Raw genomic sequence first — 42,597 nt, 5'->3', positions numbered from 1 at the left:
TCGGCGATGCGCAGGACGCGTCCGGCCTCGCCCGCCGGGATCCTGGTGTGCGCCTCGACGGGGCCGGAGGCGACGGGGATGGGGCGGCGGGCCGCGTCTACGAACCGAGGGACGCACCCGAGGGACCGGAGTGGGGAGTACGTCGGCGTGACCACCGCTGAGCGGCAGGACCAGGGCCAGGACCAGGGCCGGAACCATGGGCACGGCCATGCCCAGGCCCGAGCTGAGGCCGACGCGCATGCCCGGGCCGACGCGCACGCCCAAGCCCGGGCCGACGCGCACGCCCAGGCCCCCGGAGCCCCGGGCCCGCAAGCCGGCCCGGGCCCCGCCCCCGGCCCTGGCCCCGCCGCCCGGGCCCTCGGCTGGGCCCGCCGGCACCCCGTGGCCGTGGCCACCGCGCTGGCCGGGCTGCTGCACCTGATCTGGTTCTTCGCCGTCGCCAACAGCGGAGGCGACCTCGCCGCGCAGGACGCCTGGGCGGAGTTCGTGGGCCGCCATCCCGACTCGGCGTACAACCTCGCGTGGTTCGGCGGCATGCACCCGGTCTCGTACAGCGTGGTCTCGCCGTACGTGATGCACGTGCTCGGTGTCCGCACCACGATGATGATCGCCGGTACGGTCTCGGCCGGGCTGCTCGCGATGATCCTGACCCGCTGCCGGGGCGCCGTCCGCGAGCCGCTGTGGCCCGCCCTGGCCGGGGTGTACGGGCTGCTGTGCAACGCCCTGTCGGGCCGCGTCACCTTCGGGCTCGGCGTGATGTTCGCGCTCGGCGCCGTCGCCGCCGTCTTCTGCTGGCCCCGCAAATGGGCCGAGCGGCGCTGGGCGAAGGCCGCCGTGGCGGCACCGCTCGCGGCGGTCGCCACCGCCTCCAGCCCGGTCGCCGGACTGTTCCTCGGGGTGATCGCGGCCGCGCTGTTCCTGAACGGCCGCCGCCCGGGCGCGTACGCCGTCGGCCTGGCCCCGGCGGCGGTGGTCGGGCTGTCCTCCTGGCTGTTCCCCTTCTCCGGGACCCAGCCGATCAGGCTGATCTCGGCGGCGCTGCCGTTCGCGTGCGCGCTGGCCGCGCTGTTCCTCGTACCGAAGAGCTGGAAGACGGTCCGGACCGCCTCCGCGATCTACGCCCTCGGGGTGGCGCTGACCTGGGCGATCGACTCCCAGGTCGGGTCGAACGTGACCCGGCTGGCCATGCTGTTCGGCGCGGTGGTGCTGCTCGCGGCCCTCCCGTACGAGGCCCCGCGCACGCGCCGCTGGTACGGGCTGCTGCTCGCGCTGACCGGCGTGACCGCCTGGATCACCGTCAACAGCGTCACCGACATCGTCCGCACCACCCCGCTGGCCTCCTGGAGCCGCGAGCTGGCCCCGCTGGTGGACCAGCTCCAGAAGGCGGGCGCCGACCGGGGCCGCGTCGAGGTGGTCCCGGCCAGCAGCCACCGCGAGTCCTCCGCGTTCCCCGCGTACGTGAACCTCGCGCGCGGCTGGAACCGGCAGGCCGACCTGGAGCGCAACGCGGTCTTCTACGACGACACCCTGACCTCCGCCACCTACCGCGAGTGGCTGGACCGCTGGGCCGTGCACTACGTGGTGCTGCCCGCCGACACACCCGACGAGGGCGGGCGGGACGAGGCGAAGCTCGTGCGCGAGGGGCTCCCGTACCTCCAGCAGATCTGGGGCGACGCGAACTGGCAGCTCTTCAAGGTCACGGACCCGACGAACCTGGTCGCCGGCCCGGCGACGGTGGTGCGGGCCGGCGCGGACCAGCTGGTCATCGACGTGAAGCAGGCCGGCCGGGTGCTCGTGCGCATTCCGCACTCCCCGTGGCTGGGCCTGCTGGACGGCGCGGGCAAGGCGGTGGAGCCGCCGCAGGAGACGGAGGCCTCCAAGGCCGCCGGGAAGGCGACCCCGAAGGGCACGGCCGCCGCGCCCAAGGTCTACGCGAACACGGCGGGGTGCCTGTTCAAGGCGCCCTCGGACGGTACCGGGGACGAGTGGACGGAACTGCTGGCCCCGGCGCCGGGCGAGTACCGGATCGCGGCGAAGTACCAGCTCCCGCGGGGCACGCCGTGTCCGGAGGAACTGGTCTACGAGGTGCTCGGGCCGCCGGAGCGCCCGGCTCCGCCGCGTCCTTGATCGACCATTCTTTACGTCCGGTCCGGGTGCACTGGGCTCTTTATGTGCATACGATCCCAGTAGTCCGATTGGGTGCCCCGAGTCTTTTTAGGGAGTGACGACGGGATGAGCAAAGAGCAGAAGCAGGACTTCCACGCGGCTGTCGCGAAGGCCGCGGAAGCGACCCACCTGCCCGGCGTCGTGCAGCACGCGCACGGCTTCTCCGGTCCGATCCGGAGCAAGGTCAAGGGCGGAGCGCACACGAAGGCGGAACTCAAGCGGGCCGGGACCCCGCAGGGCGACCGCATCGGCGAGCGCAGCAGGGGCCTGAGCTGACGGGGCCCAGGGCCCGGTCATGAACGTGTGGCCCTTCCGGCTCCGGCCGGAAGGGCTTTCGTCTGCGGTCCTCCGGCCGGCCACCTCTCCCTTAACGGCTTCGCGGGGTGGCGTCCGGCCGGCCGTTACGTTCCCGACGGACGATCCGGACATGACCCCCGTAACGTCGTGGCCGTCGCCATCGCAGGTGACGCCGACCCGAGGGAAACACGCATGCACGCCACCTTCCGCACCACCACCGCAGCCGTCGCGATCGCCACGCTCACGGCGTGCGGGACCCTCACCGCGTGCGGCACGGGCGGCGGTACCGCGCTGCCGGCGGACCCCGAGGTGGGCAGCACGGCGGCTCCCGTCCCGGCGGGCGGACACACGGCCGCCGCCGCCCTCCCGGGCTCGAAGCCGACCGGCATGAAGATCGCCTCGGCGGGTGTGGACGCGAAGAAGATGGTCGACCTCACGGTGGACCCGGCCACGGGCGAACTCGGCGTGCCGAACGCGGACACCGACGCGGACAACCCGGGCTGGTGGACCCAGGGCGTGACCCCGGGCGAGAAGGGGGTGGCCGTCCTCGTCGCGCACTTCGACACGAAGCACGGGCCCGCGGTGATGAAGAACGTCAAGAAGATCAAGCTGGGTGACCTGATCGAGGTGCCGCGCGAGGACGGCAGGACGGCCGGCTTCAGGATCCGCGAGATCGAGGACGTGGCCAAGAAGGACTTCCCGACCGACAAGGTCTACGCGGACACCAACCGCCCCGAACTGCGCCTGCTGACCTGCGGCGGCGAGATCAAGAACGGCCACCGCACCAACAACGTCATCCTGTACGCCGACCTCGTCTCCTGACCCCGGCGCTCCCGGCGCTCCCGGCGATCCCGGCTTCGCCCCGGCGGAGACGCCGAAGACCCCCGGTCGTGATCGACCGGGGGTCTTCGCCTTGTGCCCTCGGCAGGATTCGAACCTGCGACACCCGCTTTAGGAGAGCGGTGCTCTATCCCCTGAGCTACGAAGGCGGGGATCTGGCGGGAGGGTTCCCGACAGGGTGGTGAGGGCGCAGCTGAAGAGGGCTGAGCCGCCGCGGACAGTGTAGCGGGTGGGGTGAGGTCCGCACTTGGGGTTCTTGCGTGGCCGGGGGTGGGGACTCGGTGCGGGCTCCGGGCAGGGCTTCGGGCAGGGCTTCGTCAGGGTTCCGGGCAGGGCTCCGGTGTGGAGGTCCGTGGCCGTCGCCATTGGTCCGCCCGGGCCGGTTCGCGGTCCGGCGTGGGGGTGGTTCGTCGTGCCGTCCGTACGTGGGGGGAGTGGAGCATGGCCGTGGACAGGTCCACGAGGTCTTCGGAGTCCTCCGTGGAGGTGATGGTCCAGCGCTGGTCCGGGGTGACGGCGGGTTGGGCGTTGCTCTTTCGGATGACCGCGTGGGCCAGGACCGAGGCGTCGGCCTCGCTGCGGGCCCGGCGGCTCTCGGAGTGGTCGGCCAGGGCCAGGGCGTAGGCCTTCGTGCCCGTGGTGTGGTCGCACCACGGGGTCAGTCGCAGGACCGCGTCGAAGATGTCGGTCTCCCGCTGGATGAGCCGGCGCTCCACGGGTTTCCACCAGGGCATCGGCGGTGGGCTCGTGGGGGGTATCTCCGTGCGGATCTCCGACCAGAGGGGCTGGAGGCGGCGGAAGCGGTGGAGGGCCCGCCGGCGGGAGGAGGCGCCTTGTCCGATGGCCGGCAGCAGGATTCCGGTGGCCGTCATGCAGGAGCCGATTCCCGCGAGGGGAGGGGCGAGGTCGGTGCTGAGCCAGTCCCATGCGTCCGTACCCGCCCATCGGGCGGCCACGGCGAGGAGTTTGAGCGCGGCGTACGACAGCCCGAGACCGAAGGCGGCCACGAGGATGAGCAGTCCCGCGTGGGTCCATGCCGCGTGGAGTTCGCGCAGGTCTCGGGCCCACCGCCAGCAGCGCGTCGCGACCACGAGCGTCGTGGCGAAGTGCGCGGTCAGGCTGAGGACGATCAGCTCGCGCACGTACGGGGTGTTCGCGTAGTAGGTGTCGAAGTCCCGGAGCCGCTCGACGGGCATGCTGCCGAAGTGGAAGAGGACGCAGAACGTCAGCATCAGTGCGGCGGTCGCGGTGATCCACATCCTGGTGCGCCGGCGCAGGACGTCCTCGGCGTCCCCGCGCCAGTGGATGAGGAGCACGTTCGCGGCGCAGGACAGGCAGGACAGGATGCAGCAGACGATGAGCGCCGAGATGTTCGGGACGCCGGTGAACCGGTTGACCCGCTCGATCGTCGGAGGAGCGCCGAACACGAAACCCGCTGCCGGAGTCGCGAGGATCACGAAGATGGCCTTGGACATGGGGGAGTGCCGGCTGCGCCAGAACGAGGGAAACTTCAGCAGCAGGGCGACGGCCATGGCACCGGCCGGAATGTAGTAGTCCGATCCGGTCATGCTCAGTAGCCCCTGCCCTTTCCTATGGTCGACTGGATCCGGCCCGCCAGACCGGTCGTCGGTACGGAGTCACCGCTCATCAAGTGGTCGCGCAGCAGGGATCCCATCCGCAGCCCGAACTCCTCCGCGTCGCTCTCCTCCTGGGTGTGGATGTGGCTCCTCGCCGCCAGGGCGACGAGGTCGTCACCCGCGAGTTCACCGCCGAGCGACCGGGCGACGGCCGCGGCCACGTCGCTGGAGGCGCCGTGGGACAGGCACTCTCCCATCAGGACGTGCCACATCTCGTGCGCGAAGATGACGAACTGGTGCAGTGTGGTCGTCTGGCTTTCGACGATGATGACGATCCGGTCCTCGAACTTCGCCGTGAGGCCGCTGGCCGTGCCCGTGGGAAACCTGCGGAAGTACAGGAGGACGGGCCGGAAGGGGAGTTCCGGGTGGTTCTCGTTGAAGCGCCGCTCCACATCGGCTCTCAGGACCGCGAACAGGCTGTCCGGGTCCGCGGGGACCGGCGTGTCGAGACCCGCGAGCACCGTCTCGCAGAACTTGCCGATCCTCCGCGCGTTGGGCCGCCGTGCCAGGCGGCCCCTCGGTGCGGCGAGCACGCCCTGGCGGGACGGCAGCAGCCCGCCGAGGCTCGTGAGCACCCTCCGGCGGAAGCCGGCCGTCTGCCCGTCGTTCATCCGTGTGCTCCCACTCCCACTGTGTGTTTCCCCTCCGATGAGTGGTGGAGCCGGATCCGCCCCGCTCCCGCTCCCGTTCGCGCTCCCGTTCGCGCGCCGCCGCCGTTTCCCGTGATCGCGTCGGATCGGCCCGTACGACGGTACGGGCGCTGGACCCGACTCTAGGGCGTGGGCTCGTCGCCGGTTTGGAGCCCTCCGGCGAACATGTCTGCCACCCAGCGCATGAGTTCGGCGTTCTGTGCGTCGCCCTCGGCTCCGCGGGCCGCCATGGCGGTCAGGCCGATGCGCGCCGTACGCAGACTCGTGACGACGGCCGCGACTTCCGCGTCGCCGGTCTCGAAGAACATGGCGGGTACGTCGAGGGCTGCCGCCAGGGCCTCCAGGACCTCGGGGTCGGCGTCCGTGGACCGGCCGAGGCGCAGGCTCGTCACGAGGGGGCCGCTCAGGACCGTCCGGCCCGTCCGGGCGTTGCCGAGTGCGGCGAGTTCGGAGTCGGTCGGGCGATCCTGCGCGGTGGCCCCTTCGAAGAGGGCGGCGATCTTCTTCGCGATGGTGTGCGGCCCCACGGGCTGCTGGGCCGGGGCCTGCGGGGTGTGGGCCTGCGGGGTGTGGGCGTGCGGGGCCTGGGTCTGAGCTTGGGGCTGCTGGGCCGGGGTCTGCCGGGGAGCCGCATCGGCGTCCTCGCCGAAGGAACGCTTCTCCGCGGCGAGGAGCTCCTCGATGCCGACCCCGTACGCGTGGGCGAGCGGAGCCACGTAGTGGGGGGCCAGTCTGCGTCTGCCCCCTTCGGCCGCCCGTACGGGGGACGCCGAGCCGGTCTGCGTGATGGCCGCGGTGTCCTTCTGCGTCATGCCCGCGTCGCATCGGAGGTCCGCGAGGGTCGGCGGGCCGGGCCGCGGGAACAGGTCGTCCACGCGCTCGCCCACCAGCGCCGCGAGGCGGGGGAGCTTCTCCGGGGGCGGGGTCGCGTCCCCGCTCTCGTAGCGCGAGATGACGGACGAGTCCTTGATCCCGAGGGCGGCGGCCACCTGTGCCTGGGTCATGCCTTTCACGACGCGCGCGCTGCGGAACCCGGAGGGGTCAAAGCGGCGTTCGGGCATCGGGACTCCACGGTGCGGGCGGGCGGTGGCTGCTTTTGGCCGCTTGATCGGATCACTCAATGCAGTTAACTTGCATCCAGTGACCCACGTGGGTTCGTCCCACACGGCCCTCCACGCTACCAAGCACGCCTGTCGGATCACCCGCCTTCGTCCGAAGGGACGTCATGAAACTCATCCCGGGGAGAGCTCGGGGCAGCCGGGCTGCCCACGGCGACCGGAACGGCACATCCAGGAACGGCTGGGGCACCACGGCCTGGGAGGTCCTGGCGGAGCGGTCGTCCGTACGGGCTTCCTCGGTCAGCTCCCCTTCCCGCGCGGGGAGATGGGCCGAGCCCTCCGTCGGCCCGTGCCGCTCCTCCCGGGAGCCGGGAGCGCAGGGGCGGCGGGACAAGAAGGCGGAGTGGATCCGGCAGGGATTTCTCCGGCTGCCCGAACTCACGGAGCGGGAGCTCCAGATGTTCCATGCGATGGCCTACGGCCCGTCCAACGACGAGCTCGCGGCGGACCTCGGGATGTCCGTCCGCGCCGTGAAGTTCCACCTGGAGAACATGCGCGGAAAGCTGGGCGGGATCTCCCGCGTCCAGACCTGCCTCCTCGCGGCGCGCCACCACATGGGCAACCGCTCGGCCGGACACGGGTGTCGCCATGCGCGCTGTACGCATTGACCTCGCCCGCGGCGGCGCCGGTGCCGGGGCCGGCGGCGTCGACACCGGGTGGTCCGTCCACCGGTGAATCAGGCGGGGCGCAGCGGGTGAAGGCGGTCGTCACCGCGTCCGGCCACGGCGGCCGCACGCGGTGACAGGGCCGGCGCGCCCCGGCGGGCCGCCTACGCCGACCAGCGCCCCCGTCAGCAGCCGCCCGGGGCAGCCGCGCCCGAGGCCGGCGCGCCCGAGGCAGCCGCGCCGATGGTGAGGGTGGCCGGAGCGGAACAGCAGCCACCGCCGGCCTCCCCGCCCGCCGCGGGCTCGTCGAAGAGGCCGGCCCCGCCGCAGACGCCGGTCTCCGGGAGGGTCAACTCGACGCGGGCGGCCGCCTCGTGGTCGCCCGCGAGGGCGGCGGCGATGGAGCGGACCTGCTCGTAGCCCGTCATGGCCAGGAAGGTGGGGGCGCGCCCGTAGGACTTCATGCCGACGAGGTACACGTCCTTCTCCGGGTGCGCGAGCTCGGCGGCGCCGTGCGGGTCGACCGTGCCGCAGGAATGCTGGTTGGGGTCGATCAGGGGGGCCAGCGCGAGGGGCGCCTGGAGGCGTACGTCGAGTCCGAGGCGCAGTTCGCCGAGGAAGCCGAGGTCGGGGCGGAAGCCGGTCAGGACGACGACCTCGTCGACCGCGTCGAGGCGCCGGCCGTCCTCGCCCACGAGGACCAGACGCCCGTCGGAGTCACGTACGAGGGCTTCGGTGCGGAAGCCCGTCACCGCCTCGGCATGGCCGCCGTCGACGGCGGCCTTCGCGGCGAGGCCGAGGGCCCCGCGGGCGGGGAGCTCGTCGGTCGCGCCGCCGCCGAAGGCGGCACCGGAGAGGCCGCGCCGCAGGACCCAGACCGCACGCGTGCCGGGCTCCTCCCTCGCGAGGGCGGCCAGGCCGGCGAGCGCGGTGAAGGCGGAGGCTCCCGAGCCGATCACCGCGGTGCGCCTCCCGGCGTAACGGGCCCGGACGGCCGGGTGCCCGAGGTCCGGCACCCGGTACGCGACGCGGTCGCCCGCGGCGCGCTCGCCGAGGGCGGGCAGACCGCCGGCGCCCGCCGGGCCGGGTCCGGACCAGGTCCCGGAGGCGTCGATCACGGCGCGCGCCAGGACGCGGGTCTCGGTGCCGTCGGCCGCGGTGTGGTGGACGGCGAAGGGCTGGGCCTCGCGGCCGGCGTCGACGACGCGGTCGCGGCCGGTGCGCGACACGCCGGTGACGGTCGCGCCGTACCGGACGCGCGCGCCGAGGGCGTCGGCCAGCGGCTGGAGGTAGAGCTCGGCCCAGTCGCCACCGGAGGGGTGGGCCGCCGGGTCGGGCGTGGTCCAGCCGGTGTCGGCGAGGAGCTTCGCGGCGGCCGGGTCGACGAGCTCGCTCCAGGGGGAGAAGAGGCGTACGTGCGCCCACGCGCGGACCGCGGAGGCGGCGGCGGGACCCGCCTCCAGCACGAGGGGCTCGATGTCCCGCTCGATGAGCCGGGCCGCCGCCGCGAGGCCGATCGGGCCGGCCCCGATGACGACGACGGGCAGGGCGTCGGCGGATGCGTCCACGGCGTCCACGGCGTCCACGGTGTCCACGGTGCCCACGGCATCGGCGTCGTTCACGGTGTTCACGTCGTTCACGGCGGGCTCCCTGGTGACTACTGTTTCGACGTTTGTCGATGTCTCGGTACTCCGAGCCTGACACCCTGTATCGATGTTCGTCAACATAGACATTCGTCTAATCCCCGGCGATGATGGGGGCATGCCCTCTTCCCAGGCCCCGCCGCTCCCGCCGCTCCTGGAGTCGACCGCCTCCGTCGCGGCCTGCTGCCCGTCCCTCTCGGAGCGCCCGCTGACGGCCGAGGAGGCCGAGCGGACCGCGGTGATGTTCAAGGCCCTGGGGGATCCGGTGCGCCTGCGGCTGTTCTCCGCCGTCGCCTCGCACGAGGGCGGGGAGGCCTGCGTGTGCGACATCTCCGACGTGGGCGTCTCCCAGCCGACGGTCTCCCACCACCTGAAGAAGCTCAAGGACGCCGGCCTGCTCTCCTCCGAGCGGCGCGGCACCTGGGTCTACTACCGCGTGGAGCCCTCCGTCCTCGCCGCCATGGGCGCGCTGCTGACCCCGGCGGGTGCGGCGTGAGCTTCCGTACGGAGCCGCTGACCCGGGCGCACGCGGAGGAGGTCCTGGCGATCTACCGGGCGGGCATCGACGAGGGCAACGCCACCTTCGAGACCGAGGCACCCACCTGGGAGGCCTTCGACGCGGCGAAGCTGCCCGAACACCGCTTCGCCGCCCTCGCCCCCGACGGGAAGCTCCTCGGCTGGGTCGCCGCGTCCCGGGTCTCGGACCGCAGCGCGTACGCCGGCGTGGTCGAGCACTCCGTCTACGTCGACCCCGGCGCCCGGGGCCGCGGGATCGCCCGCGCCCTGCTCGACGCGCTCATCGCCTCGACCGAGGCGGCGGGCATCTGGACGATCCAGTGCGGGATCTTCCCCGAGAACACCGCGAGCCTGGCCCTGCACCAGCGGGCCGGCTTCCGGGTCGTCGGCACCCGCGAGCGCATCGGCCGCCACCGGGGCGGATGGCGCGACGTCGTCCTGCTGGAGCGCCGCAGCCCGCGGATCGACTGAGACCGCGCGGCCCGCGCCGCCGGCTCACGCCGCCCGGCCCGCGCCGCCCGGCCCGCGCCGCGAACGCCGCTCACGCCGCCGTCGTGAACCTCCCGCGCCAGGCCAGCGATACGTGGACCAGCCCGATCAGCACCGGTACCTCGATCAGCGGCCCGACCACCCCGGACAGGGCCTGGCCGCTGGTGACGCCGAAGGTGGCGATGGCGACCGCGATGGCCAGCTCGAAGTTGTTGCCCGCCGCCGTGAAGGCCAGGGTCGCGGTGCGGTCGTAGGCGAGGCCGATGGCCTTGCCGAGGGCGAAGGTGCCGCACCACATCACCGCGAAGTACACGAGGAGCGGCAGCGCGATGCGGGCCACGTCCACGGGCCGCGAGGTGATGTTCCCGCCCTGGAGCGCGAAGAGGACGACGATCGTGAAGAGCAGGCCGTGGAGCGCCCACGGGCCGATCTTCGGCAGGAACGTCGACTCGTATGCGTCATGGCCGAGCTTCCTCTCGCCGATGCGGCGGGTGAGGAAGCCGGCGAGGAGGGGGACGCCGAGGAAGACGACGACGTTGAGGGCGATCTTCCACGGGGAGATGTCGAGGTGCTCGCCCTCGCCGAGGCCCAGCAGTCCGGGCAGCAGGTCGAGGTAGAACCAGCCCAGGACACCGAACGCGAGGACCTGGAAGACCGAGTTCAGGGCGACCAGGACCGCCGCCGCCTCCCGGTCGCCGCACGCCAGGTCGTTCCAGATGACGACCATGGCGATGCACCGGGCCAGCCCGACGATGATCAGGCCGGTGCGGTACGCGGGCAGGTCGGCCAGGAAGATCCAGGCCAGCGCGAACATCACGGCCGGGCCGACCAGCCAGTTGACGACGAGCGAGGACACCATCAGCCGGCGGTCGCCGGTGACGGAGTCGAGCTTGTCGTACCGGACCTTCGCGAGCACCGGGTACATCATGACCAGCAGGCCGACCGCGATGGGGAGCGAGACGCCGCCGACCTCGACCTTCGCGAGCACGTCGTCCAGGCCGGGGAGCAGGCGCCCGAGCCCGAGCCCGAGACCCATGGCCAGCAGGATCCACACGGCCAGGAAACGGTCCAGGGTGGAGAGCCGGGCGCCGATCGGGCCGTCATCCCCGCGGGCGGGCGCGGGTGCGGGCGGGGGCGGGGGCGGGGGCGCAGCCGTGTCCATCAGCAGGCCCGCTTCCGGTTCGACTCGTGGGTGGCGCGAGCGGTGGCGGCCAGCTCGCCGAAGGATTCCGCGAGGGCCTCGACGGCCTCGGGCTTCAGCTTGTAGTACATGAACCGGCCGCAGGGCTCGGTCTCGACGACGCCGGCCTCGCGCAGCACCTTCAGATGGTTGGACAGGTTCGTCTGCCGTGCGCCGGTCTCCTCCACGAGGTGGGTGGTGCAGAGGGTCTCGCGGGCGAGCAGGGTCACGATCCGGAACCTGAGCGGGTCGGCGATCACCCGCAACAGATCAGTGGTGGCTGATGTCAGCATGCGCTGATATTTTCACACCGTCCGCGACCCGCTCCACCCCGAGGGAAGAACCGATGCCCGCCGCCCCGCTCGCCTCCGTGCTATTCGTCTGCGTCCACAACGCCGGCCGCTCGCAGATGGCCGCCGGCTTCCTGCGCCACCTCGCGGGCGACCGCGTCGAGGTCCGCTCCGCCGGCTCCGTCCCCGGGGAGCGGATCAACCCCTCCGCGGTGGCCGCGATGGCCGAGCTGGGCATCGACATCTCCGGCCGGAAGCCGAAGCTCCTCACCCCCGAGGCCGCGCAGGCCTCCGACTACATCATCACGATGGGCTGCGGGGACGCCTGCCCGTTCTTCCCCGGAAAGACCTACCTGGACTGGCGGTTGGAAGACCCGGCGGGCCAGGGAGTCGAGGCCGTACGCCCCATCCGGGACGCGATCAAGGCCCTGATCGAGGACCTCGTCGCCGAAATCCTCGCCGGCAGCGATGCGAGCACGCCGGAGGCCTGACCCCACCGCGCCAGGCGGACCCCGCCGCGCCAGGCAGGCAGGCAGGCCTCAGCGCGTCAGGAAGCGTTCCCGCAGCCGTGCCGCCGTGGCCGCGGTGATGCCGACCTCGTCCGCGAGGTAGGAGTCGACCGAGCCGTAGCGGGTGGCGAGACCGGCCAGGGTCAGGCGCAGGATCTCCGCGGGCGCCCGGCCGTACGAGGGCCAGCGCATCGTGCGGCCCGGGTTGGCGGTGTGCCAGTCGGCCGTCAGCCTGGCGGTCGCCAGCTCCGTCAGGGCGAAGTCCGCGAGGATCTGTTCCTCGTCCACGCCGAGGAGGGTCAGGACGAGCGCGGCGATCAGGCCGGTGCGGTCCTTGCCCGAGGTGCAGTGGAAGACCGCCGGGCCCGGCCCCTCGGCGAGCAGCTCGATCGCGGCGCGGATCTCCACGACCCCGTCCTGCGCGACCTCGGCGAACCGGTCCGCGAGGAACCGCCACGGGTCGGTGTCCGGGTCGATCTCGGCCTGGTCGTACGGCCGGTGCTCGATGCTGTGGTTGGCGTACGTGAACCGCTCGGGCTCCGGTATCCGCCCCTTCGCCTCGATCTCCCAGGGGTAGCGCAGATCGATGACCGTCCGCACGCCGAGGTCCAGGAACCGGTCCCAGTCGGCGCCGGCGAGCTTGCCGAGCGAGTCCGCCCGGTAGAGGGCTCCCCATACGACCGTTGAGCCGTCCTCGGTGCGGTAGCCCCCCAGATCACGGAAGTTGTGCAGTCGCTCGAACTCGATGTGACGGGTCATGCGCGGATCCCCCTCGACGGCGTACGGATGATCTTGCTGCGGATCGAGAGGGTACTCCGGGTACTCCGGGTGCTCCGGGTGCTCCGGTCGGGCTCAGTCCATCCGCAGGGCCGCGGCGAAGTCCATCTTGTCCTCCAGCCGGCTCAGATTGCGGCCCGTCAGTGCCTCGATGCGGCTGATCCGGTAGCGCAGCGAGTTCACGTGCAGGTGCAGCGCCTCCCCGCAGCGCGCCCAGGAACCGTCGTGTTCCAGGAAGGACCGCAGGGTGGGCACCAGGTCGGATCCGTAACGCCGGTCGTAGTCCGTCAGCGGGGCCAGCATCCGGCGGCTGAACTCCCGCCGGACCTCGGCGGGGATCAGTGGCAGCAGCGCCATGACGTGCGCGGCGAGATCGTCCGGCCCGCGGGCGGCGACCGGCTGCGAAGGGGGCGTGACCTGACGGGCGTTACGGGCCTGCGCGAGCGCGTGCCGCAGCTCCGCGGCCCCGCCCACCGGGTCGCTGACGCCGAAGGCCAGCCGCTCCCCGGCCCGCAACCCGCGCGGCAGCGAGGCGCAGGCGACCCGTTCGAGAGCGTCGGGGGTCAGGCGCGCCCCCTCCCCGACGAGCACGAAGGCCACGGCCTCGCCTCCGGGTCCGGCTCCGTCTCCGGCTCCGAGTCCGGCTCCGACTCCGGCTCCGTCTCCGGCCCCAACCCCTGGCCCGTCCGCGGCCGTTACGGCCATCCGCGGTCCGGCGTCCGGGCCCAGACAGTGCGGATGGAGCAGGATCTCCTCCAGCAGGCCGCGTACGGACGCCGCCCCGGGGGCCCCGGGCACGCCCTTCGCCTCCAGCCGGGCCGATACGGCCTGCCAGCGCGGCCGGCCCTCCTGCCCGGCGCCGCCGGAGGCTCCCTCGGCCCCGGCGGCCCCCGCCGCGAGCCGGGCCGCGGCCTCCTCTTCCTCGAGGAGCGACCGCGCGCTCTCCCCGGCGGCGACGGCCGGGCCGGCCAGCGCCAGCAGCCGTTCGGCGGCGCGCCGCCGCATGGTGCGGTCGGTGTCGCGGCCGTCGCGCTCCACCGCGACCAGCCGCGCGAGCCGGTCCAGCAGGTCGAGGCGTTCGCCGTGCCAGTCGGCGCTGTCGGCCTCGACGGCGATCAGCCAGTCGGTCAGCGCCGCACGGGGAGCGGAGTTCGCCTCCCCGGTCGCGGGAGCGCCGGAAGCCCCGGAAGCCCCGGAGCGCACCGGGAACAGGGAGAAGGCCGTCCCGTGCGCGACCGTACGGTGCGGGGCCCGCTCGCCGGCCCGTTCGGCGGCCAGGAACCGCCCGGCCAGCGCCGAGGCCGTCTTCTCCGGCAGCGGCGGCCGCCCGCCCGCGATCTGCCGGCCGGTCGGGGAGAGGATGTGCGCGCGCAGGTCCAGCTCGGCCAGCAGCAGTTCGAGCAGGGCTTCGGACCCGGAGCCGGCCTGCCGCTGGGTGCCGAAGTGCCGGTGCCGGTCCACGAGCGCCGCGAGACCGCCGATCCGCTCCTCGGACCGGCCGCGTGCCACGTACTCGGTGACCGAGGTGAACGGCAGCTCCACGCCCACCGCGAGCAGCGGCAGCCCGTACCGGGCACAGGCCTCCACCAGATCGTCCGGGACGTGTCCGAACTGCGCCTCGCCCGCGCCCAGGGCCACGGCGCCCGCTTCCACGAGCACGCGGACGAACGCGTCGGACCGGTCGGCCCCCGCGTCCTGTTGTCCCGCCCCCGTCCCCGCCCCCGCGTCCCGTCCCGCCCCCGCGTCCTGGCGGTGCCAGGCCAGTCCGGACAGCACCAGGTCCCCCGGTGACACGAAGCGCCCGGGATCGGGCAGGTCGATGGTCACCGTTCCGAGGACGGGCCGGTCGAGGTCCCGCTCGCCGCCGGGCAGGCGCAGCATGCGCAGCGGACGCAGGTCCGCAGGCGCCTGGGTCTCATCGGACGACAGCAGATCACGCAGCCTCATGGCCCCACTTTGCCATGGGCCGACGCGTTCCCGATCGCGACGGATCTGCGCTGCGTCGCAGGTCAGGCCTTTACGTTGGGGTAATTCCACGGAAATCGGGGTGAGTCCGAGTGCGCCGGTTCGTGGGATCGGTGACTGCCGGGCACCGCACCGCGGGTACGGACGATCGGCACTCCCAGCCGGTGCCCATCGGCCCTCATCGCGGCCGTCCGCCGCTGCCAGCCTGGGGGAGACGGCGACGCGAAGGAGAGTGCCGGCCATGGGGACCACGCGTCCGGGGCCCGCCCAGGACGAGGGCTGGTGGAAGAAGGCGCGGTGCACCGCCGACGAGGAGTGCGCCGAACTCTTCTACTCCGAGGCCCCGGGCTCCGCCGCCCGGGCCAAGAGGATCTGCTTCTCCTGCCCGGCTCGCAGGGCCTGTCTGGAGTACGCCCAGCGGAACGGCGAGCACTTCGGGATCTGGGGCGGACTCACCGGACAGGAGCGCCGCGCCCGCAAGCGCTTCGGCCCGACCTAGAGCCCCATGGGAGCGTGCAGTTCGACGAGGATCTCCACCTCGACGGGGGAGTCCAGCGGCAGCACGCTCACCCCGACCGCGCTGCGGGCGTGGATGCCCGCGTCGCCGAAGGCGGTGCCGAGCAGCTCGCTCGCGCCGTTGAGCACGCCGGGCTGTCCCGTGAAGTCCGGGTCGCTGGCCACGAAGCCGACCACCTTGACCACGCGCTTCACGGCGGACAGGTCCCCGGCGACGGAGGTGATGGCGGCCAGCGCGTTCAGCGCGCACTGCTGCGCCAGTTCCCTGGCCTGCTCCGGGGTGACCTCGGCGCCGACCTTCCCGGTGAGGGGGAGGGCGCCGTCGACCATCGGGAGCTGGCCGGAGGAGTACACGTAGTGCCCGCTCTGTACGGCGGGGACGTAGACGGCGACCGGCGAGGGCGTCGGCGGGAGCTTCAGGCCGGCGGCGGCGAGGCGCTCTTCGGGGGTGCTGGTCACGGACGGATCTCCTTGGTGTCGCCGGCGGGGGAGGGGGTGTGCGGCCGGGGGAAGAGGATGACCGGCTTGATCATGCCCGGCTCCTTGGCGGCGAGCCGCCCGAAGGCCTCCCCGACACGGTGGAACGGGAATTCGTGCGTGGTGATCACCGTCGGGTCCACCAGCCCGTCCCCGATCAGGTGCAGGGCCCGCGCGAGCCGCGCCCCGCTGCTCTGCGGCGGCCGGCAGCGGGCGTACGTGATCCTCCCGCTCCCGGAGAGCCCCGCGCGGGCGGCCCGCGCGGCGGCGGGCGCGGCCGTCGCCATGATCGCGCGGTCGGCGCCGGCGCCGCCGGTCAGTTCCAGGATCCGCTCGGCGGTGTCCTCGTAGGCCGGGTCGATCACCACGTCGGCCCCGAACCGCAGGGCGAGGCGCTGGCGCTTCATCTCCGGCTCCACGGCGATGACCCGGGCCCCGCGCAGCCGGCCGGCCGCGATGGTGGCGCTGAGGCCCACCGCGCCCTGGCCGAAGACGACGACGCTCCCGCCCGGCGGAGGCCCGGACTCCTCGGCGGCGGCGAAGCCGGTGGGGAGAGCGCCCGCGGCGTAGAGGGCCTGGTGGTCGGAGACGGCGTCGGGGAGCGCGACGAGCCCGGCGCCGGCCGCCGGGGCGCGGAAGAACTCGGCGAGCCGCCCGTGGCCCTCGACGCCGACGCGCCGGCCGACGTAGGACGGGCAGACCCCGGGGCCGACGTCCTCGACGATGCCGACGGCCTCGTGCCCGAGCGCGGGGGGCGCCCCGGCGGCGGTGTGCCCGTCCCAGGCGCAGATGAGGGCCGCCGTGGTGCGTACGAGGACCTGCCCGGGCCCGGGGTGGGGCACGGGCCGCTCCAGCACGGCGGGCGGCTCGCCGGTACGGCGCAGCGCGAAGGCCTTCACGAGTCTCCTTACGGCGTCGTTACACAGCTAGTTCCCAACCATGCGGGTACGGGTCCGGCCGGGAAGGGGGCCGTAGGTCGGAACCTGGCGGGCCGACCGTCCGCACTTGCGCCGGCCGCTCGGCCCGTCCCGCCCCCCGCCGCCCCCGCGGAGTTCACGGCCGGGTGACCCGGACCTGGTAGCTGCCGTTGCGCAGTTCGCCGACGACCGAGACGCTGATGCCGGACTTGTCGTCGGTGAAGGTCTCGCCGGGCCGGAACGGCGCGTCCGAGAGCTCGGCGTGCACGTTGGAGCGCCGGGTGCAGCCGCCGCTGGCGCCGGAGCTGTCGGAGACCGTGACGGGACCGCGTCCGGTGTCGACCTCGGAGTCCACCCGGTAGATGAGCACGCCGGGTTTGCAGACGGCCTCGTCGTTCCCGGCGCGGGTGCGCACCTCCACGGCGTACCCGGCGCTCTCGGAGACGGGGATGAAGGCGAGCTTGGTGCCGCCCTCGACGGCCAGCGGGCTCAGTACGTGGTCGCTGACCCCGGACTTCCCGGCGCAGCTGATCTGGTTGCTGTCGAGCCAGCCCAGCTTCCACTTGTGCCAGCCCAGGAGGTCGTTGTTGGCGCCCCAGTCCTCGCTCATGATGTCCCAGTGCCCCACCGTGCCGCCGCCGTCGGCGGTGTAGAGGTCGGGCAAGCCGAAGACGTGCCCGTTCTCGTGGGGGAGCACGCGGTAGCCGGTCTCCCGGTAGGTGCCGGAGCCGTCGTCCTGGCGGCTGTAGACGAAGGACGTGTTGGCGAGCGGGACGCCGTCCGCCATCGGGGCCTCGCTGTTGCCGGAGAAGGTGACGGACAGGACGGTGTCGAGGGCGGAGGGGCCGGCGTTCGGGGTGACGAGGATGTTTATCAGGTCGTACCGGGAGAAATCGACCTCGGCGTCGGAGGCCTTGATGATGTGCTCGACGAGCTGGCGGTAGCCGGGCTCGTACGCGGAACCCCGCTCGATCCCGTACGCGGCGAACGGCATCGGCATCCGCAGCCAGTTCTTTATCGGTGCCTCGGCCCGGTAGGTCAGCCGCCCGTAGGAGCTGATGCGGAACCAGTCGGACGTCTGCGGGAAGAACTCCGCCATCCGGTCGGCCGCCGTGCCCTCGCCCTTGGCGTCGGGGAAGTCGATCATCAGGTTCAGGGCCCGGACCTCGCCGGTCGAGCGCGAGTACCCCGGCGCCGTCGGCAGGCCCTCGGACATCTGCACGCCCATCGCGCCGGCGATCCGGCAGGGCGCGAGCATCGCTTCGGCGCTGGTCGCGCCCACCGGCCCGGCCGCCGAATGGCTGCGGCTGGATATGCCCGCGCTCGCCGTAGCCGTGATGCCGAGGGCCAGCGCGGTGATGCCGATGTAGACGCTGGTGCGGCTTGGCTTGCGTATCCGGTGGCGCGTCTGCGACATGGAGATCGGCCTTCGGGTCCGCGGCAGCCGGCCGGGTCCGGACTGCGCTCTGTGGGCTCACCCTCCGACGGCTGGAGCGGGCTCGCGCGCCGGAGGAGGCCAAACGGGAACGCGGGCCACGGGACGTGTGACCCAGCTCACACGGACGAGTGAAATAAGCGGGGACCCTCTCCCCGTTTGAACCAGAGTCCCCATGAACCGGGGAGCCGTTCCCCGTTTCGGCGGGAGCGGGCGACCCGCCCGCAAGCACCCGTCCGTAAGACCCGCCCGCAAGCACCCGCCCGCAAGCACTCGTCACCCCGCCAGGGAGCCGTCCATGAAGAGCCCCGCCACCACCGATCCGGCGGCCCTGCCCGTACCGGGCCCGGAGGCCGATCTCGACCTCACGGCTCCGGCCGCGGGCACGGGCACCTCGGGCGCGGGTGCGGGTGCGGGCGCGTGTGCGGTCGTGGGCGCGGCCGCGGGCAAGGTCAAGGCGGCGGTCAAGGCGGCCGGCAGGCGCGCCCGCACCTCCGCGGACGGGGTCCCGCGTCCGCGCGCGGACGCCGTCCGCAACCGCGAGCGCATCCTGACCGCCGCGCGCGACGTGCTCGTGGAGTTCGGCCCCGCCGCGCCCCTCGACGAGATCGCCCGCCGGGCCGGCGTGGGCAACGCCACGCTCTACCGGCACTTCCCCGACCGCCCGGCCCTGATCCACCACGTCGTGCTCTTCGGTCTGGACCGGGTCCACGCCCTGGCCGTCGACTCGCTCGCCGAGGAGCCGGACGCCTTCGCCGCCCTGCGCCGTTTCACGCACGCGGCGGCGGACGAGCGGATCGGCGCCCTGTGCCCCGTGCTCGCCAGTGACTTCGACCACGACCACCCCGAACTGGTCGCCTCCCGCGAGGCCTTGGAGGAGTCGATCGAGGCCCTGCTGGCCGCGGGACGCACGTCCGGGCTGCTGCGGCCGGACATCGGCGTCGGAGACCTGATGATCGCGCTGTCGCAGCTCAGCCGCCCCCTCCCGGGCACCGCCTGCTTCGACGCGGACGTCTTCGTCCACCGCCATCTGCAGCTGTTCCTCGACGGGTTGATGGCCCCGGCCCGCTCCGAACTGCCGGGCTCGGCGATCACCCTGGCGGACCTGAGGCGGAAAACCATGTGACGCGCCCGGGTCGCGCCCTTTAGCGTCGTAAAACCGCCCTGATCATCTTATTTCAGTCATCTCGCACCATGAAGTGGGTACCCCCATGTCAAAAACAGCCGCGAACCCGCAGCTGACCGGCGCCGATCCCAGTCGCTGGAAGGCCCTGGTCTTCATCGCGCTGGCGCAGCTGATGGTCGTCCTCGACGCGACCATCGTGAACATCGCCCTGCCGTCCGCCCAGACCGACCTCGGCATCTCGGACGGCAACCGCCAGTGGGTCATCACCGCGTACGCGCTGGCCTTCGGCGGACTGCTCCTCTTCGGCGGCCGCATCGCCGACAAGTGGGGACGCAAGAACGCCTTCATCGTCGGCCTGGCCGGCTTCGCCCTGGCCTCCGCGCTGGGCGGCGCCGCACAGGGTGAGGCCATGATGCTGGGCGCCCGCGCCCTCCAGGGCGCCTTCGGCGCACTGCTCGCGCCCGCCGCGCTCTCACTGCTGGCCGTCATGTTCACCGACGCCAAGGAGCGCGCCAAGGCCTTCGGCATCTACGGTGCGATCGCCGGTGGCGGTGGCGCCGTGGGCTTGATCCTCGGCGGCGTCCTCACCGAGTACCTGAACTGGCGCTGGACCTTCTTCGTCAACATCCCGTTCGCGATCGTCGCCGCCGTCGGCGCCTGGATGATCATCCGCGAGCCGGCCGGCGGCCGTAACCGCGCCCCGCTCGACATCCCCGGCGTCCTGCTGTCCACGACCGGTCTGGTCGCCCTCGTCTACGGATTCACCCGCGCCGAGTCGGCCGGCTGGTCGGACGGCCTCACCGTGGGCATGTTCGTCGCCTCCGTGGTGCTGCTCGCCGCGTTCGTCCTCGTCGAGTCCCGTACGAAGAACCCGCTGCTCCCGCTGCGCGTCCTGCTGGAGCGCAACCGCGGCGGCGTCTACCTCTCCCTGGGCCTCGCCGTCATCGCGATGTTCGGCCTGTTCCTCTTCCTCACCTACTACCTGCAGGTCGTCAAGGGCTTCTCGCCCGTCACGACCGGCTTCGCCTTCCTCCCGATGATCGTGGGCATGATCACCGGCTCCACGCAGATCGGCGCCCGCCTCATGACGCGGGTTCCGCCGCGCCTGCTGATGGGCCCCGGCTTCATGGTCGCCGCCAGCGGCATGCTGCTGCTGACGCAGCTCGAGGTCGGCTCCTCCTACCCGGCGCTGATCCTGCCGGCGCAGCTGCTGCTGGGCCTCGGCATGGGTACGGCCTTCATGCCCGCCATGTCCCTGGCCACGTACGGGGTGAACCCGGCCGACGCCGGTGTCGCCTCCGCGATGGTCAACACCTCGCAGCAGGTGGGCGGCGCGATCGGCACCGCCCTGCTGAACACGATCGCCGCCTCCGCGACGACCGCCTACCTGACCGACCACGCGGCCGAGGCCGCGGCGGGCGGCCCGGCGGCGCAGCTGATCCAGGCCAAGGCCATGGTGGAGGGCTACTCCTCCGCGATCTGGTGGGCCGTCGGCATCCTGGTCGCCAGCTCGCTCATCGCCCTGACCCTCATCACCACGGGCAAGCCGGGCGCGGGCTCCCCGGTCGCCGAGGGCGAGGACGCCGAGATGAAGATCCCGGTGATCGCCCACTGACCCGCCCGGGCCCCGCTCCGGGGTGGGTACGGGAATGACTGATGACCCCGCATCGTTCAAATTTGAACGATGCGGGGTTAGTCTGTCCGTGGCGGCCCACCGTGACGATTCCTGGAGCCCTTGATGCCGACGCCCGAAACCCTCGCCCCCGCCCGGATGCCGGCGCTGTACCTGAGCCACGGAGCCCCGCCGCTCGCGGACGACCCGCTCTGGCCCGGCGAACTGGCCGCCTGGTCCGCGGACCTCCCCCGCCCCCGCGCGATCCTGATGGTCTCCGCCCACTGGGAAGAGGCCCCGCTCGCCCTCGGCGCCACCGAGCAGGTCCCGCTCGTCTACGACTTCTGGGGCTTCCCCGAGCACTACTACCAGGTCCGCTACGACGCCCCCGGCGCCCCGGAACTGGCCGCGTCGGTCCGCAAACTCCTCAAGGCACCCGGCACCCCCGTCCAGGACATCCCGGACCGCGGCCTGGACCACGGCGCGTACGTCCCGCTGGTGGAGATGTTCCCCGGGGCCGACATCCCGGTGCTCCAGATATCCATGCCGACGCTCGATCCGCGCCGCCTGATGGAGATCGGCCGCAAGCTGGCCCCCCTGCGCGACGAAGGCGTGCTCATCGTGGGCAGCGGCTTCTTCACCCACAACCTGGCCGCCCTGCGCCACACCGGCCCCGGCGTCCCGTCGTGGTCCGCCGAATTCGACGCCTGGGGCCACGAGGCACTGGCCGCCTCCGACATCGACGCCCTGCTGGACTTCGAGGCCAAGTCCCCGGCCGGCCGCCTGGCCCACCCCCGTACGGAACACTTCGCCCCGCTCTTCGTCACCCTGGGCGCCGCCGGGCCGGACCTCACCACCGCAGCCACCCCCGTCTCGGGCTTCTGGATGGGCCTCTCGAAGCGCTCCCTGCAATTTGGCTGACGAGGAGCGGCTCTGGTGCCCCAGCGGCTCGGCGTACGCGCCGGAGTCCCTGGTCCTCGCGGTCCGCGACGGCCTCGACGGCCCCCCGGCCTACCTCCCCGCGCCCCGCCCGGCCGCGGAAGCCCTGGCCGGGCTCCCCGACGGGGTGGAACCGCGCCGCCTGCTGCGCCTGGCCTCCCACTGCGTCCCGCACTGCCTCAACCGGGAGGCCGGCGCCTGCACCCTGGCCACCCGCCTGACGGCGCTGCCCCCGTCCGGATCCGCGCTCCCGCCCTGCCACCTCCGCCCGGCGTGCAAGTGGTGGACCCAGTCGGGCCCACGGGCCTGCCGCGCCTGCCCGCAGGTCGCCACCCGCCAGGGCTAGCGGGCGCGGACGGCGCGAGCGGCTCCCCGATGCTCGCAGGACGGCCGGACATGCCGCAGGAATATCCCGGACGTTCACCCGGACGAGCAGGCCGTGTCCGGTCGAGGCAACCAGAAGCTCATGACGGCCGTCTCCTGGGGTAGCAGCGCTGCCGGGGGGCGGCGCCGGGACGGGGCGAAAGCGGCCCTGTCAAGTGTGACGGTGGTCTCATCCCCGCTCTGCTCACCCAGGCCCGCGGGCCCCGGGGAGGGGCGGTGATTCCCGCCCTGACCTGCGGATCTTCAAGCCCGGCGGGTTCGCCGATAGGCTCGGATCGGGGAGTGGCGGGGCAGGATACTGCAAGATCTCGGAAAACAGGGAGCGACGTGGGAATTCTGTCCCGATTCCAGTCGTTGTTTCCTTCGGAAGCGGGCACTCGGGAGAGTGTCCGGGCAGCAGCACCAGTGCAGCCGAACCACCGCACCACCGCGACCGAACTCATCGCAAGGGAGCACGCATGGCAACCCGCGCCGTCGCCCGTCGTCAGTCCACGAGCAGCGCTCGCGCTGTGGGCGGGGAGATCGCAGACCGCGACCTGGTCGGCATGTACCTGGACGAGATCGCGCGCACCCCGCTGCTCGACGCGGCCAAGGAAGTGGAGCTCTCGCAGATCATCGAGGCGGGCGTGTACGCCCAGCAGATCCTCGACGGCGCGATAGAGCGCAAGGGCAAGCAGCCCTCGCAGGAGGAGCTCGAGGCGCTGGCCGCCGAGGGCGAGCGCGCCAAGGAAGTCTTCATCCGCTCCAACCTCCGCCTCGTCGTCGCCGTGGCCCGGCGCTACCCGCGCAGCGGCCTGCCCCTCCTCGACCTCATCCAGGAGGGCAACGCCGGCCTGGTCCGCGCCGTGGAGAAGTTCGACTACGCCAAGGGCTTCAAGTTCTCCACGTACGCCACGTGGTGGATCCGCCAGGCGATCACCCGTTCCATCGCCGACCAGTCCCGCACGATCCGGCTCCCCGTCCACCTGGTGGAGGAGCTGGGCCGGATCCGCCGGGTCCAGCGCGAGTTCAACCGCGAGAACGGCCGGGACCCGGAGCACGCGGAGATCGCCGCCGAGCTGGACACGACGGAGAAGCGCGTCGGCGACGTCCTGGACTGGGCGCGCGACCCGGTCAGCCTGAACATGGGCGTGGACGAGGACGGCGACACGCAGTTCGGCGACCTGCTGGAGGACACTTCCGCGATTTCACCCGAGCAGTCGGTCCTCTCCCTGCTGCGCAGCGAGGAGCTGGAGGATCTGTTGGGCAAGCTGGACCAGCGAACCGCGTCGATCATCAAGATGCGTTACGGCATTGAGGACGGTCGGGAGCGTACGCTGACGGAAGTGGGGAAGCAGCACGGTCTGACCCGCGAGCGGATCCGTCAGATCGAGAAGCACGCGCTGCTCGAACTGAAGAAGATGGCCCGCGACACCGGCTTCGACGCGGTGGCCTGACCGGCCCCGAGAAGAAGCCCCCTGAACGAGCCCCCGGTGCCTATCCCCCCCAGGCGCCGGGGGCTCCCCTTTGCCCCGGCCCCGGCCGGCCCAGCCCCGCAGGCCCCGGCCCCGCAGGCCCAGGCCCAGGCCCGGCCCGGCCGGCCCCGGGCTACGGCCCCGCCGCCCGCGCCAGCCGCGCACCCAGCACCCGAGCCGCCTCCACCAGGGCCGGCGGCCCGTGCACGGCGAACGGCGCCCCGGCCAGTGCCAGCCGCGCCGCCAGCCACTCCGGCGCGTCGGAGGACTCGAACCGCACCCGCACGGCGCCGCCGCCCCCGGCCCCCTCCCCGGAACCGCCCCCGGCCGGGGGAACCGCGAACTCCCGCACCCACTCCGGCAGCCCCGCCCCCTCCTCGAAGGTGACGTCGACCCGGTACGCGGACGAGGCGGACTCCCCGCGCCGCAACCCCCTGCGCACGAACTCCTCCGCATCCATCGGCAGCTCCCGCGGAGCGAACCGCACGCCCGTCGCCCCGGGCTCGCTCACCCGGTCCACCCGGAACGTCCGCCAGTCCGCGCGCTCCATGTCGTAGGCCACCAGGTACCACCGGCTCCCGGTGCTCACCAGCCGGTACGGCTCCACGAGCCGGCGCGAAGCCGCCCCGTCCCGGGCCAGGTAGGCGAACCGCAGCCGCTCCGGCCCCGCCACCGCCGAGGCGATCGCCGTCAGCGTCCGCGGATCCACGCTCGCCCCGTCGCCCCGGGTCACCGCGACCGTCGCCGACTGCAGCGCACCCACCCGCCGCCGGAGCCGCCCCGGCAGGACCTGTTCCAGCTTCGCGAGGGCCCGTACGGAGGCCTCCTCCACGCCCTCGATCGCATGCCCGGCCCCCGCCCGCAGCCCCACCGCGATGGCCACGGCCTCCTCGTCGTCCAGGACGAGCGGCGGCATCGCGGCGCCCGCGACCAGCCGGTACCCGCCCTCCGCGCCGAGCGTGGCCTCCACCGGGTATCCCAGCTCCCGCAGCCGGTCGATGTCCCGCCGGATCGTGCGGGCGCTCACCCGCAGGCGTTCGGCCAGCTCGCTCCCGGGCCACTCGCGCGGGGTCTGGAGCAGGGAGAGCAGGGAGAGGAGGCGGGCCGGGGTGTCGGTCATGGTTCAAAGGTGCCAGCCAAATAGGACACCAACTGACCTACATGCCGTCTAGGTTTCTCCTCATGAGCACCGAGACGACCCAGTCATCGCCCGAAGGAAAGAACGGGCCCGTACAAGAAGAGCGGACCGACCCTCCCGCAGAGACCACCTCGATCAGCAAGGCCGGCGACGCCGGAGACACGAGCGCGGCCGGCGACGGGCCTGCGGCCCCCGCGGACCGCCGCCGCTGGATCGCGCTCGCCATCGTGATGACCGCCGCCTTCATGGACCTGGTCGACGTCACGATCGTCAACATCGCGATACCCCGGATGCGCGAGGACCTCGGCGCCTCCACCAGCGCCATCCAGTGGATCACCGCGGGCTACGCGCTCGCCTTCGCCGCCGGCCTGATCACGGGCGGCCGTCTCGGTGACATCTACGGCCGCAAGCGCCTCTTCCTCATCGGCATATCCGGCTTCACCGCGGCTTCGCTGCTCTGCGGCCTCTCGCCCAACCCCGACGTGCTCGTCGCCTCCCGCATCCTGCAGGGCGGCATGGCGGCCATGATGGTCCCGCAGGTGCTCGCGATCATCCACGTCACCTTCCCGCCGCACGAGCGCGGCAAGGTCTTCGGCCTGTTCGGAGCGATCATCGGCCTCGGCGCCGTCTCGGGCCCGATGCTCGGCGCCCTGCTCACCGAGTGGAACATCGCCGGTCTCGAATGGCGCCCGATCTTCCTGATCAACCTGCCCGTCGGCATCGCCGGCGTGATCCTGGGCCGCAAGTTCATCTCCGAGTCCAAGGCACCCAAGGCGCTGCGCCTGGACCTGGTGGGCGTCGTGCTCGCCACCCTCGCCCTGGTCATGCTGATCTTCCCGCTCACCCACGGCCGCGAGAACGACTGGCCCGCGTGGGGCTTCGTCTGCATGATCGCCTCGCCGGCGGTCTTCGGCGCCTTCATCGCCTACGAGAAGTACAAGATCCAGAAGGACGGCTCCCCGCTCGTCGAGCTCTCCCTCTTCAAGGTCAAGAGCTTCGCGGGCGGTATCGCCGTCCAGCTGACCTTCGGCATCGCGACCGGCATCTTCTTCCTGGTCTGGACGCTCTACATGCAGATGGGCCTCGGCTGGAGCGCCCTGAAGGCCGGTTCCACGGGCATCCCGTTCTCGATCGCCGTCTCGGCCGCCGCGGGCGTGTCCGTACAGAAGCTCGTACCGCGCTTCGGCCGCAAGGTGCTCCAGGCCGGCGCGCTGATCATGGCCTCGGGCGTACTCCTCTACATCTGGGAGTCGGACCGCTACGGCATGACCGTCACCTCCTGGCAGATGGCCGCCCCGCTGATCGTCATGGGCGTCGGCATGGGGCTGATCATCGCGCCGCTGACCGACACGGTGCTCTCCGAGGTGCCGCGCGAGCACGCCGGCTCGGCGTCCGGGCTGATCAACACCACCGGCCAGATGGGCAACGCGCTGGGCCTCGGCCTGACCTCCGTCGTCTACTTCGGCTTCATCGAGGACGACCGGGTCTTCGGGCCGCCCTACGTGGACGCCTTCCACCACGCCATGTGGTGGGTCGTGGCCGTCCTGGTCCTGATCTTCTCGGTGATGTTCATGCTGCCGCGCAAGGCAGTCCCGATCGCCGAGCGCGAGGGCGGCACGGAGTACGCGGGCTAGTCCGCACCCTCCACGCGCCTCCGAGCGCCTTCCGGGCATGTCCGCTTCTGTTGGCGGACATGCCCGTTTGTTTTGTTTTCGGACGCACATGGGCGTACGATCCGAGAGAACCCACAGAGTCGGGCATCGAACGGATCTGAAACCACATGTACGCACCGGAGCGCCAGCAGGAGATCCTCCGCCTCGCCCGCGAGGCGGGCCGGGTCGACGTCCTGTCCCTGGCCGACCAGTTCCAGGTCACCGCCGAGACCGTGCGCCGCGACCTCAAGGCCCTGGACCGGGCCGGGCTCGTGCGCCGGGTGCACGGCGGGGCCATACCGGCCGGCCGCCTCGACTTCGAGCCGGACCTCACCGAGCGCGAGTCCACCGCCGCCGACGAGAAGGACCGCATCGCGGCCGCCGCCCTCGCCGAACTCCCCGACGGCGGCAGCGTCGTCCTCGACGCGGGCAGTACGGTGGCCCGCCTCGCCGCCGCCATCCCGGTCGACTCCGCGCTCACCGTGGTCACCCACGCGCTGCCCGTCGCCGCCCGGCTCGCCGACCACACCGGCATCGACCTGCACCTGGTCGGAGGCCGCGTACGCCACCGCACCCGCGCCGCGGTCGACGCCTGGGCCCTGCGCGCCTACGCCGAGATCCGCGCAGACGTCCTGTTCCTCGCGACGAACGGCTTCACCGCCGAGGGCGGCCTGACCACCCCCGATCTCGCCGAGGCCGCCGTCAAGCGGGCCGCGATGGCGGCGGCCCGCCGCGTCGTCCTCCTCGCCGACTCCGCGAAGGCGGGCCAGGAGCACTTCGCCTGCTTCGGCACCTTCGCCGACGTCGACCTCCTCATCACGGACCTGGGGCTCAGCCCCGCCCACAAGGCGGCGATCGAGGCCGCCGGTACGGAAGTTGTGCTCGTATGATCCTCACCGTCACCCCCAACCCCTCCCTCGACCGGACCTACGAGGTCCCCTCGCTGGACCGCGGCGAGGTACTGCGCGCCACCGGCGACCGGGTCGACCCCGGGGGCAAGGGCGTGAACGTCTCCCGGGCGGTGGCCGCCGCGGGCGTCCGTACGACGGCGGTCCTGCCGCTCGGCGGCACACCGGGCACGATGATCGCCGAACTCCTCGGCACCCAGGGCGTGGACGTCACGGCGGTCTCCATCGCCGGACAGACCCGCTCCAACATCTCCCTCGCCGAACCGGACGGCACCCTCACCAAGATCAACGCCGCCGGCCCGGCGCTGACCGCCGAGGAGTCGGCGCTCCTCCTGGAAACGGTCCGCACCTGCTCGGGCGGCGCCGCCTGGATCGCCTGCTGCGGCAGCCTCCCGCGCGGCCTCGGCCCCGAGTGGTACGCCGACATCGTGACCCGGGCCCACGCCGCCGGCGCCCGCATCGCCCTGGACACCTCCGGCCCGGCACTCCTCGCGGCGCTGCCCGCCCGCCCCGACGTCATCAAGCCGAACGCCGCGGAGCTCGCGGAGGCGGTGGGGCGGCCCCTGGCCACCCTCGGCGACGTGCTCAAGGCCGCGGAGGAACTGCGCGCACTGGGCGCCGGCGCGGTCCTGGCCTCCCTCGGCGCGGACGGCCAGCTCCTGGTCGCGCAAGAGGGCACGTACTACGGCACGGCGACCGTCTCCGCCTCCTCGGTCCGCAGCAACGTCGGCGCGGGCGACGCGTCCCTCGCCGGCTTCCTGATCGCGGGAGGCACGGGCCCCGCGGCCCTGGCCTCCGCCCTGGCCCACGGCGCGGCCGCGGTCCAGCTCCCCGGCAGCGCCATGCCGGCCCCTTGCGACCTGCGCCCCGACGCGGTCCACATCACCCAGGACCTGCCCCTGGACCTCCCTCTGTCCGAAACGAGTGACGAGCGATGAGCGAGATGATCCTCCCCGAACTGGTCGACCTCGACCTGTCCGCAGCGTCCAAGGAGGGGGCGGCACGTGCCCTCGCCGAACGGATGACGGCCCTGGGCCGCGTCACCGACCTGGACGGCTTCCTGGCCGACGTGGCCGCGCGCGAGGCCCAGATGCCGACCGGCCTGGAGGGCGGCATAGGCATCCCCCACTGCCGCTCCCTCCACGTGACGGCCCCCACCCTGGCCTTCGGCCGCTCCCCGTCGGGCATCGACTTCGGCGCTCCGGACGGCCCGGCGGACCTGATCTTCCTGATAGCCGCCCCCGCCGGCGCGGACGACGCCCACCTCTCCATCCTCTCCACCCTGGCCCGCCGCCTGATGCGCCCGGAGTTCGTGGCGGCCCTCCGCGCGGCGGCGACCCCGGCGGAAGCGGCGGACCTGGTCAATCCAGCCCCTCCGGCGTTCGAGGAGCGGGAGTCCGGGGGCGGAGCCCCCGAGGGGGTCCGGGGCGAAGCCGCGGTTTCGGGAAGGGGCGGGGTGGGGGAAAGCCCCGCAGGGCAGCACCCGTTCCGCATCGTGGCCGTCACGTCCTGCCCCACGGGCATCGCCCACACCTACATGGCCGCCGAGGCACTCACCCGGGCCGCGCAAGCGGCAGGCATCGAGCTCACGGTCGAAACCCAGGGCTCGGCCGGCTTCACCAAGCTCACCCCCGAAACCATCGCCGCCGCCGACGCGGCCGTCTTCGCCCACGACGTCCCGGTCAGGGACAGGGCCCGCTTCGCCGGCAAGCCCACCGTCGACGTGGGCGTCAAGGCGGGCATCAACCGCCCCGCGGAACTCCTCCAGGAGGCCCGCGACAAGGCGGAACGCGGCGAGATCCCCACCAGCACCCCCACCCCGGTCGAAGAGGCCGGCGAGGCGCAGGACGGCTACGGCGCGAAGCTCCGTACCTGGCTGATGTCCGGCGTCAGCTACATGGTCCCCTTCGTCGCCGCCGGCGGCCTCCTCATCGCCCTCGCCTTCGCCATCGGCGGCTACGAGATCAACAACGCCCCCTCGGTCGCCGACCACTTCGTCTGGACCGAGGCCGCCAGCTGGGCCGCGCTGCTCTTCCAGACCGGCGGCCTCGCCTTCGGCTTCCTGGTCCCCGTACTCGCCGGCTACATCGCCTACGGCATGGCCGACCGGCCCGGTCTCGTCCCCGGCTTCGTCGGCGGCGCCGTGGCCCTGACCATCGACGCCGGTTTCCTCGGCGGTCTGATCGCCGGTCTCATCGCGGGCGGCACCGTCCTCGCCGTACAGAGGCTGAAGATCCCCACCGCCCTGCGCGGGATCATGCCGGTGGTCGTCCTGCCGCTCATCGGCTCCGCCGTCACCGCGTTCCTGATGTTCCTGGTCGTCGGCAAGCCCGTGGCCTCGCTCCAGCGGGCCCTCACCGACTGGCTGTCGGGCCTCTCCGGCGCCAACGCGATCATCCTCGGCATCATCCTCGGCCTGATGATGTGCTTCGACCTCGGCGGCCCGCTCAACAAGGTCGCCTACGCCTTCGCCATCGGCGGCCTCGCCACCCCCAACGAGGGCAGCCTCAAGGTCATGGCCGCCGTGATGGCCGCCGGCATGGTGCCGCCGCTGGCGATGGCACTGGCCACCACGGTCCGCGGCCGGCTCTTCTCCAGGACCGAGCGCGAGAACGGCAAGGCCGCCTGGTTCCTCGGCGCCTCCTTCATCAGCGAGGGCGCCATCCCGTTCGCGGCGGCCGACCCGCTGCGCGTCATCCCGGCCTCCATGGTGGGCGGCGCGGTCACCGGCGCGCTCTCGATGGCCTTCGAGTGCACCCTGCGGGCCCCCCACGGCGGCATCTTCGTGATCCCGCTGATCGGCAACCCGCTGCTCTACCTGATCGCCATCGCCGCCGGTACGGCCACCAGCGCCGGCCTGGTCATCCTCCTCAAGGGGATGCGCAAGCAGGACGGCACCTCGCGGAACCGGGCGGAGCCCGGGGCGGCGCCGCTGCCCGACCCGGCGAAGGTCACCGCCGCCGCCTGACCGCCTCGGCCCTCACCTCACCCGCGCGCGGAGCTCCATGGCTCCGCGCGCGGCCGTTTCGGTCTCGTAGACCTCGCACATGTGCCGCCCGTCCGGAGTCACCGTGTGCTCGACCTCCCACAGGCTGAACTCGCTCCCGTCCAGCAGGACGAAGGAGTGCTCGTACAGGCTGAAGCCGGCGTCGCGCCCGTCCGCCAGACACTGCCGGGTACCGAACACCTGCGTGATCTGGTGCGCGTAGGCAGAGCGCAGCAGCAGGGCCACGGGCTCGCCCGGCCGGTCCGGGTTCTCCGCGCGGCGCAGCACCCGGCGGGCGTGGTCCGCGGACTCCTCCAGCGCGTACTCGCGGTGCCGCTGGGCCGGAGTCGGATCGGTGAACAGGGCGCTCAGCACGGCGATGTCGCTCTCCGGGTTCTCCTCGACCGTCACTTCCACGAGGTCCCGCGCCACCTGCGAGGGAACCTCGCCGAAGAGCCGGGCCGCCGCCAGGCAGGTCTCCGCCTTGCTGGCGAAGACCTCGTACCGTATGGAGAGTTCGTCGCCCTGACGGTGCGCCAGCTCCCACAGGACCACAGAGTCGCCGTCGGACAGCAGGTAGGCGTGCCGGTGTATCTCCCGCCACGGCCCCGCGGCGCGGCTGTGGCGGGTGGTGTGGAGCGTGGACCTGTGGGCGAGCGCGGTGCTCAGCCGCCCGACCAGTCCGTCCGGCAGGTCGAAGGAGTTGAGGGCGCGGCCCAGGAGTCGGCCGAGGTGCGCCTCGGTTGTCTCGTGCGGATCGCTCAAGGTGGGTCTCCAGGCCGTCGCAGCTCGTCACTTCGCGGAAGCTCAACGTAACCCCTGGGTCTGACATCACGTCCGGGGTTCGGCAAAACGTCCGGGAAGCGTCAGGGGTTCCAGCCACCCCTTCAGGTCAACCTCCATGGTGATGAGCATGGTTGGGCCGGATAGCGGGCACAAGGGCGGGAGCATGACCGTATGGCAACAAATACCGTGGGCGTCCCCCGCCAGCAGGGCCGGCCCCACAACCCCAAGGACGCGGAACCGATCGCAGCCCCCCGTGCGCTGGCCTGGCTGCTGCTGCTCACCGGCGCCGCCGGAATCCTGGCCGCCTGGGTCATCACCCTGGACAAGTTCCTGCTGCTGGAGAACCCGGGCTTCAAGCCCGCGTGCAGCCTCAACCCGGTCGTTTCCTGCGGCAGCGTGATGAAGAGCGAGCAGGCGGCGGCCTTCGGCTTCCCGAACCCGATGCTGGGCCTGGTCGCCTACGGGGCGGTCGTGTGCGTCGGCGCCGGCCTGCTGGCCGGGGCCCGCCACCGCGGCTGGTTCTGGCTGGGACTGGGCGCCGGAATGCTCTTCGGCGTCGGATTCTGCTCCTGGCTCATGGTCCAGTCGCTCTACGAGATCAACGCGCTCTGCCTGTGGTGCTGCCTGACCTGGGTGGCCACCCTCGTGATGTTCTGGGCGGTCACCGCGCACATCGTGCGCACGGGGATCCTCCCCGCGCCCACGCCGGTACGGACCTTCTTCGCCGACTTCGGCTGGGCCCCGCCCGTCCTGCACACCGGCGTGATCGGGATGCTGATCCTGACCCGCTGGTGGGACTTCTGGACCAGCTGATCCCACCGGTCCGGCCGGCCGGACCCGCCGGCCGGCCGGACCGGCCGACGGCACACGAGGGCCCCGGCAGCTGGACGCTGCCGGGGCCCTCGTCACTTCACGACGTCACTTCACGACTTCACACCGCTACGTCGAACGCTCGCTCCACGGGCGCCCAGTGTGTGGACCACGGGGTCCCGGACCGTAGATCGGGAGCGGAGATCAGCTGTTGGCGGAGACGTTGCCCGAGAGGACCGGGATGTTGTCCAGGATGTGCGAGAGCGGCTCGTCGCCCTTGGCCTGGGTGGAGTTCTCGGTGCACTGCTGGTTCTGCGGGTTGGACAGGACGTTGATGTCCTGGACACCGATGTTGAGCAGCGCCACCAGGGACTGGGCGTTGACCTTCGCGGGCAGACCGATGCAGGGCTTGTTCAGGGTGCCCTGGACGACGCCGAGCTGCGGGCTCATGTCACCGTGGGTCTTCTGGTTGCCGTACGCCTGCACGGCGCCGTTCCCGTTGACGGTGTTGATCCCGTTGTCGTTGCCGATCGCCATGGCGGGGGCGGCAGCAGCAGCGCCCGCGCCGACGGCGGCGGCGGTGACCGCGGCAGCAGTCATGATCTTCTTGAGCATCTTGATCCTTTTGTCGCACGAGTGCCCGCTAGTGGAGCGCCCTGATCAACTGCTCTTCCGGAGGGTTGGTTCCGCTGCTTCACTCGTACGGCCTGTCCAGGGGCAGGTTTTCCCCGGGTGGGGTGAGCCGCCCCCGGACGCGTGCGCGAAGCCCGTACGCACCCCGCAGCGGCGCAGGTGGCCCCGCGCTCGTGTTGCGCTCCGTGGAACCCGTTCGCACGGTGGGTAAGGAGGCGGATCGCTCGGGTCCGCTTCTGAGCGACCACGAGAAGGAACACCCATGCACCGCACCAAGGCCTCCCGCATCCGCGTCCTCGTCCCGTCGGCCCTGGCGGTCGTCATACTCTCCGGCGCGGCAGCTCCCGCGGGCGCCGCAGAAGGTGCCGGTGCCGCCGCGAACCGGGTGGCGGCCGCCCAGGAGGAGATCAACGAGAGGGTGGCGAAGGCGGGTCCCGTCGAGGACGCCCTCGCCGCCGTCTCCAAGATCCTGGCGGACCTGACGAAGAGCCTGGGCACCCTGCTCCCGGGGATCAAGATCCCCGAGATCAAACTGCCCACGCTCCCGTCCCTGCCGCAGATCCCCGCGATCCCCGCGATCCCGGGCCTGCCCGACCTGCAGCTCCCGGCGATCCCGGCGATTCCGGAGGTCCCCGACGTCCCGATTCCCGACGTTCCGATCCCGGACGTACCGGCGCTCCCGGTCTCCGATCCCGCGGCCCCGCCCGCGGCCGCGGTGCCCGCCGTGCCGGCGGTACCCGGGGCACCGGCGAGTCTCGTCCCGAAGATCCCCTCGTTCGCGGAGTTCCTTCCGTAGGCACCGGGATCCGTACGCGGATCCGCACGCGGTTACGACTATTGGGCTGAACAGGTCTGATCGCGTGCGGAACCGTGTCGTCCGGGATGCTGGACCGTTTCGCTCGATGTGAGCCCCGGAATCGGGGCAGAACATCGAAGAGAAGGTGCACTTCCCATGAACACTGCCAAGAAGGCCGCCCTGGTCCTGGCCACCGCTGGTCTCGCCGCGGCCGGTGCCGCCGGCTCCGCAATGGCCGACTCGTCGGCCGAGGGTGCGGCCGTGGGTTCCCCCGGTGTCCTCTCGGGCAACCTGGGTCAGGTCCCGGTCCACGTCCCGGTCAACGTCTGCGGCAACTCCGTGAACGTCATCGGCGCGCTGAACCCGGCGTTCGGCAACGTCTGCGTCAACGACTGACGTTCGTCGCACCACATGACTGTGGGCGCCACCGGCGAGGCCGGGGGCGCCCACAGTCATGTCGGCGGGAGAACGGGACGCGTCCGTCAGTGCTTGCCGCCGCCGTTGAGCTTCACTCCGCCGAGCAGCGGCGAGGCCTGGGTGGCGCCGTTGGCGAGGTGCAGGACCTCGGCCGGAGCGTCGTTGCGGACCTCGTTGACCTTCTGGACGGTGGTCACGACCTTGTTCACGCTCTCGCCCTGCTCGGCCAGCCCGTTGCCCACCGTCTGGGGCAGCGCCTCCGACACCGGGTTCACCGAGTCGGTCACCGCCGTCAGCCCGCTCGTCAGGCTCATGGGGACGGCCGGTGCCTCGGTGGCGGCGAAGGCGGGGGAGGTGGCGCCGAGGGCGGTGACGGAGCCGACGACGACTGCGGCGACCTTCGAGAGCTTCATTTCAAAATCCTCTTCCAGGGGTGTCCAATGGCGGCCAGTGGCGACCGTCGCGCCACTTTCGACCTGGTTAACGATTCCCCGGCGCCACGGAAACGCGGAACCGAACACGGCAACGGCCGGAGAATCCGACAAGGGACTCTCCGGCCGATATTTTTTCTGATTACAGGTATTGCCGTCAGGCGGCGTTGCGCGACCTGCGGTACAGAATGGCGCCGCCCAGGATCAGCGCCGAAGCCAGGGCCGCCGCGGCGCCGGGCTGTCCGGCACCGGTCGCGGCCAGCTCCTGCCGCGTGGGGCCCGTGGGGGCCGCCGCGACGGGAACGGCCTCGGGGCCGGGGGCCGGCGCGGGCGCGGGCGCCGGAACCGGGGCGGGTGCCGGAACCGGGGCGGGCAGCGGTGCCTCGGGGAGCGGAACCGGCAGGTCACCGGCGGGGGCCGCCGGCGGCTGGTCGGCAGGCGGCATCACCGGCGCCGGGTGCTCCACGACCTGACTGCCGTGCGGGGGCATCGGCGCGGGGGCCTCCTCCGCGACGGGAGCCGGAGCGGGCAGCGTGTGCGGAGCCTCCTCCACTACGGGCGCGGGCGCGGGGGCCGGCGCCGGAAGCGGCTGCGGGGCCTCCTCGACCGGTGCGGGAGCCGGTGCCGGTACGGGAGCCGGTACGGGCTCGGCCTGCGGCGCGGGGAGCTGCTCCTCGGGCGCGGGCGCGGGCGCCGGAGCGGGCGCCGGGTGCTCCGCCTCGGGCGCGGGCTGCGGCTGAGGGGGCGCGGGGGGCGCGTGCTGCGGGGCCGGCGGGTGGTGCTCCGCGTGCGGCTCCGGCTGGTGCTGCGGCCGGGGCTCGGGCCGCTCCGGGGCGGGGTGGTCGTCGCACTCCTCCTCGCCGGAGCCGCCGGAGTCGCCGGGGCCGCCGGAGTCGCCGGGGCCGCCGGAGTCACCGGAATCCCCGTAGCCGCCCTGCGGTCCGGGGCCGTGGTCCTCGTGGCCGCCCTGCTGCTCGGGGCCCTGGTGCTCGTAGCCGCCCTGGTGCTCGGGGCCCTGGTCCCCGTAGCCGCCCTGCTGCTCGGGTTCGCGCTCGCCGTAGCCGCCCTGCTCGTGCCGGTCCTCGCTCCGGTCGACGTAGCGGCGTACCTGCTCCGCCTGCTGCGGGGTGAGGTAGCGCTCGTAGTCGGGCCCGGTGTCGGAGCCGGTCGTGGTGGCGCAGGTGTTGCCCATGGCGGGGTTGAGGCCCGCTCCGGCGTCCACGGTGTTGCCGCACACGTTCGGCGCGAAGGTGATCGGTACCGAGACGCTGTTGCCGGCCAGCACGCCCGGTGAATGGGAGGCCTCGGCCATCGCCCCGGGTTGTGCGTAGGCCGCGCCGGTCGCGATCGACAGCAGACTGGACGCGGCGGCCGCGGTGAGCACCCCCTTGCCCAGTACCTGTCGGCTCAGTACCTGTCGCATGGGTCCTTCCCTGTCTACCGGCGCTGCGGCCGGTGCTGAATCGAAGGTGGCCTCGGAGTGCACCGCCGTGCACTCCGAGGCCACCCCGAGGAGGTCTGCCCTTGCGGGCACAGGCGCTTCGTCAGGCGTTGACGCAGGTGTTGCCGAACGCGGGGTTCAGCAGGGCGATCACGTTGACGGTGTTGCCGCAGACGTTGACCGGGACGTGGACCGGGACCTGGAGCACGTTGCCGGAGAGGACGCCCGGGGAGCCGACGGCCTGGCCCTCCGCCGCCGAGTCGGCCATGGCGGGGGAGGCGGCACCGGCGGCCATCAGAATGCCGGCGGCCAGCACCACTGCCTTCTTGTACGTCATTTGTTTTCGTTTCCTTCCCGCAGAGGTCTATCCGCTGCAGAAATAACAACGAGTGGCTCCGGGAAAAGAAACCGCGAATTTTCGCGCGCCTCCGAGCAATTCACTCAGATGCCTGTAAGGGGCTTGTGCGTTCTGAATTGCGGCCGGATTGTTCCGCGTGCGCATTCGGTCCCGATGTCCCGACATGCGGCGGGGCCGCCGCGACCCGAAGGTGCGACGGCCCCACGGGCACGATGCTGTCAGCTGCCGGCGGAGGCGTTGCCGGACAGGACCGGGATGTTGCTGAGGATGTGCGAGAGAGCCTCGTCGCCCTTGGCCTGGGTGGAGTTCTCGGTGCACTGCTGGTTCTGCGGGCTGGACAGGACGGGGATGTCCTGGACGCCGACGTTGACCAGAGCCAGGACGGACTGGACGTTGGCCTTGGCGGGCAGGGCGATGCAGGGCTTGTTGAACGAGCCCTGGATGAGCGCCATCTGCGGGCTCATGTTGCCGTAGGTGGCCTGGTTGCCGTAGATCTGCGAGGCCCCGTTGCCGTTCACGGTGTTGATGCCGTGGTCGTTGCCGATGGCCATGGCCTGCGGGGCCATGGCGGCACCCAGACCGACGAACGAGGCGGCAACCGCTGCGCCGGCCGCAAACTTCTTGATCATGATGGTCCCTTTTTTGCAGGATTGCCCGGTACTCAAGCACCCGGATCAACGGCGCAACCGCGGTTCGGGTTGCGTGTCTTCACTCGTATGCCGAAGTTTCGGGCGGCACGGTTGACGTCAGGCGTTGACGCAGGTGTTGCCGAACGCGGGGTTCAGCAGGGCGATCACGTTGACGGTGTTGCCGCAGACGTTGACCGGGACGTCGACCGGGACCTGGAGCAGGTTGCCGCTCAGGACGCCCGGGGACTCGCCGGTGAAGCCGTTCGCCGTCGCGCCGTCGCCGCCGTGCGCGGAGGCGAGGCCCGCGCCGCCCATCAGCAGCGCGGCGCTCGCGACCGCCATGGTGGTGCCGCGCACCAGCCTCTTCTTCATCTCGCCTTTTCCTTTCGGTTCGAACAATGGTGCAACCCATAACGACCCGCCCGTCTCCAGGGTGCGTGTTATCGCCCAAAAGGCCGTATGAGCGAGTCCGGCGTGATTTCCTTCCTGATTTCTGACAAAGTTCACTCCTGTTTTGTCCCCTTGATCGAAAATGGAGACAGGGTCATGGGTTCCTCCCGCAGAATCCTCGGCACGCTCGGTCTGCTGTCCTGCCTCGCACTTTCGGTGAACGCGCCCCTGGCGAGCGCGTCGGCCGGAGCCGCCGCTCCGCCGGGCGCGCGCGGTCCGCTGGTCAAGGAGGCGCCCCGGGTTCCGTTCACCCAGCGTTACCAGGCCGTGCAGCACGGCGGCCTGGTCCGGGCCTCGAACTCCTCCATCGGCTGCCGCAAGGAGGGGAACGAACAGGCCGAGCCGTGCGCCGCGGTCAACAAGGGCGCGGCCGGGACCAACGGCGACTACGAGATGTTCTACGACGAGGTCGACAAGGACCCGGACACCTACAACTCCACCCGGGCCGAGCTCAAGGTCCCGGCCGGCGCGAAGGTCTCGTACGCCCGGCTGTACTGGGGCGGGAACCTGCGGGTCGGCGAGCAGAAGCCGCCGGAGGACAACGGCCGGGTGCTCGTCGCCGAGCCGGGCGGCGCCTACAAGGAGGTGCTGGCCGACACGGCCATCGGGCACCGCACCGACGCGGCCGGCGATGCCTACCAGGCCTCCGCCGATGTGACCCCGCTGGTCCGCAAGGGCGGCGCCGGGATGTGGACGGTGGCGCAGCTGAACATCGCCATGGGGCACTCGGACGCCGGTGCCTGGGGCGGCTGGACGCTGGTGGTGGCCTACGAGCACCCGCAGGAGCCGGTGCGCAGGGTCTCGGTCTGGGACGGCTTCGAAGGGCTGGCCGCGGGGGCCGGCGAGGCGGCGGGCGAGACGGTGGAGCTCACCGGTCTGGACGCGGCGCCCGGAGCGCAGGGGCGGGCCGGGGTGGTCGCGTACGACGGGGACCGCGGGACGCTCGGGGACTCACTCACGGTGACCGCGGACAGCGGGCGCCGGATCAGCCTCAGTGACGGAGAAAATCCTTTTAATGATGTTATGAATTCCACGATCACGGAATTCGGCGATCACTCGTTCGTGCGACAGCCCGAACATATGAATAACCTCGGATATGACGCGGACGTGTTCGATCTGAGCCCCGCCCTGTCCGGTGGCGCCCGCAGCCTGACCTTCGGGTTCACGGGCGAAAAGCAGGGTCATTTCCTCGGTGTGCTCTTCGTTCAGACAGACGCGCGCCGCTGAACGCAGGAGACCACTCCACGTGCCCACACAGCCTCCCCCTCCTTCCCCCTCCCCTTCTCCCTCGACCTCTCCCCTTCCCTCGCCCTCGCCGTCCCGGCCTCCGGCCGTCCTCCACCTCGTCCAGCCGGTCGAGGGCGGAGTCGCCCGCGTCGTCGTCGACCTCGTGCGCGCCCAGTCCGCGGCCGGCCTGCGGACCTACGTCGGCTGCCCGCGCGGCGGACAGCTCGCCGACGCCGCCCGCGAGGCCGGGGCCGAGGTGCTCACCTGGCGTGCCGGCCGGGCCCCCGGGCCCGGCCTGGCCGCCGAAGTGCTCGGCGCGCGCCGTGTGATCGGGCAGGTCCGGCCCGACATCCTGCACGCCCACAGCGCCAAGGCCGGGCTCGCCGGACGCCTCGCCGTGCGCGGGGCCGTCCCGACGGTCTTCCAGCCGCACGCCTGGTCCTTCGACGCCGTCGGCGGGGCCACCGCCGCGCTCGCGCTGCGCTGGGAGCGCTTCGGGGCGCGTTGGGCCGACCGGGTGCTCTGCGTCAGCGAGGCCGAACGCCGCACCGGGGAGTCCGAGGGGATCACCGCCCGCTGGTCGGTGATCCGCAACGGAGTCGACCTCCGCCACTTCCGCCCCGGCGGCCCGGACCCCGTCCAGGACAAGGCCCGGGCGCGCGCCGAACTCCCCTTGCCCGCCGCCTTCCTGGGCGACGGGCCGCTCGCCGTCTGCGTCGGCCGGCTCTGCCAGCAGAAGGGGCAGGACGTCCTGCTGCGTGCCTGGCCGGAGCTGCTCGGAGCCGTTCCCGGGGCCCGGCTCGTGCTCGTCGGGGACGGCCCCGACATGGAACGGCTGCGCCGCGGCGCCCCGCCCTCGGTCCACTTCGCGGGGTCCGCCTTCGACATCCGGCCGTGGCTTCGGGCCGCCGATCTCGTTGTACTGCCGTCGCGGTGGGAAGGCATGGCGCTCGCCCCGCTCGAAGCCATGGCCTGTGGCCGCCCGGTCCTGGTCTCCGACGTCAGCGGTGCCCGCGAGAGCCTCCCGCCCGGCCAGGGGCGGCTGTGCCTGGTGGAACCGGAGGACCCGACGGCGCTGGCCAAGGCCCTGGGCGGGCTGCTCGCCGAGCCGCGGCTGCTCGCCGCACTCGGGGAGCAGGCGGAGCGGCACGCGCGGATGGAATTCGACGTGCGGCGCACCACGGACGCGGTCACCGGTCTGTATCACGAACTGCTGGGCAGGCCCCGGCCCTTGAACCAGGAGCGCATCAGCCGATGACGATGGACAGCGCACCCGCCCGGCACACCGGGCAGGGCGGTACGGGGCCCGCCGGCGGCATCACCGGCATCAGCGGCATCACCGGCACCACCACCGGCGGCGCCGGCGCGACCAGTACGGCTACCAGTACGGCCACCAGTACCGCCGGCGGCACCGCCGCCGGTACGGCCCCCGCGAACGGCGCCGCCGTGCGCCGGTCCGTGACCGCCATCCACCCCCCGCGCGGGCCCAAGGCCGACCGCGCACCGGCCGCCGTACGGCCGAGCCGGGTGCGCCGCCGGGACGGGATCGCCCCGCTGCTGGCCGCCGACGCGCTCGCCGCCACGGCTGCGGTGGCGGCGCTGCCCGCGGCGGAGCTGCCCCTCGCGGCCGCCGCCCCCCTCGGTCTCGCCCTGATCGCCCTGCACGCGCAGGCCGGGCTGTACCGGCCGCGGCTCGCCCCCTCCGCGCTCCTCGAACTGCCCGCGCTCGCCGGGCGGTCCGCCGCGGTGTGGTGCGGGGCCGCCGCCGTGCTGGCCGCCACCGCCCCGGGCGAGGCCCTGGGCTGGAGCGCGCTGCTCGGCGCCGTCTGCGTCCAGGTCGTACTGGCCTGCGCGGGACGCGGCCTCGTCAACCAGCTCCGCCGCCGCACCCGCGTCCGCCGCCCCGCCTCCGCCCTCGTCGTGGGACCCGGCGCCGGGGCGAGCGCGGTCGCCGCCGCCCTGCACGGGCGCCCCGAGTACGGACTGCGCCCCGTCGGGCTCGCGGACACCGGGCCGGACGGGGAGGGGGATGCGGGAGTGCCCGTACTCGCCACCCACGAGGACATCCGGCGGGCCGTCATCCAGAACTCCGTCCGGCACGCGGTCTTCACCCGCCCGCCCGAGGCCGACGAACGCACCGCCTCCCTGGTCCGGCTCTTCCACGACCACGGCTGCCGGCTCTGGCTCGCCGACCCGGCGGGCACCGCCAAGGTCACCGGGATGCGCGTCGCGCAGCCCGCCGACCAGCTGTGGGGGTACGCCGTCCAGCCGCTGCTGCCGCGTCCGGCCCGGCCGGCCGAGCGGTACGCGAAGCGGGTCATCGACTCCTCGCTCGCCGCGATCGCCCTGCTCGCCGCCGCCCCCGTGATGGGAGCCTGCGCGCTGGCCGTACGGGTCTCCGACGGGCCCGGGGTGATCTTCCGGCAGGAGCGGGTCGGCCTGTACGGACGCCCCTTCACCCTGCTGAAGTTCCGCACCCTGCGCGCCGACGCGCACGAGTCCGCCACCCGCTGGACGGTGGCCGGGGACTGCCGGATGAGCCCGATCGGCTCCTTCCTGCGCAAGTCCTCGCTGGACGAGCTGCCGCAGCTGTGGAACGTGGTCCGGGGCGACATGAGCCTCGTCGGTCCGCGTCCCGAACGGCCCTTCTTCGTGGCCAAGTTCAGCAGCGTGCACCCCGGGTACGAGGCCCGGCACCGGATGCCGGTCGGCATCACCGGGCTCGCCCAGATCAACGGGCTGCGCGGCGACACCTCCATCGAGGACCGGGCCCGCTTCGACAACCACTACATCGACACCTGGTCGCTGTGGCAGGACCTGTGGATCCTGGCCCGCACCGCGGCCTCCTTCTTCCGCTTCCGGCTGGGGGGCAGCTAAAGCATGAGCCTTGCCGCACCGACGTCACCGGCTCCACCGGCGTCATGGTCCCGCCCTGGCCCCGCCGATCTGCTGCGCCGGCACTGGCCGCTGCTGCCGCTCGCCGCGACCGTACTGGCCCTCCTGATCCCCGTCCCGGCGGGTGACGCGAGCGCCTCGGGGAAGGTCGGTCCGGCCGACGCCGCCTCACTGCTCCTCGTGTTCGTCTGCGGGATCCAGGCCCTGCGGGGCCGGGTCCGGCCGCTGAGCCCGCTGGGGGTGCTCGTCCTCGGCCTCCCGGCCGTCGGGCTCGCCCTCTCGACGGTGACCGCGGGGGACCCGTACGCGGCCCTGCCCGGGTTCGTGCGCTACCTCCAGGTGTTCGTGCTGGTCCCGGCGGCGATCGTGCTGCTGGTGCGGGACGCCTCGGAGTTCCGGCTGGCCGCGGGGTGCTTCGTGGTGCTGGGGCTGGTCCAGGGGGCGGTGGGCGTGGTGCAGTTCGCCACCCACACCGGGGCCTCCTACCAGGGCGAGGACATCCGCGCCGTGGGCACCTTCGGACCCGGGGACGTCATGGGCATGGCCACGGTCGTGGCCTACGGACTGGTCGTCGCCACGGCCGGCGCGCTCGCCCCGGGGCTGCCGGCGCGGGTCCGGCGGGTCTCGGGCGTGGCCGCGCCGGTCCTGGTGCTCCCGCTGGTGCTCTCCTTCAGCCGGGGCGCGTGGATCGCGACCTTCGCCGCGGCCGGGCTGGTGATGGCCCTGGCCGGGATCCGGCGGGCCCTGAAGGTGCTGCTCGCGCTGGCCGCCGCCGGGGTGGTCCTCGTGGGCGGCTTCGGCGTCGGCTCCGCGATGGTCACCGAGCGGCTGACCTCGATCACGCAGGTCTCCGACGCCCCCGACCAGTCGGTGACCGACCGCTACACGATGTGGGACGCGGCCGGGTCGATGTGGCGCGAGCGGCCGGCGGTGGGGGTCGGGCTGAAGGGCTTCCCGGCCAACCGGGACTCGCACTCCGGGCTGGCGCTGTCCTCCGGCAGCGACACCGCGGGCGCGGGCCAGGGATTCATCCGCCAGCCGCTGCTGTCCCCGCACAACATGTACCTGCTGGTGCTGAGCGAGCAGGGACTGATCGGGCTGATCGCCCTGGCGGGCGGCTGGCTGGCCCTCCTCGTGGCCGGCCTGCGGCGGTGCCTGGCGGGGCCGTCCGCGGTGCGGGACTGCGGACTGATCGCGATCGGCCTGCTCGTGTGGCAGCTCACCGACTTCCTCTACGCGGACATCGGCGGCCCGTCGACCGTCCTGACCGGAGTGATCATCGGCCTGGCGGCCTGGTGGGCGCTTCCCTCCGGGGGCGGGACCGGTGAGACGGCCTCCGGCGGACGTGCGGGCGGGCGGAGCCGGATCCTTCCGGCCCCCGCCCCCGGCCGCGACCCGGGCGGGTCCGCCCGGGGCGCGGCCCCTGAGGGTGCGGCCGGCCGGTGACGGATACGACGCCCTGGCGGCGGCCCGCAGCCGCGGCGACCTCGGTCGCCGC

General features: G+C 72.8%; 43 protein-coding genes and 1 tRNA gene. 24 read left to right on the top strand and 20 right to left on the bottom strand.

What is annotated here, in order from left to right:
- Nucleotides 1–147: 147 nt before the first annotated feature.
- The 3 genes from ACWCP2_RS33895 (at nt 148) to ACWCP2_RS33885 (ending at nt 3,285) form a co-directional block, all read left to right on the top strand.
- A complete protein-coding gene (locus ACWCP2_RS33895) occupies nt 148–2,127 on the top strand; it encodes an MFS transporter (RefSeq protein ID WP_450912402.1) in 1,980 nt (659 codons plus the stop codon).
- A gap of 105 nt (nt 2,128–2,232) precedes the next feature.
- Nucleotides 2,233–2,442, top strand: a complete 210-nt coding sequence (locus tag ACWCP2_RS33890) for a hypothetical protein (protein ID WP_450912401.1) — start codon at nt 2,233–2,235, stop codon at nt 2,440–2,442.
- 213 nt (nt 2,443–2,655) lie between these two features.
- A complete protein-coding gene (locus tag ACWCP2_RS33885; RefSeq protein WP_450912400.1) occupies nt 2,656–3,285 on the top strand; it encodes a sortase domain-containing protein in 630 nt (209 codons plus the stop codon).
- 94 nt (nt 3,286–3,379) lie between these two features.
- Here the strand turns inward: ACWCP2_RS33885 and ACWCP2_RS33880 are convergent.
- The 4 genes from ACWCP2_RS33880 to ACWCP2_RS33865 all read right to left on the bottom strand — a co-directional run bounded on the left by ACWCP2_RS33880 (nt 3,380) and on the right by ACWCP2_RS33865 (nt 6,651).
- Nucleotides 3,380–3,452, bottom strand: a tRNA-Arg gene (locus ACWCP2_RS33880).
- Between the two features lie 168 nt (nt 3,453–3,620).
- Nucleotides 3,621–4,871, bottom strand: a complete 1,251-nt coding sequence (locus ACWCP2_RS33875) for an MAB_1171c family putative transporter (RefSeq protein ID WP_450912399.1) — start codon at nt 4,869–4,871, stop codon at nt 3,621–3,623.
- A 2-nt stretch (nt 4,872–4,873) separates the two neighbouring features.
- On the bottom strand, nt 4,874–5,551 hold the full coding sequence (locus ACWCP2_RS33870; RefSeq protein ID WP_450912398.1) for a hypothetical protein: 678 nt from the start codon (nt 5,549–5,551) through the stop codon (nt 4,874–4,876).
- A 161-nt stretch (nt 5,552–5,712) separates the two neighbouring features.
- On the bottom strand, nt 5,713–6,651 hold the full coding sequence (locus tag ACWCP2_RS33865) for a helix-turn-helix transcriptional regulator (RefSeq protein ID WP_450912397.1): 939 nt from the start codon (nt 6,649–6,651) through the stop codon (nt 5,713–5,715).
- A 164-nt stretch (nt 6,652–6,815) separates the two neighbouring features.
- Here ACWCP2_RS33865 and ACWCP2_RS33860 point away from each other — a divergent pair, with 164 nt between their 5' ends.
- On the top strand, nt 6,816–7,316 hold the full coding sequence (locus tag ACWCP2_RS33860) for a response regulator transcription factor (protein WP_450912396.1): 501 nt from the start codon (nt 6,816–6,818) through the stop codon (nt 7,314–7,316).
- 182 nt (nt 7,317–7,498) lie between these two features.
- Here the strand turns inward: ACWCP2_RS33860 and ACWCP2_RS33855 are convergent, their stop codons facing one another.
- Nucleotides 7,499–8,881 (bottom strand): NAD(P)-binding domain-containing protein, encoded by a 1,383-nt coding sequence (locus tag ACWCP2_RS33855; protein WP_450912404.1) that lies wholly within the window; start codon nt 8,879–8,881, stop codon nt 7,499–7,501.
- A 193-nt stretch (nt 8,882–9,074) separates the two neighbouring features.
- On the opposite strand from ACWCP2_RS33855, the gene ACWCP2_RS33850 reads away from it, so the two are divergent.
- Together ACWCP2_RS33850 and ACWCP2_RS33845 are read left to right on the top strand one after the other, a co-directional pair.
- The gene (locus ACWCP2_RS33850) at nt 9,075–9,452 is read left to right on the top strand and encodes an ArsR/SmtB family transcription factor (RefSeq protein ID WP_450912395.1); all 378 of its coding nucleotides are present in this window, start codon (nt 9,075–9,077) and stop codon (nt 9,450–9,452) included.
- A complete protein-coding gene (locus ACWCP2_RS33845) occupies nt 9,449–9,943 on the top strand; it encodes an N-acetyltransferase family protein (RefSeq protein WP_450912394.1) in 495 nt (164 codons plus the stop codon). The genes ACWCP2_RS33850 and ACWCP2_RS33845 overlap by 4 nt, the downstream gene beginning before the upstream one ends.
- 70 nt (nt 9,944–10,013) lie before the next feature.
- Here the strand turns inward: ACWCP2_RS33845 and arsB are convergent, their stop codons facing one another.
- Together arsB and ACWCP2_RS33835 are read right to left on the bottom strand one after the other, a co-directional pair.
- The gene (gene arsB / locus ACWCP2_RS33840) at nt 10,014–11,123 is read right to left on the bottom strand and encodes an ACR3 family arsenite efflux transporter (RefSeq protein ID WP_450912393.1); all 1,110 of its coding nucleotides are present in this window, start codon (nt 11,121–11,123) and stop codon (nt 10,014–10,016) included.
- On the bottom strand, nt 11,123–11,434 hold the full coding sequence (locus tag ACWCP2_RS33835) for an ArsR/SmtB family transcription factor (RefSeq protein ID WP_450912392.1): 312 nt from the start codon (nt 11,432–11,434) through the stop codon (nt 11,123–11,125). The genes arsB and ACWCP2_RS33835 overlap by 1 nt, the downstream gene beginning before the upstream one ends.
- Before the next feature lie 53 nt (nt 11,435–11,487).
- On the opposite strand from ACWCP2_RS33835, the gene ACWCP2_RS33830 reads away from it, so the two are divergent.
- Nucleotides 11,488–11,922 (top strand): arsenate reductase ArsC, encoded by a 435-nt coding sequence (locus ACWCP2_RS33830; RefSeq protein ID WP_450912391.1) that lies wholly within the window; start codon nt 11,488–11,490, stop codon nt 11,920–11,922.
- Nucleotides 11,923–11,970: 48 nt separating this feature from the next.
- Here ACWCP2_RS33830 and ACWCP2_RS33825 read toward each other — a convergent pair whose 3' ends face one another.
- Both ACWCP2_RS33825 and ACWCP2_RS33820 read right to left on the bottom strand, forming a co-directional pair.
- Nucleotides 11,971–12,699, bottom strand: a complete 729-nt coding sequence (locus ACWCP2_RS33825) for a tyrosine-protein phosphatase (protein ID WP_450912390.1) — start codon at nt 12,697–12,699, stop codon at nt 11,971–11,973.
- A gap of 93 nt (nt 12,700–12,792) precedes the next feature.
- Nucleotides 12,793–14,664, bottom strand: coding sequence for a PucR family transcriptional regulator (locus ACWCP2_RS33820; protein ID WP_450912389.1), 1,872 nt, complete (start codon nt 14,662–14,664; stop codon nt 12,793–12,795).
- Nucleotides 14,665–14,923: 259 nt separating this feature from the next.
- Between ACWCP2_RS33820 and ACWCP2_RS33815 the strand changes: the two genes are divergently transcribed.
- Complete coding sequence (locus tag ACWCP2_RS33815) at nt 14,924–15,181, top strand: WhiB family transcriptional regulator (RefSeq protein WP_450912388.1); 258 nt, start codon at nt 14,924–14,926, stop codon at nt 15,179–15,181.
- Here the strand turns inward: ACWCP2_RS33815 and ACWCP2_RS33810 are convergent.
- The 3 genes from ACWCP2_RS33810 to ACWCP2_RS33800 all read right to left on the bottom strand — a co-directional run bounded on the left by ACWCP2_RS33810 (nt 15,178) and on the right by ACWCP2_RS33800 (nt 18,009).
- Nucleotides 15,178–15,657 carry a RidA family protein gene (locus ACWCP2_RS33810; protein ID WP_450912387.1) on the bottom strand — a complete coding sequence of 160 codons (480 nt, stop codon included), beginning with the start codon at nt 15,655–15,657 and terminating at the stop codon, nt 15,178–15,180. The two genes, ACWCP2_RS33815 and ACWCP2_RS33810, sit on opposite strands and share 4 nt — an antisense overlap.
- On the bottom strand, nt 15,654–16,574 hold the full coding sequence (locus tag ACWCP2_RS33805) for a zinc-binding dehydrogenase (protein ID WP_450912386.1): 921 nt from the start codon (nt 16,572–16,574) through the stop codon (nt 15,654–15,656). Before ACWCP2_RS33805 ends, ACWCP2_RS33810 begins: the two co-directional genes overlap by 4 nt.
- 154 nt (nt 16,575–16,728) lie before the next feature.
- The gene (locus tag ACWCP2_RS33800; protein WP_450912385.1) at nt 16,729–18,009 is read right to left on the bottom strand and encodes a M6 family metalloprotease domain-containing protein; all 1,281 of its coding nucleotides are present in this window, start codon (nt 18,007–18,009) and stop codon (nt 16,729–16,731) included.
- A gap of 448 nt (nt 18,010–18,457) precedes the next feature.
- On the opposite strand from ACWCP2_RS33800, the gene ACWCP2_RS33795 reads away from it, so the two are divergent.
- The 5 genes from ACWCP2_RS33795 to ACWCP2_RS33775 all read left to right on the top strand — a co-directional run bounded on the left by ACWCP2_RS33795 (nt 18,458) and on the right by ACWCP2_RS33775 (nt 23,524).
- The gene (locus tag ACWCP2_RS33795; protein WP_450912403.1) at nt 18,458–19,153 is read left to right on the top strand and encodes a TetR/AcrR family transcriptional regulator; all 696 of its coding nucleotides are present in this window, start codon (nt 18,458–18,460) and stop codon (nt 19,151–19,153) included.
- An 85-nt stretch (nt 19,154–19,238) separates the two neighbouring features.
- On the top strand, nt 19,239–20,768 hold the full coding sequence (locus ACWCP2_RS33790; protein ID WP_450912384.1) for an MFS transporter: 1,530 nt from the start codon (nt 19,239–19,241) through the stop codon (nt 20,766–20,768).
- Between the two features lie 123 nt (nt 20,769–20,891).
- Nucleotides 20,892–21,686, top strand: a complete 795-nt coding sequence (locus ACWCP2_RS33785; RefSeq protein ID WP_450912383.1) for a dioxygenase family protein — start codon at nt 20,892–20,894, stop codon at nt 21,684–21,686.
- Nucleotides 21,679–22,050 carry a hypothetical protein gene (locus tag ACWCP2_RS33780; RefSeq protein ID WP_450912382.1) on the top strand — a complete coding sequence of 124 codons (372 nt, stop codon included), beginning with the start codon at nt 21,679–21,681 and terminating at the stop codon, nt 22,048–22,050. The genes ACWCP2_RS33785 and ACWCP2_RS33780 overlap by 8 nt, the downstream gene beginning before the upstream one ends.
- 496 nt (nt 22,051–22,546) lie before the next feature.
- Nucleotides 22,547–23,524, top strand: a complete 978-nt coding sequence (locus ACWCP2_RS33775) for a sigma-70 family RNA polymerase sigma factor (protein WP_450912381.1) — start codon at nt 22,547–22,549, stop codon at nt 23,522–23,524.
- Between the two features lie 151 nt (nt 23,525–23,675).
- Here the strand turns inward: ACWCP2_RS33775 and ACWCP2_RS33770 are convergent, their stop codons facing one another.
- Nucleotides 23,676–24,662 carry a helix-turn-helix transcriptional regulator gene (locus tag ACWCP2_RS33770; RefSeq protein WP_450912380.1) on the bottom strand — a complete coding sequence of 329 codons (987 nt, stop codon included), beginning with the start codon at nt 24,660–24,662 and terminating at the stop codon, nt 23,676–23,678.
- Nucleotides 24,663–24,724: 62 nt separating this feature from the next.
- Here ACWCP2_RS33770 and ACWCP2_RS33765 point away from each other — a divergent pair, with 62 nt between their 5' ends.
- The 4 genes from ACWCP2_RS33765 to ACWCP2_RS33750 all read left to right on the top strand — a co-directional run bounded on the left by ACWCP2_RS33765 (nt 24,725) and on the right by ACWCP2_RS33750 (nt 30,208).
- On the top strand, nt 24,725–26,314 hold the full coding sequence (locus ACWCP2_RS33765) for an MFS transporter (RefSeq protein ID WP_450912379.1): 1,590 nt from the start codon (nt 24,725–24,727) through the stop codon (nt 26,312–26,314).
- Between the two features lie 146 nt (nt 26,315–26,460).
- Nucleotides 26,461–27,222: a DeoR/GlpR family DNA-binding transcription regulator gene (locus tag ACWCP2_RS33760; protein ID WP_450912378.1), complete on the top strand. Its 762-nt coding sequence runs from the start codon at nt 26,461–26,463 to the stop codon at nt 27,220–27,222.
- Nucleotides 27,219–28,178 (top strand): 1-phosphofructokinase, encoded by a 960-nt coding sequence (gene pfkB, locus ACWCP2_RS33755; RefSeq protein WP_450912377.1) that lies wholly within the window; start codon nt 27,219–27,221, stop codon nt 28,176–28,178. Before ACWCP2_RS33760 ends, pfkB begins: the two co-directional genes overlap by 4 nt.
- Nucleotides 28,175–30,208: a PTS fructose transporter subunit IIABC gene (locus ACWCP2_RS33750; RefSeq protein ID WP_450912376.1), complete on the top strand. Its 2,034-nt coding sequence runs from the start codon at nt 28,175–28,177 to the stop codon at nt 30,206–30,208. The genes pfkB and ACWCP2_RS33750 overlap by 4 nt, the downstream gene beginning before the upstream one ends.
- 12 nt (nt 30,209–30,220) lie before the next feature.
- Here ACWCP2_RS33750 and ACWCP2_RS33745 read toward each other — a convergent pair whose 3' ends face one another.
- On the bottom strand, nt 30,221–30,991 hold the full coding sequence (locus ACWCP2_RS33745; RefSeq protein WP_450912375.1) for a DUF6227 family protein: 771 nt from the start codon (nt 30,989–30,991) through the stop codon (nt 30,221–30,223).
- A gap of 192 nt (nt 30,992–31,183) precedes the next feature.
- Between ACWCP2_RS33745 and ACWCP2_RS33740 the strand changes: the two genes are divergently transcribed.
- Nucleotides 31,184–31,825: a vitamin K epoxide reductase family protein gene (locus ACWCP2_RS33740; RefSeq protein WP_450912374.1), complete on the top strand. Its 642-nt coding sequence runs from the start codon at nt 31,184–31,186 to the stop codon at nt 31,823–31,825.
- Between the two features lie 201 nt (nt 31,826–32,026).
- Here the strand turns inward: ACWCP2_RS33740 and ACWCP2_RS33735 are convergent, their stop codons facing one another.
- Nucleotides 32,027–32,437: a rodlin gene (locus ACWCP2_RS33735; protein WP_450912373.1), complete on the bottom strand. Its 411-nt coding sequence runs from the start codon at nt 32,435–32,437 to the stop codon at nt 32,027–32,029.
- Between the two features lie 280 nt (nt 32,438–32,717).
- On the opposite strand from ACWCP2_RS33735, the gene ACWCP2_RS33730 reads away from it, so the two are divergent.
- Entirely contained in the window at nt 32,718–33,251 is a 534-nt protein-coding gene (locus ACWCP2_RS33730) for a hypothetical protein (RefSeq protein WP_450912372.1), read from the top strand.
- 156 nt (nt 33,252–33,407) lie between these two features.
- A complete protein-coding gene (locus tag ACWCP2_RS33725) occupies nt 33,408–33,647 on the top strand; it encodes a chaplin (protein WP_327306287.1) in 240 nt (79 codons plus the stop codon).
- An 86-nt stretch (nt 33,648–33,733) separates the two neighbouring features.
- Here ACWCP2_RS33725 and ACWCP2_RS33720 read toward each other — a convergent pair whose 3' ends face one another.
- From ACWCP2_RS33720 to ACWCP2_RS33700, 5 genes are all read right to left on the bottom strand, one after another.
- A complete protein-coding gene (locus ACWCP2_RS33720) occupies nt 33,734–34,081 on the bottom strand; it encodes a hypothetical protein (protein WP_450912371.1) in 348 nt (115 codons plus the stop codon).
- A 175-nt stretch (nt 34,082–34,256) separates the two neighbouring features.
- On the bottom strand, nt 34,257–35,522 hold the full coding sequence (locus ACWCP2_RS33715; protein ID WP_450912370.1) for a chaplin: 1,266 nt from the start codon (nt 35,520–35,522) through the stop codon (nt 34,257–34,259).
- Nucleotides 35,523–35,643: 121 nt separating this feature from the next.
- Nucleotides 35,644–35,877 (bottom strand): chaplin, encoded by a 234-nt coding sequence (locus tag ACWCP2_RS33710; protein ID WP_450912369.1) that lies wholly within the window; start codon nt 35,875–35,877, stop codon nt 35,644–35,646.
- A 239-nt stretch (nt 35,878–36,116) separates the two neighbouring features.
- Nucleotides 36,117–36,527, bottom strand: a complete 411-nt coding sequence (locus tag ACWCP2_RS33705) for a rodlin (protein ID WP_112451357.1) — start codon at nt 36,525–36,527, stop codon at nt 36,117–36,119.
- A 117-nt stretch (nt 36,528–36,644) separates the two neighbouring features.
- Nucleotides 36,645–36,899 carry a chaplin gene (locus ACWCP2_RS33700; protein WP_450912368.1) on the bottom strand — a complete coding sequence of 85 codons (255 nt, stop codon included), beginning with the start codon at nt 36,897–36,899 and terminating at the stop codon, nt 36,645–36,647.
- A gap of 174 nt (nt 36,900–37,073) precedes the next feature.
- Between ACWCP2_RS33700 and ACWCP2_RS33695 the strand changes: the two genes are divergently transcribed.
- The 4 genes from ACWCP2_RS33695 to ACWCP2_RS33680 are packed head-to-tail and all read left to right on the top strand — an operon-like array spanning nt 37,074 to nt 42,545.
- A complete protein-coding gene (locus tag ACWCP2_RS33695) occupies nt 37,074–38,204 on the top strand; it encodes a DUF3344 domain-containing protein (RefSeq protein ID WP_450912367.1) in 1,131 nt (376 codons plus the stop codon).
- 19 nt (nt 38,205–38,223) lie between these two features.
- Nucleotides 38,224–39,462 (top strand): glycosyltransferase, encoded by a 1,239-nt coding sequence (locus ACWCP2_RS33690; protein ID WP_450912366.1) that lies wholly within the window; start codon nt 38,224–38,226, stop codon nt 39,460–39,462.
- Nucleotides 39,459–41,081, top strand: a complete 1,623-nt coding sequence (locus tag ACWCP2_RS33685) for an exopolysaccharide biosynthesis polyprenyl glycosylphosphotransferase (protein ID WP_450912365.1) — start codon at nt 39,459–39,461, stop codon at nt 41,079–41,081. Before ACWCP2_RS33690 ends, ACWCP2_RS33685 begins: the two co-directional genes overlap by 4 nt.
- Before the next feature lie 3 nt (nt 41,082–41,084).
- On the top strand, nt 41,085–42,545 hold the full coding sequence (locus ACWCP2_RS33680) for an O-antigen ligase family protein (RefSeq protein WP_450912364.1): 1,461 nt from the start codon (nt 41,085–41,087) through the stop codon (nt 42,543–42,545).
- Nucleotides 42,546–42,597: the final 52 nt, after the last annotated feature.

The organism is Streptomyces sp. NPDC002104 (assembly GCF_053593795.1).
This window is presented reverse-complemented; position numbering and strand designations above follow the sequence as displayed.

Excerpts from the sequence above, each read along its gene's own strand:
- ACWCP2_RS33715 (WP_450912370.1), bottom strand. The coding sequence starts at position 35,522 with ATGCGACAGGTACTGAGCCGACAGGTACTGGGCAAGGGGGTGCTCACC.
- ACWCP2_RS33830 (WP_450912391.1), top strand. The coding sequence starts at position 11,488 with ATGCCCGCCGCCCCGCTCGCCTCCGTGCTATTCGTCTGCGTCCACAAC.
- ACWCP2_RS33860 (WP_450912396.1), top strand. The coding sequence starts at position 6,816 with ATGAAACTCATCCCGGGGAGAGCTCGGGGCAGCCGGGCTGCCCACGGC.
- ACWCP2_RS33875 (WP_450912399.1), bottom strand. The coding sequence starts at position 4,871 with ATGACCGGATCGGACTACTACATTCCGGCCGGTGCCATGGCCGTCGCC.
- ACWCP2_RS33815 (WP_450912388.1), top strand. The coding sequence starts at position 14,924 with ATGGGGACCACGCGTCCGGGGCCCGCCCAGGACGAGGGCTGGTGGAAG.
- ACWCP2_RS33790 (WP_450912384.1), top strand. The coding sequence starts at position 19,239 with ATGTCAAAAACAGCCGCGAACCCGCAGCTGACCGGCGCCGATCCCAGT.
- ACWCP2_RS33710 (WP_450912369.1), bottom strand. The coding sequence starts at position 35,877 with ATGACGTACAAGAAGGCAGTGGTGCTGGCCGCCGGCATTCTGATGGCC.
- ACWCP2_RS33825 (WP_450912390.1), bottom strand. The coding sequence starts at position 12,699 with ATGACCCGTCACATCGAGTTCGAGCGACTGCACAACTTCCGTGATCTG.
- ACWCP2_RS33705 (WP_112451357.1), bottom strand. The coding sequence starts at position 36,527 with ATGATCAAGAAGTTTGCGGCCGGCGCAGCGGTTGCCGCCTCGTTCGTC.
- ACWCP2_RS33885 (WP_450912400.1), top strand. The coding sequence starts at position 2,656 with ATGCACGCCACCTTCCGCACCACCACCGCAGCCGTCGCGATCGCCACG.
- ACWCP2_RS33750 (WP_450912376.1), top strand. The coding sequence starts at position 28,175 with ATGAGCGAGATGATCCTCCCCGAACTGGTCGACCTCGACCTGTCCGCA.
- ACWCP2_RS33820 (WP_450912389.1), bottom strand. The coding sequence starts at position 14,664 with ATGAGGCTGCGTGATCTGCTGTCGTCCGATGAGACCCAGGCGCCTGCG.
- ACWCP2_RS33835 (WP_450912392.1), bottom strand. The coding sequence starts at position 11,434 with ATGCTGACATCAGCCACCACTGATCTGTTGCGGGTGATCGCCGACCCG.
- ACWCP2_RS33800 (WP_450912385.1), bottom strand. The coding sequence starts at position 18,009 with ATGTCGCAGACGCGCCACCGGATACGCAAGCCAAGCCGCACCAGCGTC.
- ACWCP2_RS33785 (WP_450912383.1), top strand. The coding sequence starts at position 20,892 with ATGCCGACGCCCGAAACCCTCGCCCCCGCCCGGATGCCGGCGCTGTAC.
- ACWCP2_RS33890 (WP_450912401.1), top strand. The coding sequence starts at position 2,233 with ATGAGCAAAGAGCAGAAGCAGGACTTCCACGCGGCTGTCGCGAAGGCC.
- ACWCP2_RS33680 (WP_450912364.1), top strand. The coding sequence starts at position 41,085 with ATGAGCCTTGCCGCACCGACGTCACCGGCTCCACCGGCGTCATGGTCC.
- arsB (WP_450912393.1), bottom strand. The coding sequence starts at position 11,123 with ATGGACACGGCTGCGCCCCCGCCCCCGCCCCCGCCCGCACCCGCGCCC.
- ACWCP2_RS33775 (WP_450912381.1), top strand. The coding sequence starts at position 22,547 with ATGGCAACCCGCGCCGTCGCCCGTCGTCAGTCCACGAGCAGCGCTCGC.
- ACWCP2_RS33685 (WP_450912365.1), top strand. The coding sequence starts at position 39,459 with ATGACGATGGACAGCGCACCCGCCCGGCACACCGGGCAGGGCGGTACG.
- ACWCP2_RS33730 (WP_450912372.1), top strand. The coding sequence starts at position 32,718 with ATGCACCGCACCAAGGCCTCCCGCATCCGCGTCCTCGTCCCGTCGGCC.
- ACWCP2_RS33760 (WP_450912378.1), top strand. The coding sequence starts at position 26,461 with ATGTACGCACCGGAGCGCCAGCAGGAGATCCTCCGCCTCGCCCGCGAG.
- pfkB (WP_450912377.1), top strand. The coding sequence starts at position 27,219 with ATGATCCTCACCGTCACCCCCAACCCCTCCCTCGACCGGACCTACGAG.
- ACWCP2_RS33740 (WP_450912374.1), top strand. The coding sequence starts at position 31,184 with ATGGCAACAAATACCGTGGGCGTCCCCCGCCAGCAGGGCCGGCCCCAC.
- ACWCP2_RS33770 (WP_450912380.1), bottom strand. The coding sequence starts at position 24,662 with ATGACCGACACCCCGGCCCGCCTCCTCTCCCTGCTCTCCCTGCTCCAG.
- ACWCP2_RS33695 (WP_450912367.1), top strand. The coding sequence starts at position 37,074 with ATGGGTTCCTCCCGCAGAATCCTCGGCACGCTCGGTCTGCTGTCCTGC.
- ACWCP2_RS33700 (WP_450912368.1), bottom strand. The coding sequence starts at position 36,899 with ATGAAGAAGAGGCTGGTGCGCGGCACCACCATGGCGGTCGCGAGCGCC.
- ACWCP2_RS33865 (WP_450912397.1), bottom strand. The coding sequence starts at position 6,651 with ATGCCCGAACGCCGCTTTGACCCCTCCGGGTTCCGCAGCGCGCGCGTC.
- ACWCP2_RS33850 (WP_450912395.1), top strand. The coding sequence starts at position 9,075 with ATGCCCTCTTCCCAGGCCCCGCCGCTCCCGCCGCTCCTGGAGTCGACC.
- ACWCP2_RS33735 (WP_450912373.1), bottom strand. The coding sequence starts at position 32,437 with ATGCTCAAGAAGATCATGACTGCTGCCGCGGTCACCGCCGCCGCCGTC.
- ACWCP2_RS33725 (WP_327306287.1), top strand. The coding sequence starts at position 33,408 with ATGAACACTGCCAAGAAGGCCGCCCTGGTCCTGGCCACCGCTGGTCTC.
- ACWCP2_RS33720 (WP_450912371.1), bottom strand. The coding sequence starts at position 34,081 with ATGAAGCTCTCGAAGGTCGCCGCAGTCGTCGTCGGCTCCGTCACCGCC.
- ACWCP2_RS33765 (WP_450912379.1), top strand. The coding sequence starts at position 24,725 with ATGAGCACCGAGACGACCCAGTCATCGCCCGAAGGAAAGAACGGGCCC.
- ACWCP2_RS33870 (WP_450912398.1), bottom strand. The coding sequence starts at position 5,551 with ATGAACGACGGGCAGACGGCCGGCTTCCGCCGGAGGGTGCTCACGAGC.